Consider the following 53850-nt stretch of genomic DNA (forward strand, 5'->3'; position numbering starts at 1 on the left):
CTTTCTGGGCGCAGTCGACTGGAGCACGGCGTCAGCAAAATATCGCCTGGCCCTCTATGTGATTGGCGGGACGTCGGGACGGAGCGACAAGCGGGTGCTGGAACCGGAGGCGATCCGGGCGGAACTGGCGCGGGGCGGTCAACTACCGCTGGGGCAGATCCTGCGGTTAAGGATCCGGCACATGACCGACGGGGTGTTCCTGGGCTCGAAGGAGTTCGTGAACCAGATGTGGGAGCGGCACCGGGACAAGTTCGGCAAGCGGCGGAAGAGCGGCGCCCGCATCATTCGCGGCGCCCCCATACCTGGGCTCACCGTCCTGCGAGATCTGCAAGTCGACGCGGTGGAGTAAGTCGCACCGCCTGAGGCGAAGGCATTGGATTCATCCACTTGTCCGGTGCCCCACCACATTTTGTCAAGGATCCCGACGTTTCGAGGCGCTTCATGCTCCATCATGGCCACGCAACTGCATGACCGCGTGGTGATTGGAGGTGCCGCGTTGAAATGTAAACCAGACCGACAATTCGGCGGCGTGATCACCGCTCTCCCCATGGCGAACAGACCCCGACGGGCGTCCTGACCTGCCGGGCCAACAGACTTGACCCGATCCCGGGACGGCAACCCGCCCCTTCCTGAGGCGTAAAGAACGTGGTGAACGGGCTTGGCCAGGCTGAACCGCCGATTTCCACCTGAACCCGTTCGCGAATGTTCTTCAAGGCATCAAAAATGCTCGCCAAAGACGCTTCCCGCTCCCGACACGCCCAGCTCGGCTGGGATTGTATTCATTGGGGTCCTGGTGCAGGAGCAATTCCCAAGGTTGGTCCACTGATCCAAACATGAAGAAGTCCATAACGGCAATCCATGGCGCGTGTGCCCTGATGTTGGCGGCGCCTTTATTGCATGCAGTACCCACTCCGGTCGGACCGCCGCTGGCGGGATCGGGCGACGGTTTGAATTCACGGTGGGTGGTGGTCGATCCCTCCATCAAGCCGGATACCATCGCGCAAGCCGAGGCGGTGCTGGCAATGGGTCCCGGAGATGCGGGATTCGTTTCCCAAACCGAAGCCATCGTTCCCAACATCGCATTCTACGACGGCATCGGCGGTTATTCGGATTCGGGCTTTCCCATGCCTGATCCGGCGACCGACCCGCGGTATGCCGTCCGGTACACGGGGTTCCTGAACATCGTCACCGGCGGAGACTACCGGTTCTTCTCGTTCACGGATGACGGGTTCCGTTTTGACCTCGGGGGAGAGACCATCTCGTCCTTCGATGGCAATCGCGGACCGGATGTGAGCGTCAGCGGCCTCTATTCCCTTGGAGCGGGTCTTTATCCAATCGCCTTTCTGGGTTGGGAACAGGGCGGCGTCTTTGTCACCGAACTGTCCTGGTCCCTGGATGGAGCACCGGAGTCCATCATCCCCCAAAGCGCCTTCTTCTCCAGGCGTCCCTCGACCGGGGTGCCGGACGCCGGCTCCACCCTTGTCCTGCTGATGGTGGGAGTCGTCGCGGGCCGCGCCCTGCTCGGCCGGTTTCCCTGAGGGACTGAAGTCTGGCGCCATGCCAGGATGTTGGCCGAACGCGGAGTACTCTCCTCCGCCTCGACGCGTCCTGGACATCGACACGGGGGATGGACGGACCCACGAACCGCTCCATCCCCCGCATTGACATCCCCCGCCCGATGCAAGGCATAACAGGGGTCGCCGCATGGGACTCTTTGGGAGCCGCCAGAAGAAACACGGGCTGTACTACCTGCTGCCAGGGATGACCCGCGCCAACCGCAACAAGCGCCGACGCGTCTTTCGCTGGGCCATCGTGGTCGGCCTCTTCGCAAGCGCCCTGATCGCCTCCATCCTCTGGCTCTTCAATCGCTGATCCAACCGCTCGTTTGAGGGTTGCGCCACCCGGCACCCGTTCGGAGCATGCCCGCGCATGTCGGGTTTGGATCCCCAGATCGCCATCGCCGTCGTGGATGATGACCCGGCGGTGCGCGAGGTCCTCGGCGAGTTCATTGCCGCCGCCCCGGACATGCTCTGCGCCGGGGTCTTCCCCACCGGCGAGGCGTTCCTCCGCGCCCTGCCCGATCTCCCGGTTCAGATCGTCCTCATGGACATCCAGTTGCCCGGCATGTCCGGCATCGACTGCATCCGCCGCATCAAGGAACTCCAGCCCGCGATCCAGGTCCTGATGCTCACCGTTTTCGAGGATCACGATCGCATCTTCCGTTCCCTTGCCGCCGGGGCCACCGGGTACCTGCTCAAGCAGACACCGCCCGATCGACTGCTCGAGTCCATCCGCGAACTCCATCGGGGTGGAACTCCCCTGTCCGCCCAAGTCGCCCGCCGCGTCGTCGAGACCTTCCAGCAACCCGCCCCCGCCCCCGCTCCAGCCGGACTATCCGTCCTCTCCCCCAGGGAACAGCAGATCCTCGCCCTCCTTGCCCAGGGCCGGCTCTACAAGGAGATCGCCGCCACCCTCAGCCTCAGCCTGGACACCGTCCGCACCCACCTCCGCAATATCTACGCCAAACTCGAAGTCCGCAGCCGCACCGAAGCGGTCATGAAGGTGTACGGCCGCAGACCGCCGGAGCCGTGAGGTGGCAGCAGACCCCCTTTTCGCCCGGTTCCTCGACGCAAACCATCGGAATCCCACCGCCATATACGGTGACGGGCCCCGTCGGGAGACATCTGCCCAGCCTCTATGCCTGCCTGCCCTTCACGCTTCCACCCGCCCATGCTACAGACGTCGCCCCCGGATGATTCCCGTCGTGCCATCCGTGAAGGTCGCCCGGATGGCCAGGTCACCGTACTGGTTCATCGGGTCCCACAGTGTTCCGCTGGAGAAAACCCTGGACGTCTCCCCCACCTCCATCCCCTCCCGGACGACCGGGGTAACGCTGATGGGAACGATCCTCAAGTCCCGGGGTTCCCCTGATGGCGCCACATCCCGGATCACGACGTCCACGGCGTAGATCCCCGCCTGCCCGTGACGCGTGCCCGAGAACGCAAGGGTTACCTTCTGATCCACCAGGGGACTGCCCTGCGAAAGCACGGCGGTGCGGTCGGTCGCACTGAACGCCTCGAATCCCAGCGTCGCGCCGATGACATTGGACAGCACCACCCAACTCCGGACCGCCAGGGGATCCAGGACCGCCAGATGCAGGCTGACGCCGTCGCCGCTGTCCCTCAGGAATGCCAGCGTGCTGCCGTCCGGCGAAATCCCCGGCGCCTCCCCCGCGGCATGGGTCGCGACGGTCTCCAAGGCGGCGGTTGGGTAGCGGCATACCACAATGTTCGATCCCTGATTCCGGAGCACGATGTGATCCGAATTCGACAGCTGCGGCCGCACAATAGGAAGCGGTCCGCCCACCGCCAGATCCGTAAGCCGCACCGGCGGTTCGGAAATCCCCGCGAAGAGGGATAGGGTCGTGCTGCCATCCGTCAGGGCGGTGAAGGTGACCACCCCGTTATCATTGATATCCAGATAGAAGGTCGCCGAATTGAAGTAAGTCGGTGACCGCCCAATGGTCGTCGCCCCCAGGGATCCGTCCTCGGGCCAGCTTCGAACAAAAAACGTCGGCGGAGTCCCGCTGACGCGGTCCCGACTGGCCACCCTTGCCGGACTCGCATTGTTGATGGCCGCCCCGCCGAAGGTGCGCGTCGAACTGAAGAAACTCACACTCGATACCACGCCATTAGTGGGAACCACGAACACCTTGCTGAAACCCGACTCGAACCCGGTGAAGGCAATGGTCCCGGCGTCGTTGATTCCCACGTTCGGCTCGATGAACGAGAGATCGCCTCCCGACGTCACCGCCAGGCTCAGCTCATACCCGCCCGCGTCCAGAGGTGGCCGCGTGGTCCCCGCGTAGAAACCCGGCATGTGCAGATAGTACGCAAGGATCTGGGCGTCGGTGAGCGCCAGCTCGTTGAACAGCACTTCCGTATCTCCGATCTGCATCCAGACCGAGGGGGAGAAGTGCGATTCCCTGTACTGCGTCGAGTCCTGCCGGTCCAGGTCGAAGCGATCCGTCCGGAATCCTCCCGTGAATCCATCCCCGTTGAGGTCATACCGCGAATAATCGCGGGTCGCAGGCACCTTGTGAAAGGGGGCCATGGGAACGCCCGCAACCTCATGAAAGTAATTGCTCATGAACCGGGAGACATCGTGCTCGTTGAAAACCCCGTTCTCGTGGGCATCCATGAGGGAATGGCGCACCGGCGCGCTGGTGGGCGTGGGATCCGTGGCCTCGTCGATCGAGAGCACCGCCGCGTAGGCGTCGATGAACCGGAGCCCGGCCCCGTTCGTGCGGCTGGTCGCCAGGATGCAGTCCCGGGTCCTCGAACTCGGCAGATCGATCAACCGGTTGCCTGGCAACGCCTGCGAGACCGTCAGCAGGTAGGCCGCCAAACCGGCAACCTGGGGTGCGGCGAAGCTCGTGCCACTGTTCGTTCGAGCTCCGCCACCAGGCAATTGCCCGACAGCCACAGCCTCGCCGACTGCCACCACATCGGGGGTTTCGTCCGAGAACGTCGATTCCAGAAATGCGTCAATGTCGTCCAGATCAACTTGCTGGATGCTTCCCACCACCAAGGTGTTCTCCGCGGGGGGGATCAGGTCGAGTCCGGCGGACGTCACACTGGCTTCCAATGCGGCGGCCGCCGCTGGGCTGGCAGTCACGTCCGGTTCGTCGCGGTTGGTTGACCTCCAAAGGGGATCGCTGGCAGCCCAGGCGAAGGTCGGGTCGCTCAAGGTGACCGCCGACAGCGGATTGGAGTAGTGTGCCGTGCGTGCTCCTTCGTACACCAACCCACCCTCCCGACTCCGATAGTTCCCGGCTGCGACGGTTGCGACAAAATTGGACCACATTCCGGAAGTGCGACGTTTCCATTCGGCGGAGTGCCTGGCCCGCTCAATGGGAACATTTCCAAGAGGCAGGTCTTCTCCATACTCGAGCGAGGCATTAAGCACAAACTTGCTCCCGGAGGCACTGAGCGCGTACACAACCCTGGTGAGATGTTTGATGAGGTCCCCCCACCCAAAACCGGCAACTTGGAGTCCGCGCAGATTGAGGTGTGCGCTCCCATCGAAGCCAAAAGGGTGAGCTCCTATCGGCGGGTTGGGGGTCCAATCGGATGCCACGACCGCCGTCACCTCATAACCATGGCTGTAGCTGCCGGTGGAGGGATGCGTCATGGAAAAGTACGGCACCTTGCTGGGGAACCAAGCTGGCGGGGAGGCTCCGAAAAAGTCCACCACCACCACTGGGATGGGGTTGGGTTGTTGCAGGACCAGGTAACCAAGGTTCCATGCCGCAGGAAACCTTCCTGAGAGTAGGTGGTCTAAATCGGCCTGCGTACCAGCGGTTACCTCGTAAGGCACCCTTCCGCTGCTCGCCATTCTCGAAACGAAGACGGCATCGATCCCGGGCTGCGAGGAGAGCAGGTCCGCCAGGGCCGCCATACTGTCCGCATCCGGTTGCCTCGGCACGGAGACGACCAGGGTCGGGGCACCGGGGAGCATGTCGAGGATTCGGGCTCCAATGGCTGCAAGCGCACGATTCACATCGTCCACAGTCGCATCCTCCAGGAAATGGACGTCGAGACGATCCAGGAGGACTCCATCGACCAGGTCTTCCGGGGTCGCAGCGCGCCCTGGCAAATCGATGATGACATCAAGAGCGCGCCCCGCCGGCGGACCCCCGAGCAAGGCGCCATCCACGGTCACATCCCACACCAGGGCGGATGGATCGAAGGGAAACAGGCGGTCATGGCGCAGGGTGAAGGTGTTCAATCCCAGCCGCGACTGACCCGCCGCCAGATCTCCGAACGAAACCGTGTCCTCGACGAGGGTTGTGTGGGGCGAGGTGCTGAACACCGTGGCGCGAAGTCCGAAGAAGTCCGTGGGATGGGGGTTGGTCAGTCGCACCGTGTAGGTGTATTCGATCTCGGTCCGACCCACCCGGCGCGAACTGACCAGCGCCTCCCGGGCGACCTCGATCCCGGGAATCTCAGCGCGGCCGGTCGTCGGTCCCCCGGCAAGCCCTGCCGCCATGAGAATCCCCCCCACGACCCCGGCCCGACGCCATCGTCCCCGCCCGCCGGCCAGCGCCCAGCCCAGCACCAGCACCGCCATCGCCACGGCAACCGCCGGCTCGGGAACGGCCGCCGTGGTTCCCGAGGCGACCACCTGGTACTCGGGGACCAGACGGTAGATTTCGAAGTCCTGGGAACCCGGTTGACCGACGCCCCGCCACACGAAGTCGATGACGAACGGGTCGGCCAGCGAGGCCGCCCCGGGTCCCACCCGGATGCTCAACGCGTCGTAGAAACCCCGGTCGGGAATCTCCAGGTCGGGCTGAACCGCCAGCACATCCCAGTCCGAATTCACGAACGGCGGAGGACTCTGCAGATCGGAATAACTCGCGGGATCGAAATAGACGGCAAACCCGGTGTCCGCGAGAAACTCATACCCACTGACCCGATACTCATAGCGCCACAAATCCGACCCCTCGGCGACATCGGTGAGATTGATGGCCTGGAACAGGATCGCCTGGCCCGCCGCTGGCAGCCCGGGCAGCAGAATCATCAGTGTCAGAAATGTGGCCAGTGCCTGTCTCAAAATTGAAAAATTCCAGGTCATGAGACCTGGCTTGCGGACCGACTGGCGTTCTGGGCACGGGCCAACACGTGGAGTTTCGACGGACATGGTGGGTGACAGACTTGGAGGTTGTTACGCAATGGGCACGCGATCCGCGCCTCGGGGAGCACCTGGTGTCGCGCCGACTCAACAGCACGGTGCTGTTTCATGAGTACGAACCGAACGACGAACCCAGCCTGACCCGAACCCGAGCCCCGTGCCTACTCGCACAAAGGTGGTAGGCGCCGGGGGTGGCGGACGCCTGCCCGCCCATGGCAAACTTCGGAGGTGAGCGTCTGCGGACAACGATGGGACGGCCGCGCCCGCGGGCCGGGGACGCCCGACTTTCCCGTCGCGGTCGGGGAGGTCGCGTTCAGGCGCCTCGGCCTGACCCTGGCCCTGTTGACGTTCGTTCTCGGCAATGGGCGGGCCCGGGCAAGCGTTCCCGATCCTCCCCACCCGGAAGCACCCGCCGGCCTCGTCCGCTGGTGGCCCAATCCATGGAATGCCCGCGAAGTCCTCAGCGGGCGCATGGGGGTGGTCATGGGCATCCTGCCGGAGACCGGGTCCGAGGACACAGATCCCCGGTTCGGGGAGGAGACCGGATGGGTCCAGCTCCGACCGCCCCTGCCATCCGGCCCGTTCACGCTCGCGCTCTGGGTGAGGAGCCTGGACGGTTACCACGCCCCGATGCTGTCGCAGCAGGCCGGCGCGCGGTCGTGGCGCATCGTTCAACAATCGCACCGCGGATCCGGAGCCTTCGTGGCGGGCCCCGGAAGTCCAGACGACCCGGAGGGATTCGATGGGTTCGTGCTCACTCCCGAGGTCTGGCATCACCTGGTCATCGCCCAGCGCCCGGACCGCACGCTGCGCATCTGGGTGGACGGCTTGCCGACCCTCGACGGAACGACGTCCCGCGAACTGCCGCCCGAGACGGAATGGCTGTGTCTCGGCAACGACCCGAAGGGCGACGGCACCTGGCGCGGACATCTCCGGGATGTGCGGGTGTACAACCGGGTCCTTTCGGACGGGGAAGTCCGGGAACTCCACGGTCGGGGACTGCCGCCTCCGGCCCCGCTCCTCGACACCACGCCACGGGCCGCCCGCCTGGGAAGTCCGTGGCTGACGACCGTTTCCAACCTCAACACCGCGCCCCTCGATGTCCTGTACCGCCGCTACACGGCGGAGGACGGACTGCCCGCCAACAGTGTGCAATGCGTGCTTCAGGGGCGTTCAGGGCACCTCTGGGTGGGGACCGAGTTGGGACTGACCCGCTTCGATGGCCGCAGCTTCCGGGTGTTCGACGAGGGCAACACCCCGGCCCTGGCGACCCTCGGATCCGACATCAGCTGTCTCGCCGAATCGGAGGACGGCACGCTCTGGGCTGGTGTGTATGGCGGGTTGCTCCGTGCCCGCGGCACCGAGTTCACGGCGTTCACCAACGGCCTGCCCGAGCGGTTCATATTGCGCGCCGTGCCGGACAGGGACGGGACGGTCTGGGTCGCCGGGTTCAGCGTCAATCACACCGATCGGGGCATCTGCCGGGTCCGCCGCTACGATCCCGTCACGCAGACGTCCCTTTCCGAGGTGCCGCTGCCGGGCCAACCGCGTCATCTCCTGCCCGGTCGGGCGGGGTTATGGATGGCCACGGAAGAGCCCAACGCCATCTGGCTCTGGCGCGAGGACTGGGAGACACCCGTGCGGGTCGCATCCATCCTTCCCACGGCGCCATGGATCCGTGTGACGGCGCGATTGTCGGAATTCCCTGGCGTAACCCTGCGTGCCGGGACCGGCAATGAAGGCGAACTGCAGTGGGTCGAGTTCCAACCGGAGGCCGGCCTGCCCGGATTCGTGTACCGGATCCAGCGCGGCAGCCTTCCCATTGCGCCCAATCCCTGGAGCGGCCCGCCGTCCACCCCGCTGTGGATCGCCGGCCGGACAGGCCTCAGTCGCGTCGATGCGGAAGGCACCCGCGCCGTGCGGATCCCGGGGGCCATCCAGGCCCCGCGCATCGAATGCCTGACCGCGAACCGCGAAGGCGGGATCTGGTTCGGAACCAGCGAGGACGGACTTCACCTCGTTCGCGAGCGCAGTGTCACGCTCCTGACCACGGCGGACGGGTTGCCTTCCGACGACGTTCGCTCGGTCAGTCTCGCCTCCGATGGCACCCTGTGGGTGGCAACGCGCAACGGCCCGGCACGACGCGGATCAGGGACGACCGGGTGGGAGACGGTCGCCTCCTACCGCGGCATCAGCGTGATCGCCAGCCACGGGGGCCTGCCTCTCGTCGCCAGCACCGGCTTCGGGGAGGACGCCCTTTGGGGCCTCTTCCAAGGCGGTCCCCCCGCCCCGGTGCTGCCCGGCCTTCCGTGGAAGTTCCCGACCTCCCTGCATCCAGCCCGTGATGGAAGCGTCTGGGTCGCCTGCGACCTCGGGTTGACCCGCCTCGGGCCCTCCCTGCTTCGATCGGACCGCCACCCTTCCGACACCGACGCCGCGACGGAAGCGGAGCATCGCCACTGGGTCCGATGGCGCGTAGGTCATGAGATTCCCCAGACCGTTCCCATCGGGGTGGTGCAGGATCGGGACGGTTCCATCTGGTGCGGCTCCAAAGGCGCGGGCCTCCTGCATGTCCGCACCAACGGGGTCGGGATCCTCACCTTGAGCGACGGACTCCCGTCGCTCCATTGTGCTGCCCTGCTGGCCGAGGACGACGGATCGATCTGGCTTATCACCGAGGCTGGACTGGCCCGACGCCGCGACGGGCGGTTCGCCGTGTTGGATCCCGAAAAGGGCCTTCCGGACCGGGCCATCGCGGCCATGATCACCGATCGGCAGGGCAACTATTGGTTGGGCGGACAGCGGGGCATCCACCGCCTTGCGCGGTCCGAAGTCGAGGCCGTCCTCGCCGGAGAAATCCCCCGCCTGACCAGCCTCACGCTCGGCGTCGCCGAAGGACTGCGCACACCCGAATGTTCCATCGGTGTTCAACCCGCCATCGCCCGAACCCCCGACGGCCGCATCTGGGTCGCCACCCGCGGCGGCCTTGCCTCATTGGATCCCGAATCGATCCAAGGGCGGCTGCAACCCACGGAAACCTGGATCGAATCCCTCCGTGCCAACGGCGACGACATCGACCTGCGCCCGGCCGGAAACCGCTCCCCTGGCCCCGCCCAGCCGGTCCTCCTCCCCCCCGGTTCGGGAACAGGCCTCGAAATCGAGTTCTCCGCCGTCAGCCTCAACGATGCCGCCGCCCTCCGCTTCCGTTACCGCCTCGATGGGCACGACCGCGATTGGTCGCCCACCACCGACCGTCGTTTCGCCGTCTACACCAACCTGCGGCCCGGCCCGTACCGGTTTCGGGTCCAGGCCACCCGCTGGAACGACCGCTGGCATCCCGAGGAAACCGTACTGCCCTTCCACATCCAGCCTCACTTCTGGGAGACCCCCTCCTTCCGCCTCCTCACGGTCCTCTCAGCCGCCGCCCTTATCGGCCTCCTCCATCGTCGCCGGCTCGTTGGCCTGCGCCGGTTCGAGCAACTCCGGCGTCAGGAGGCTCTCGCCAGCGAACGCGCCCGCATCGCCGCTGACCTCCACGACGACCTCGGCGCCGCCCTCACCCAGATCTCCATGTTCGGAGAACTCGCCAAGGCCAAATCCCCCGCCGACAGCCCCGCCCGCCGCGCCCTCGACCGCGCCCTCGAAGTCTCCCGTGAAACCACCGCGCGCATGGGGGATCTCATCTGGTCCACCAACCCCGACTCGGACTCCCTCGATCAACTCATCGCCCACCTGCGCGAACAGGTGGCCCGCCAGTTGGATGCCGCCGGGAAGACCTTCCTTCCCTGCTTCCCCGACACCGTCCCCAAATGCCACCTGTCCGCCATCTTCCGCCGCAACCTCCTCCTCGTCGTCAAGGAGGCCGTCCACAACGCCCTCAAACACGGCGACGCAGACCGGATCGAAGTCACTGTCGATGCCCATCCGGCCGCCCTGTCGATCCGCATCGCGGACAACGGGTGCGGTTTCGTTCCCGCCGTCCGCGCCCACGCCGGACACGGCTTGAACAACATGCGCCGCCGCATCCTGGAACTCGGCGGACAATTCGAACTCACCGCCGCCCCCGGCAACGGCACCCGCGTCGCCCTTCAGGTCCCCCTGCCCCGGTCATGACACGGGCCTGACCTGCCAGGTCAATACCGGCGCCTGAATCCGACGCCAAGAGTCATCACGCTGGCGTCCCACCCGGGAGTCACCACCCCGCAAGTCAGAACGCCTCCCCCTCCAACGCCGGGGTCGTCGGTGGGGAACGCCGCACCTTCGAAGCCTGCTCGTAGGCGTGCGCGATCCGGAACAGGACGGGTTCGGAGAAAGGCCGTCCGAGAAACTCGATCCCGATGGGCCCGTTCGATTCCCGCGTGTACCCCGCCGGAACCAGCACCGCCGGAAGTCCGGTCACGGCACTGAACGGATTGTCCTTTTCCGTCTGGGTCGCCAGGTGCGGCTCGGGCGGCACCGACTTGAACGGATGCACCAGGCAATCGAGCTGGTACTGATCCATCAACCGCACCGCGGCGGCCCGCAGCGTCTCGCGCGTCTTGAGCCGCGCCAGGTAATCCGGATGGTGCATCAGCGAATGAACTTCCCGGGTGGCCTTGACGATGTTGCTCTTCACCAGGCTGCCGCCCTTGGCCAGGAGTTCCTCGACGCTCCGGATCGGGGCGTCCGGCCCGAGCCTCCTGAAATAGACCTCATAGGAAAACGGTCCCTCGTAGTAGTTCAGCCGCGCGTCGGTCATCAGGGCGAACAGATCGAATCCCAGGGTCAACGGGTCGAGGATCACCGCACCCTGCGCCTTCATCGCGGCAATGGCCTGCTCGACCAGCGCCACGCCCTCCTCGTGCTGCGGGCCCTTGCGGAACAGATCCCGAAACACCCCGATGCGTGCGCCCCGCAACCCGTCGGCCCGCAGAAACGAGGTGTAGGGCTGCGCCGGCAGCCGCCCCAACGATTGCGCGGTGAGCAGATCCTCCGCATCGAACCCCGCCACCACATCGGTCAAGGCCGCGACATCATAAACGCTGCGCCCCATCGGACCGCAGCGTTCCTGGTGGAACGAGGTCATGGTCTGGCCCGCGCGGCTGATCAACCCTTCGGTCGGCGCAAGGCCCACCAGGCTGTTGTTCGCGGTCGGATTGCGAATCGAGACGCCCGTCTCGCTCCCCAGGCCGCCCTGCGCAAACCACGCGGCCAGGGCGGCCCCGGTCCCGCCGCTCGATCCGCCCGGAGTGAGGTCGAGGTTGTAAGGGTTGAGCGTCCGGCCCAGCACGGTGCTCTGGTTCCCCCGCGGCGGCACACCGAACCAGTCGCTCATGTTGACCTTGGCCAGAATGATCGCGCCAGCCTCGCGCAACCGGGCGACGACGAACGCGTCGTGGATCGGCTGCGAATCCTTCATCGGCAGGAACCCGCAGGTCGTCGGCATATCCCTCGTGTCGAAGAGATCCTTCAACACCACCGGCACCCCATGGTACGGCGACCGGGGCCCGCGGGTGCGCCGTTCCTCGTCCAGCGCCCGGGCCTCCTCAAGCGCACGCGGATTCAGGTGGATCACCGAGTTGATCGCCGGCCCCTGCCGGTCGTAGGCCTCGATCCGGCGCAGGTACATCCCCACGAGCTTTTCCGAGGTCAACCGCCCCTCGTCCATCGCCCGTTGAAGATCCGCCACCGTGGCATCCTCCAGACGCACCGTGGGGGCGGCAGCCCGGGCTTGAGGCGAACCCAACCCCGGTCCTGACAAGCCCGCGAGCAGGGCGAGAGCAACCATCGTAGGGAGAACTGGAATGCGTTTCATAGTGAGTGCGGGTCGGGAGAGATCTGATTCACAGCGCCTTCAGAGGAAGCGTTTCCACAAGTCCGGGCCACCCCACGGCTTCGACGGGTCCTGCTTCTCCCGTTCATGTCGCAGCGGGCACCGAGGAACCCATCCGCCCGGATTCGGAGGCGACGGCCACGGGCTCCAACGCGGGTCCGGAAATCGCCGCCTTCCGCCGCGACAGGAACGAATACATCGCCGGAATGACAAACAGCGTCAGCGCACCGCCGCTGATCAAACCCCCGATCACGGCGATGCCCATCGACACCCGGCTCTCCGAACCCGCCCCGATGGCGAGGGCGATCGGCAGGATGCCAAGGATGGTCGAGAGCGTGGTCATCAGGATCGGCCGCAACCGTGCGGTCGCCGCCTGATGCGCGGCCACCAGGGCCGACGGCGCGCCCGCATCCCGGCGCTGATTGGCGAACTCGACGATGAGGATGCCGTTCTTGGCCACCAACCCGATCAGCATGATCAGACCGATCTGGGAGAAAATGTTCAGCGACTGCCCGAACATCCACAACCCCAGCAGCGCCCCGGCGATGGCCAGGGGCACGGTCAGCAGGATGACAAACGGATCGAGGAAGCTCTCGAACTGCGCAGCCAGCACCAGGTAGATCAGGATCAGCGCCAGGAGGAACACCCAGCCGAGCGACGAGGAACTCTCGACGAAATCCCTCGCACCGCCGGTCAAGGACGTGGTGAACCGGTCGTCCAGGGTCGCCCGTGCCACCTCTTCGAACACGGCGATCCCCTCGCCCATGGTGCGCCCGTGGGCCAGGGTCCCGGCCACGGTGGCCGCGCTGTACCGGTTGTACCGATACAACTCGGGCGGCGCGCTGCTCTCCTCGAGGGTCACCAGGTTGTCCAGCCGCACCACGCTCGAACCGTCCGCGGTGGGGACCACAATGGTGCCCAGATCGCGCGGCCTCGACCGGTAATCCCGGGTGAACTGCCCGATCACATCGTACTGCTTCCCTTCGTGAATGAAGTACCCGAAGCGCTGCCCGCTCAACGCCGCCTGGAGCGCCTCCGCAATGTCCAGCGCGCTCACCCCAAGCATCTGCGCCTTGTCCCGCTCGATCCGCACCTGCACCTCGGGCTTGCTGAAGCGCAGATCCGCATCGACGAAGGTGAACACCGGACTCCGCCGCGCCGCCTCGAGAAAGGCGGGCAGCACCTCCCGCAAGGGCTCCAGTCCGGTCGCCTGGATCACGAATTGCACCCCGCTCTGCGTCGAGCGCCGTTCCCCGATGCTGGCCTCCTGCGTGATGTTGAGCCGGGCCCCCGTGAACTCCGCTCCCAGCCCCTGAAGATCCGCCGCAATCTCCTGCTGCGAACGGCTCCGCGTTTCCTTGTCCGTCAGAAACAACCGCACAAACCCCGTGTTGATCGCCCCCTGGATTCCCGGCCCCCCCCCCGACCCGGGCACCTGGGTCATGGTCACCGGCGCTTCGGGCACCCGCTCCATCACCGCCTTGGCGACATCATCCATGTAGTTCTGCATGTAGTCGTAGCTGACCCCCTCGGGAGCCGTCGCCCGGACCCAGATGCGTCCCCGATCCTCGAGGGGTGACAGCTCCCGGGGTAGGACCTGGAACACCGTGTGAATCGCGAAGGCCGCCCCCACCAGCACCGCCAGACCCAGCCAGCGCCACCTCAGGAACCCGTCCAGCAGCCGCCCGTACCCCGCCTCGATCGCCTGGAAGAACGGCTCGGTTGTCCTCATCAGCCACCCGTGCCGTTCCCGCCGCCTCAGCAGCCGCGAACTCACCATCGGCGCCAGCGTCAATGCCACGATCGCCGAGATCACCACCGCCCCGGCAATGGTCACCCCGAACTCCCGGAACAACCGCCCGGACAGTCCCCCCATGAACAGCAGCGGCAGGAACACCACCACCAGCGAGGCCGTGGTCGCCAGGATGGCCAGGAAGATCTCCCTCAACCCCGCGATGGCCGCCTCGATCGGCGGCATGCCCTGCTCGACCTTGGCGTAGATGTTCTCCAGCACGACGATCGCGTCGTCCACCACCAGGCCGATCGCCAGCACCATCCCCAGCAGCGTGAGCGTGTTGATCGAAAACCCCGCCGCCGCCATCACCGCAAACCCGCCCACAATCGACACCGGAATCGCCAGCACCGGAATCAGCGTGGTCCGCCACTCCCGGAAGAAGGCGAACACCACCAGCACCACCAGCACGAAGGCGATGCCCAGCGTCTCGGTGACCTCCCGCAACGAACGCCTCACGTACTGCGTGTTGTCGAAGGCGATCTCCATCTGGATGTCCTCCGGCAGTTCCCGTCGCACCCGGTCCAGCCGCCGATGCAGTTCGTCCACAATCTCGATCTGGTTGGCCCCGGGTTGCGGACGGAAGTACAGCCCCGCGATCGGAAACTCCCCCATCTTGAGCGCCCCGCGCTCGTTCTGCGGTCCCAACTCGGCATACCCGACGTCGCGAAACCGCACGATCCCCTCGGGGCCGCGCTTGATCACCAGCGCATTGAACTCGGCCGGCGTGTTCAGCCGGGAGAAGGTCTTCACCGGCAGCTCGATCGACTCGCCCTCGATCCGTCCGGACGGCAGCTCGATGCTCTCCCGCTGCAACGCCCGCCGGATGTCCACGGGCGACAGGTTGTAGGCCGCGATCTTCTCCGGATCCATCCACAGCCGCATCGCGTACCGCTTCTCGGCCGGTTGATCGACCGAGGCGATGCCGGGCACCGTCTGCAACCGTTCCCTCAGCGCATTCGCGTAGGCGCCCAGCTCGAGCTGCGAACGCCGCTCGCTCCGCAACGCAATCCCGAAGATCGGACTCGAATCCGCATGCGCCTTGTTGAGCACCGGAGGGTTCACGTCCGGCGGAAGGTTCCGCACCGCCCGCGCCACCTGGTCCCGCACATCGCTCGCGGCGGCATCCAGATCGGTGTCGAGGCTGAACTCCGCACTGACCTGGCTCACGCCCTCGCGGCTCGTCGAGGTCAGGGTCCGGATGCCCGCCACGGTGTTGATGGCCTCCTCGATCGGCTCGGTGATCTGCGCCTGCACCACCTCGGCCGCCGCGCCCACATACGAGGTGTTGATCGACAAGGTCGGAGGATCCACCGCCGGATACTCGCGCACCCCGAGCTGCGTCAACCCGATGATCCCCGCGATGACGATCAGCAGGGCGATGACGATCGTGAGCACCGGCCTTCGGATGCCAATCTCGGCGGCGGTCATGACGAAGGGCCGTTCCCGTTGGCAAACATCGGCTGGACCGCGAGGCCGGCCCGCATCTGCTGGATTCCCGAGGTGAGCACGATGTCCCCCGGCTTCAGTCCGGAAAGGATCTGCACGGCAACCTCGGTCCGGGTGCCCGTTTCCACCGCACGCCGCTCGGCCCTGCCATCCACCGCCACAAACACGTTCTTCTCGACCAGGCCCGGCACCACCGCCACCGACGGCACCAGGATCGCATCCTCGAGCCGGTCCAGCGTGAACTCGACGCTGGCAAAGGCGCCCGGCAGGAGCCGGCCCCGCGGATTCGGACAGACCGCGCGGAGCAGCAGCGTGCGCGTGCTGCTCTCGATCCGCGGATCGAACGCGTAGATCTCCCCTTGGAACCGCTCCTCGAATCCGACCACCGAAAACCGGATCGGACTGCCCACCTGGATCCGGCCCGCGTACCGCTCGGGCACCGAAAAATCCACCTTGAGGTGATCGATGTTCTGCAACGTGGCGATCCGCGTGTTCGCGCTCACGAAGGCGCCCAGGCTCACGTACCGCAGTCCCACGATGCCATCGAACGGCGCCCGGATCTCCGTCTTGGCAATCTGCGCCTCGATCAGCGTCAGGTCCGCTTCCAGGACGTCCAGCTCGCTCATCACGGTGTCGTACTCCTCCTGGTTGCTGATCCCCTCCTGCAGCAGCAACGCCATCCGCCGCTCCCGCCTCGACGTGAGTTCCTTTCGGAATGTCACCCGCGCATGCGAGGCCTGCAGGTCGGCGTCGTTCAGTTTCACCAGCAGGTCTCCGGCCTTCACCCGTGACCCCTCGGTGAAGTGGATGCCCACCACCTTCCCGTTGATCTCCGCCTGCAACTCCACCCCCTCATCCGCTCGCAGCGTACCCGTCGACGTCACCACCTCCGCCAGCAGCGTCGGTCGCACCACCACCGCCGAAACCCGCATCGGCGGTCGGGATGCCGCCGGAGCCCCAACGGCCGGGCCCTGGGCCCCCGGTGCTGGTGCCGGGGATCGCAGTCCCCAACGGGCTCCCCAGAACACCGCCACCCCGATCCCCACCACGGCGGCCATCACCACGAATTTCCGAACGGGCTTCATGGAATCGAATGGGAACGTCAGTGGGTGTCGAAGATCCGCTGGTACTCCGCAATCCTGCCCAGGATCGCGCGGCGCTCCGCCTCCGTCGGTCGCATCGGATCCACCGCCGGAGGCAGGGCCCCGAGCTTCAGCAACGAGGCCATCAGCAGGAGCCGCGCCTTGGTGGCGGTCAGGTTCCCGCCTTCGATGTAGAGATCGTTCGCGTTCCGCCGCATGAAGCCCTCGGGATTCCCCCGGTTCACCTTGACCAGGGGGAACCCGGAGAACACCGCCCGCTCGAGCGCCGCCTGCACCGGCATCGTCAGCCCCCCGCCGGTCACCCCTTCCTGGACGAACCCAGCCAGGGCTTCACCCCGAAGGTTCGCCTCGATCCGTGACAACACCTCGACCTCGTCGTCGCCGTTCGCGAACGGATCCGGATCCCGCCACCGCGATGCCTTCACAATGCTGACGTTCGGAATCGATTCAGGAACCAGGTTCCCAGCGGTGTCCTTCACCCGCACCGCCCGCGTCGCAATCCGCGTTCCGTCGCGCCGCACGCCCGTCACCGTTTCCGGCAGGGCACTGATCCGCACTTCCGAACGGTGGGTGTGGAGCCGGTTCGGGAGGAAGGTGATGGTGGTGTCGTAGCCGACGCTCCCGAGCACCCCGCCGAACCCGCCGGTGGCCACATAACCGCCCGGCCGCGCATCGCCCTTCTGCACCTCGCGTGCCGAGAACACCACCTGGTCCACGATCAACACCCCGCCCAGGCGGTCCCGGCCGCGCTCATCCGCCCACAGCCCGGACAGGATGTACTGGACGCCGTCCACAATGTTGCGGTCGCCGTCGGCGCTCAGATACCCGCGCGCCCGCTGCGCACTGTGGCAGACGATCGGGCGCGTCGTGTCGATGAGGAGGTTCAACCAGTAGGCCGACTCCTCGACGTTCGGACTTCCCTCGAGCCAGATCCCGCCCGCGTATTCCCCGCCCGCCATCGCCTCCTGCACAATCCGCGTCGCCACCGCCAGCCGCCCGCGCGGCGCGTCGGCACGATGCTCGCCGTACCGGAAGAAGTCCCGCCCCAGCCGCTCCGGCGGCACATCGCCGGTGCCATGATCCGTGCGCCGTCCCGCCGGAAGCCCTTTGGTATATCCCCCCGACGGCGCCGGCCGGTAGAAGTGGTACTCGGCCTTGCCGTAGAGCGATCCCCCCGACCGTTCGATCTCCTCGAAGATCCGCGACCCGTCCGGATAAAAGGTCTGCCGGGTCTGCTCGAACGGCGCCCCGGGAAACGCCCCCGCGGCGTCCCACGCCTTCCCGTCCCGTTGCCGGGCCACATAGGGCAGCGGATACAATCCATCCTCCGGCCGCAGTTCCACCGCGTACACCGGCCGGTCGTCCGGTCCCGTCCGCTGCTCCCGAAACCGGCCGTCCCGGTCCAGATAACCGTCCGGCGGTGCGTACAGCTCCGCCGCATCCGACTCGAGGGGGTGCGCGGAGAACGCCTCGATATACACCGTCACCGGCGCCGCCAGGCGCTGGGCATACAGCCGGTCGAAGGCCAGCGGCCGGCCGTCCGGCCCGTTCAGCAGCGGCAACCCGTGCTGATGCCGCGCCTTGTTCCCGGTGATCAGCGGATAGGCGTTCTGGATGGTCGCCGTCGGCCCCGAAAACACCGCGATCTTCGGCAAGGGCACCTCCGCCGACGCCACGTGCATCATCGAGCACGTCGTCATGACGACTCCGATCCCGGCCCGGAGGGTTTGTGTGGTCATGCAGGAAAGTCGCCCCTTCAAGCCAGACCGCGTCATCGGGGGGACGGCAGGCCCATCACCCGCGTCCGCGCGCGTACCCGATCGTCTCCTCACAGGGTCACCCTTTGGTATCCGCCCAGCTTCTTCTCGAGATGCGCCATGGCCGCGAACACGACGTGCTCACACCACGGCTGGCCGACCACCTGCACCCCGATGGGAAGCTGGTTCCGGCAGCTTCCGCCGCGCACCACCCCGGCGGGATAGCCCGTCAGGTTGTAGATCGAGGTGAAGCTCGCACCCGGCAGGCTCCCCACATCGTCCGGATCCCCGATCGGTGGGAGCGGCGTCGCCCGCACCGGGCAGATCAGGACATCGTAGTTCTCCATGAAGGTCAGGATCTCGGTCCGGATGGCGTCCTGGCGCTCGAGCATCGCCACGAACTCCGCCACGGGAACCTGCGGCTGGTCGAACCGGCGCGCCGGACCGGGCACGATGGTCCCGTAGCGTTCGGTCAACCGCTTCTGCCAGGCATTGCCGTCGCCCCGCGTCAACCGGCCCCGCAACTCGACCGCCTCCATGATGTGGGGCGGCACGGCCTCGGCGACGGCACATCCGGCGTCGGACAGCGCCTTCACCGCCGCCTGAATCACCGACACCACTTCGCTCGAGGCGCCGGCCGCCCCCGGACCCTGCTGCGTGTAGAACCCGATCCGCAGTCTCGGCAGTTCAACCTCCGCAGGATCGCCCAGCGGAACGTCGTGAATCGCGGCGTCGATGTAGTCCGGACCGCTGACGATCGGCAGTAGGGTCACCAGATCCTCGACCCGGCGCGCCATGGGCCCGAGCTGCTGGTAGTAGTCGAAGGTGCCGCCGTAATCGATGATGTGTCCGGTGCGCGGAATGCGGCCCGAGGTCGGCTTGATCCCCGCGATCCCGCACGCATGCGACGGACCGCGAATGCTCCCTCCAAAGTCGCTCCCGATGTCGAACGAGGCCCCGCCCGCCGCCACGATCGCCCCCGCGCCTCCGCTCGATCCATAGGTCGTGTAGCGCGGGTTGTACGGGTTCCGCGTCATCCCGTAGAGGATGTTCGCGGTGGTGCCCAACCCGGACACGCCGCCCGTGGTGAACTCCGGCGTGTTCGTCTTTCCCAGCAGAATGGCACCGGCAGCACGCAGCCGGGCAACGGAGGTCGCGTCGCGCGGAGGAATGAAGTGCGAGCGACCCTGCGTGCCGCCGGTGGAAATCACCCCCTCGGTGTCGAGGGAATCCTTGAGGGTCATCGGCACCCCGTGCAGCGCCCCCTTGATCTCGCCCCGCGCCAGCGCCTCGTCCGCCGCCTTCGCCTCGCGCAGCGCCCGGTCGAAGCAGGGCATGACCACGGCGTTCAGAATCGGATCCACCTTCTGGATCCGGTCGATGTGCAGCCGCACAACCTCAGAGGCCGAGACCTTCTTCGTTCGAATCCACTGCGCCAGCTTGGTCGCCGACATGAACAGCGGATCGTCGCTCGAATCCGTCGAGGTCCGATAGGCGGCCGTCGCCGTTCGGAGGATGGCCGGCGCCATCGCCAGCCCGGCGGCTACCGCCCCCAGGGTGCGATGGCGGCGCGGCTGGAACCACTGGCGACGCGACACGCCCCGCGCGGCGGGAACATGGCGGGATTCGGGCACTACGGGGGAAATGGAGGAGTTCATAGAGTTTCGTCGGTTGAAGGCTCGGGAGTTTCAAAGGGAGGCCAGCAGCATCGAGGGCGCCTTCCAGCCGCCCGTCTTTTCCAGGAATTGTCCGACCGCGAAGATGTGATCCTCACGCCATGGCTGACCGACAATCTGGAGACCGAGCGGCAGCCCTTCCGCAGATGTCCCGTACCGCACCACGCACGCGGGCCAGGTGGTCAGGTTGTAGATCGAGGTGTACCCCGCCGACTGCGGCACCGGCCGGTCATGCGCCGGCGCCGGGAAGGCGTTGGTCGGACACAGGATGATGTCGTAGTTCTTCATCCACCCCAGCAACCGGCTGCGCAGGGCGTCCTGCCGTTCCATGTAATCGGTGAACTCAGAGGTCGGGATGGTGTTGCCCGTCAGGTTCCGCCGGATGCCCGGCGATGGCTCGGTGGTCCCCGCCTTGTCCAGCAACCGCTGGTACCACGCCCCCCCGTCCGCCCGCGTCAGCTTCTGCCGGATCTCGTTCCCCTCGGCGTCGCCCCCATGAAAATCCTCCTTCACCATCGCCCCCGCCTCGCTCATCGCCCGCGCCGCGGCCCGCACCATGGCCTGCGTCTCCGGTGTCGGCGTCACCACCCCGTTGTCCGTGTAAAACGCCACCCGCAGGGATTTCAGATCCACCTTCGCCGGATCCCCCAGCGGCGCCGGCACCGCCGCGGCATCCCGGAAGTCCGGCCCCGAAACGATCGGCAGGAGGGTGATCATATCGACCATCCATCGCGCCATCGGCCCCAACTGCTGGTAGGAATCAAACGCCCCCCCGTATCCCGGCCAGTGTCCCGTCCGCGGAACGCGACCCGTCGTCGGCTTGACCCCGGCAATGCCGCAGGCGTGGGCCGGGGACCGGATGCTGCCCCCGAAGTCGCTCCCGATGTCGAAGGGCGATCCGCAGGCCGCCACGATCGCCCCCGCCCCGCCGCTCGATCCCCGCGGCGTGTGCGCGGTGTTGTAGGGATTGTTGGTCTGGCCAAAGACCAGGTTGTAGGTCCCCCGGTTGAAGCCGCCCAGGGTGAACTCCGGGGTGTTGGTCTTGCCCAGCAGGATGGCCCCGGCCTTCCGCAACCGCGCCGCCACCGTGGCGTCCTTCGTGGGAACCCAGCTCCGCAGTCCCAGCGACCCCGCCGTCGTCACCACCCCCTCCGTCTCGATCGAATCCTTCAGCGTGAACGGCACCCCGTGCAGCGGTCCTGCAACGTCGCCCCGCGCCAGCCGCGAGTCGGCCATCTTCGCTTCCGCCATCGCCCGGTCCCCGCACACGGTCACCACCGCGTTCAACATCGGGTGCAGCGACTCGATCCGGCGCAGGCAGGCCTCGACGATCTCCACCGACGAGATCTCCTTCTTCCGGATCCGCGACGCCAGTTCGGTGGCGGACTGCGTCAGGAGTTCGGACGGTGCCGCGCCCCAGCTCACACTGGCCAGGCGCCCGGAGGCCAGCACACCGCCCGCCATGGCGCCCGCGGCGAGAAACTGCCGTCGTGACCAGGTTTCAGACCGGGTTCGGCGGCAACCGGATCGGGAGGCGGTGGCGGGAAGGTCACTCTCGAGGACGGGGGTGGATTCCGACATGGGATGCGTTGGATTCATGGGGTTGAGGTTGGCTGCGGGTTAGTAGGTGAAAGTCTCCCCCTCGATCGGCGGGGTGCTGGCCGGCGGGCGCAACTGCGGGTACACCGCCTCGAAACCCGCCGCCAACCGGATCAACTGCGGCTCCGACCACGGGCGCCCGAGGATCTCGATGCCGATCGGCAGCTCCTGCGGCGTGAACCCGGCCGGAGCGACAAAGGCCGGCAACCCGGTGACCGGGCTGAGCTGATTCGGCGTGTACTGGCTGGTCGGCGCGCTCCTCGGACCAATGACCAGCGGACCGTGCAGCTTGTGCGGATAGATGAGGGCGTCGAGGCGGTATCGATCCATCAGTTCCACCACCCGCTCCCGCAATGCCTCCTTGGCTTCGAGCACGGCCCGGTACTCGGGATCGCGGTCCAGATCCCGCGGCTTCGCGGCGGCCGCAATGATCTCCGGACGCACCGGATGGATCGTGTTGGCCATCATCTCGCCGACGTTCCTGAACCTGGCGTCCGGGCCCTGGCGGGCGAGATAGCGGTTGATGGCCTCAATCCGCTCGAACCGGCTGGGGGACCCCTCGCGCAGATACTTCGGCAGATCGATCCCCAGGCTCACATCGCGCACCAGTCGCGCTCCCGCCGACTCCATCGCCGCATACGCCCGCTCGAACATCTCCGCCGCCCCGTTCTCGACCGGACTGAAATCGTACGCCTCCTTCAGCACGCCCAACCGCGCCCCGCGCAGCCCGTTCGTCACGACGAAATCCGTGTACGGCTGCATCGGCATCTTCCCCAGACTCCGCGCCGTCCACAAATCCGCCGAATCGAACCCGGCGATCGCTTCGAGCATCACCGCCACGTCGTACACCGAACGCGCCATCGGACCGCCCCGCTCGCCCGTGATGTAGCTCCACATCTGCCCGTCCCGGCTGATTAATCCCGATGTCGTGGATAGCCCGAACAGGTTGCCGTCGGACGTCGGCGTCCGGATCGAAAACCCGGTCTCGCTGCCCAGACCCAGCGGAGAAAACCATGCCGCCAACCCCGCCGAGGTCCCGCTGCTCGACCAGCCGGGCGTGCGATCCAGCGCATGGGGATTGAGACTCGATCCCCCGAGGCTGCTGCTGGCCACGATGTCGGTCGCCCCGTACCAGTCGCTCTGATTGACCTTGGCCAGGATGATCGCGCCGGCCTCGCGCAGCCTGGCCACAACGAACGCATCTTTCGGCGGTTGCGCGTCGGCCATCGCCTTGAACCCGCCCGTGGTCGGCATGTCGAAGGTGTCGAACACGTCCTTCACAATCACCGGAATCCCATGCAGCGGTCCGCGAGGACCCCGTTCCCGCCTCTCCACATCCAGCGCCCGGGCCGTGTCGATCGCCTTCGGATTGAGATTGAGTACGGCCCGGATGGACGGTCCCTGCCGGTCGTACGCCTCGATCCGTCGCAGATACATCCCCACCAGCTTCTCCGAGGTCAGCGCCCCGGCCCCCATGGCAGCCTGCATGTCGGCCACCGTCGCGCGGGACAGGTCGAAGGTCGTTCCCGCCAGGGTCGCGCTGGTCCCCGGCAGGAGCGCCCCACCCAGCAGGGCGACGAGAATGAGGAGGCGGCGTCCCGGGAGGACCCGGCGTTCAGTACTCACGGAAGATGCGTTGGAGGTCATCGGGGGAACGGGGGGTGGTCAGTGCGAATTGAAGGAGGATGCGCGCCTTCTCCGGCTGGAGATTGTCTCCGGGCACAATCCCCGCCTCGCGCCGGCGTGGGGTGTCCTGAACGCGGCCGCCCCGGGTGCGGGCCGTGGCCACCACAACCACGCCCTTCTCCTGGGCACGCTTGAGGGCCTCGGACTGGCCGCCCCCGGGACTGCCCGCCCCGGTGCCGTCGATCACGATCCCTTTCACCCCGTGACCCACCAGCGCGTCCACCAGGTAGCCGGGTGATTCCATGTAGGCGTACAGCACTTCCACCGCCGGCAGCACCGGCGGCGATGGAAGTCGCGCCAGGTGAAACTCCGACCGGTACGTGTGCCGCTGAAGAGGTTCCATGTAGAACACGACCCGGTCCGGATCGACGGATCCCAGCACGCCCAGGTCCGGACTGCGGAAGGTGTCCACCCGGTACGCGTTGGTCTTCATCACGTCGCGGATGGTGTTGATGTTCTGGTTCATCACGTGAAGCACCCCCTTCCCCGCCGCCGCCGGAGCGGCCGCCACCCGCACTGCGTCACACAGGTTCAACGGACCGTCCCCGCTGATCCCGGTCCATGGCCGTTGCGCCCCGACAAACACGACCGGCTTGCGGGTGTTCAGAACGAGGTTCATCAACCACCCCGTCTCCGCCATGGTGTTGGTCCCGTGCGTCACCACTAGGCCGTCCACAGCCGGATCGTCCGCCAGCCCCTGAATCCTCGCCGCAGCCTTGAACAGGTGATCCGCCGTCATCCCGCCCCGCGTCCCAGCCGGTTCCTCCGGCGGACGCAAATCGACAGGGGTGACCCGGGCGATCCTCGCCAGCTCCGGCAGCGCCTCGATCCAGACTTCGGGGCCCACGCGGTTCCCGGGGCCGCCGTAGTTGTTGAGGTTGAGCCGGGTGTCTCCGCGGCTGGCGATCGTGCCCCCGAGAGAAACCAGCACGACGTGCGGGAGCTTCACTCCCGGAGGCAGTCCAGGCGGGATCTCCTGGGTAAGCGCCTGCCGCGCCCATCCGGCCGCGGCAGGCACCCCCAGTCCCAGCGAAGTCAGCACCCGGCGGCGGCTGATGGGCGCCCCGGCAACACGGAGTCCGAAAGTTTCAGTATTCATGGAAGATCCGTTGGAGTTCCCGGGGATCCCGGGTCTGGCTCAGGGCGAGACGCAGCAGAATCCGCGCCTTCTGCGGATTGAGATTGTCCGCCGTGACGATCCCGCGTCCGGCCTGACGTTCGGTGTGCAGCACGCGACCCGATCCCTTGCGGTCGCTGCGCACGATGACGACGCCCTTCGACAACGCACCCTGCACGGACAGCGCCACGCCCGGCGGCATGTCCGCCGTCACCACCCCGGCCACCCCGGAGGCCACCAGCGCGTCGAGCGGCACCCGCGACGCCTCCTGATACCCGTACACGATCTCGACCGGCGGCAGATTGGTGATCGACGACACATCGAACTCCGACCGTGTCGTGTGCCGCGTCAGAGGAGACCGGTAGAACACCACCCGGTCGGAATCCGCGTACCCCAGCGGCCCGATCTCCCGCGATACGAAGGTCTCCACCCGCGTGGTGTTTCCCTTGGTCACGAACCGGGCCGAATGGATGGTGTCGTTCAACAACACCAGCACACCGCGCCCCCTCGCCTCGGGTGTCGTCGCCGTCCGGACGGCATTGTAGAGATTCAGCGGACCGTCGCGGCTGATGGCGGACCACGGGCGCATGGCACCGACCACCACAACCGGCTTGTCCGATCGCACGGTCAGATGAAGGAAGTACGCCGTCTCCTCCAGGGACCCCGTCCCGTGCGTCACCACCGCCCCGGCCACACCGGGCCGCGCCAGCGCCGCGTTGAGACCGCGCGCCAGGCGCAGCATCAGCTCGGTCGTCATGTTCCCGCTGCCGATGTTGCTGATCTCGGTCAACTCGATCCGGGCCAGCGATCGCAGCTCCGGCAGATCCTCCAGCAGCTCGATGGGAGTCACCCGGCTGTCGCTGTACTCCGTCAGCTTCTGGCGGTGATCGCCCCTGCTCTGGATCGTTCCGCCGGTGGTGAAGAGCGCCACCCTCGGCAACTCCTCCGCCAGCGCCGTTCCAGCCGGGAGCCAGGCGCCCGCGCCCACCGCACAGGCGAGCCCCCACACCGCCCACGTTCGTTGAAGGGTTCTCATGATCTTCGGGATCCCGCTCGCAAGGTCTTCAATACGCCAGGATCTCCCCCGCCAGCGGCGGCGTGCTCGCCGGGGCCCGGCGATGTCGCGTCCGTGCCTCGTACCCCGAGGCGACCCGGATCAGCGTGGGCTCCGAAAACGGCCTGCCGAGGAGCTGCACCCCGAACGGCATGCCGTCCGAAGGGAAGAAGCCGCCAGGCACGATGATCGTGGGAAGACCGGTGTAGGAACTGAGGTTGTTCCGGATGTCCGGCGGCCGGTTGGTTCCCACCGGAATCTCCTCGGTGATCATCGTCCGGAACGGCAGGACCAGCGCATCCAGCCGGAACTGGTCCATCAACCCCACCAGCGCGCTGCGGATCATGTCCTTCTGCCGGATCGCGGCGAACAGCTCCTTGTGATGGTCCAGCGACTCGATCTTCGCCGCCTCGATGATGGTCGGCTTCACGATGTCGCCGCCCTTTTCAATCATCTCCTTCACCGATCGGATCGGTGCATTGGGACCGAGTCCGGCGAGATAGTGGTCGATGGCAAAGGCCCTCTCGAAGGTGGCCGAACCGGCGTGCACCTGGGCTTCGATCAAATGAATCCCGGTGCGAACCGGATCCACCAACACGGCCCCGCCGGCCCGAAGATCCGCCAGGGTCTGGTCCATCAGTGCCAGTCCCTCGCGGTGTTGTTCGCCGCTCCGAAACATCTCCCGCAACACCCCGATCCGGGCACCCACCAATCCCTCCGCCGAAACGAACGAGGTGTAGGGCTGGTCCGGGATCTTCCCCAGACTTTGCAGCGTCACCAGATCCGCCGGATCGAACCCGGCAATCGCGTCCAGCACCGCCGCGCAATCGTACACCGACCTTCCCATCGGCCCCCCGTTCTCCTGCATCGGCGAGCTCCACATCATGCCGGTCCGGCTGACCAGCCCGTGCGTCGAGGAGATGCCGACGTTGTTGTTGAGGGTGGCCGGGATGACGATCGATCCGCCGGTGTCGGACCCGAGGCCCACCGTGCCGAACCAGGCGGCCATCGCGGCGCCCGTTCCCGAACTCGAACCCCCGGCAAACTTCCGGGGATTGTACGGACTCAGCACCTGTCCCCCAAGGGTGCTGCCACCCGTGGGCGCCACACCGTACCAGTCGGATTGATTCAGCTTCGCCAGGATGATGGCGCCCGCCTTGCGCAACCGGGCGATGACGAACGAGTCGCGCACCGGCTGCGAAGTCGCCATCGGCTTGAACCCGCCACTGGTGGGCATCTCGACCGTGTCGAAGACGTCCTTGGCCAGGATCGGAATCCCGTGCAGCGGCGACCGCGGCCCCTTCTCGCGCCGTTCGGCATCGAGTTCTCGGGCGATCTCAACCGCCCTCGGATTCAAAGCCAGCACCGTGTTCAGAGCAGGCCCCTTCTTGTCGTAGGCCTCGATGCGCGCGAGATACAACCGGACCAGCCGCTCCGAGGTCAGTGTCCCGGCGTCCATCGCCCGTTGCAGGTCGGCGATGGTGGCCGTCGAAAGGTCCACTTCAGCCAGCCCCTCCCGAGGCCCCAACACCGCCAGCGCCAGACCCGCCATCAGGCCCAGCCGCCCGATTCCGCCCGTCTTCCGCAAGATGGTATCGCTCATCGCCGGGAGAGATTGAGGTTGTTGTACTCGAACGACTCACCCGGCAGAGGCGGGGTGCTCTCAGGCGTCTTCCGGCGCCGGCTGACCTGCTCGTACGCGTGGGCGACCCGCAGCAGCTTCAGGTCGTCGAACATCTTCCCGACGAACTGGATTCCCACCGGCAGATTGTCGCTCGTGTAGCCGCCCGGCATGATGATCCCCGGCAACCCGGTGGTGGAGGTCAGGTTGTTGAGCGACGGCACCACCGGCGCCGCCGGACCCGACGGCGCGTTCGCCAGCGGAGGCGTCGAGCGGTACAGCAGCACGAAGGCGTCCAGGTCGTGCCGGTCGATCAATCCCTCGATCAGGTCGCGAACCGCCTTCCGGGCCCGGAACCGGGCGTGGAAATCCTCCGTCTCGTCCGGTGGCGGCAGCGTCAGCCCGTTGACATACCGCTCGCTGAATTTCTCCGGACCCACCTTCGCGATGAACTCGGCCATCGTCTTGTACGGCCGGTTGGGCCCGAGCCGGCTGAGATACACGTCCCCCGAGGAGATCATCTCGTAACTGGCCACACTGCTGACCGCCCCCGACGACTGATGCCGGATGTCGATGCCGGTCAGCACCGGATCCACAATCTGCGCCCCGCCCTTCCTCAAGTCCTCGACCGCCCGTTCAAACAGCACCCGGGCCGGCGCATCTTCCGGGGCCGTGCTGACCATCTCCCGCAGCACCCCGATGCGCAGTCCTACCAGATTCGTCCTCGTCAACTGGCTCACCCACTCGAACTTCGGGAAGTGCCCGATGCCCTGGTAGGTGTCCAGATCCTCCGCGTCCCAGCCCGACATCGCCGCCAGCAGCACCGCGGTGTCATACACACTCCGGGTCATCGGACCCGCCCGGTCATGAGTCGGTCCGCGCGGCACGATGCCCGTCCGGCTGCTCAATCCCTGCGACGCCACCATCCCCACCAGACTGCAGTAGGCCGCCGGGTTCTGAACCGATCCCCCGGTGTCCGTCCCGATCCCCACCGCGGCGAAGTACGCCGCGATCGCCGCGCCTGTTCCATTGCTGGAACCGCCCGGCTGATGCAGCGCGTTGTAGGGATTCAGCGTCGCCCCGATTGGATGCGTCGTGCTGAACCCGTCGTTCCCAAACCAGTTCACCGTCGCCACCTTGGCCAGAATGATCCCGCCCGCCGCCTTCACCCGGGCAACCACCCCCGCATCCCGCTCGGGAATCGGACTGCCGAACGGTGTGAATCCCGCCGTGGTCGGCAACCCCTCCATGTCGATCAGGTCCTTGATCACCACCGGGATCCCATGCAGCGGCGACCGGCGTCCCGTCTCAAGCCGCTCGCGATCCAGGGCCCGGGCCTCCTCGATGGCCTTCGGATTCATGGTGATGACCGAATTGATCTTCGGTCCCTTCCGGTCATAGGCATCGATCCGGGCGAGATACAGTTCGACCAGCTTCTCCGAGGACAACGCCCCGTGGTCGATGGCCTTCTGAATGTCGGCGATGGTGGCGGTGGCCAGATCGAACCGATGCGCCGCCGGGGCGACCGGTCCGACGGCCATCAACAGGCCGGCCAGGAGGAGTGAGTTGGGCTTCATGCAGGGATTGTGTTTTTTAGGGTCTTGGGAGGAAGAGTTGCCGGCACGCCTTCAGGCCCGCTCGGCGAAGTACGGATTCCATGTCAGCCAGCCAGCAGTCCCGGCCGGGTCCAGCCGCCCATCGCCGCCTCCAGATGCAGGCCGGCCGCGACGGCCACGTCCTCACGCCAGGGCCGCGCCACAATCTGCAAACCCAGCGGCATGCCCTCCGGTGACGTCCCGGCCCGGACAATCAAGGCCGGCCATCCGGTGACATTGAACAGGCTCCGATAACTGGTGGTCGCCGGCGCCCGCTCGCCAATCACCCGCGCCGGCGAGGCGTCGGTCGGACATACCAGCAGGTCGTACCTCGAAAACCAGGTCTGCAGCCGGGACCGCATTTCGTCCTGCTGCTCCAGCAGGGTCTCGAATTCCGGCACCGACCGCATCGGACCGTCGAACACCCGCCCCGGAGACGGCGGATGCGTGCCCACCCGGCGGTTCACCCGGCCCAGCCAGGCCCCGCCGTCCGCATCCCGCACCTGCGGCAGCAGGGCGTAGGTCTCGAGGTATCCCGACGGGGCGGATTCCTCGACCACGCACCCCGCCTCCTGCAGCACCTTCGCCGCCGACCGCACCATGGCCACCGTCTCGGCACTCGGTCCGTGGTATCCATTCACGTCAGTGAAGAACGCCACCCGCAACGCCCCGACCTTCACCGTCGCCGGATCCCCCATCGGCATCGGCGCAATCGCCGCGTCGTCGTCGTCCGGACCGGAGATGATCGAGAGAATGGGATGGATGTCCTCGACCCACCGTGCCAGCGGCCCCAACTGCTGATAGCTGTCGTACACCCCGCCGAACCCGACCACGTGCCCGGTCCGCGGCACCCGCCCCGAGGTGGGCTTGATCCCCGCCACACCGTTGCAGTGGGCCGGATTCCGAATGCTGCCGCCAAAGTCGCTCCCAATGTCGAAGGCGGCCCCGCACGCGGCGGTGATCGCCCCCGATCCGCCGCTGCTTCCACCACAGGAGCGCGCCGGGTTGTAGGGATTGCGGCTGACCCCGAAGAGGACGTTGACCGTGGTCCCCAGTCCGCGCAGCCCGGGGCTCCCCAACGTCCACTCCGGTGTGTTGGTCTTCCCCAGCAGGATCGCCCCGGCGGCGCGCAATCGCGCCACCGCCGTGGCGTCCTGGTCCGGCACCCGGGTCAACCACCCCAGGGTGCCGCCAGTCGTTCGAACCCCCGCCGTGTCGAGGGAGTCCTTGATCGTCATGGGCACGCCATGCAGCGGCCCCACCGGCAGGCCCTTCGCCAGCCGCTCGTCCGCCAGTCGCGCCTCCAGCAACGCCCGGTCCGCGCACAGGGTCACCACGGCATTGATGGACGGGTTCACCCGCTCAATCCGGCCGAGATACGCCCGCACCGCCTCCTCCGCCGAGACTTCCTTCCGCCGGATCGCCTTCGCCAGCGCCATCGCCGACATCGCAGTGAGATCGCCGTCATGCTTGCGCGCCGGACCCGATGGCAGGCCGGTCACCGCACGGGCCGCCCGTGCGCCCCCGGCCGTGGCCGCCAGGGCCATCATGCCGGGAAGGGTTCGAAACAGGTCACGACGGCTCCGCGCACGCCGGACAGGGGATTCAAGGGTCTGGGTCATGGGTGTTCCTAAGGGTTCAAATCGCCGGGGGCCGCCATCCGCCAAACACGGACTCGAGGTGCTCCGCCACCGCAAAGGCCACGTCCTCCCGGAACGGCCTCGCCACCACTTGCAGTCCGATCGGCAGTTCACCGGCCGACCCGCAACGCACCACCACCGAAGGCCAGCCGGTGAGGTTGTAGATCGTCGTGTAACCGGCTCCGGGCGCTGCGTCCTCACCGATCACTCGGGCTGGAGAGGCGTTGGTGGGACAGATCAGGACATCGTACTTCTGAAACCACTGGAGATACTTCCGCTTCAGCCGGTCCCGTTCCTCGATCAACGCACTCAGCTCGGGCACCGTCAGCATCGGCCCGTCGAACCGCCGCCCGGCCGCCGGAAAGTTCGTTCCCACCCGGTCCGCAATCCGCTTGATCCACTGGCTGCTGTCCGCAAACCGCAGCTTCGGATACAGCGCCCAGATGGCCACATACTCGTCCGGAGCCGATTCCTCGACCGACCGGCACGCCGACTGCAATGCCCGCGCCGCGCGGGTCACGGTGGCCACCGTCTCCGGCGTCGACTTGTGATGCCCCTCGACATCGGAGAAGAACGCGACCTTCAACCCCTTCAGATCCACCGCCGCCGCATCCCGGAACGGCGCCGGCACCAGCGCCGCGTCCAGCGAGTCCGGCCCGGCCATCAAGGGAGTCAGCAGGATCAAATCCTCCACCCGGCGCGCCATCGGTCCAAGCTGCTGCTGGCTGTCGTAGATCCCACCGTAGTCCACGGAATGACCCGTCCGTGACACCCGCCCCGCCGTGGCCTTGATGCCCGCAATCCCGTTGTTGTGGCATGGAGACCGGATGCTCCCGCCAAAGTCGCTCCCGATGTCGAACCCGGTCCCGTGCGCCGCCACGATCGCCCCCGCGCCGCCGCTGCTCCCCGCCGCGCTGCGTCGCGTGTCGTATGGGTTGCGCGTCAATCCGAACACCAGGTTCATCGACGTGCCCACCGAGTAGGAACCGCTCCCAATCGTGAACTCAGGGGTGTTGGTCTTCCCCAACAGAATCGCCCCCGCCGCCCGGGACCGCGCCACCACGGTCGCGTCCTTGTCAGGCACATGATCGAACCGCCCCAGCGTCCCCCAGGTCGTCCGCACGCCCGCAGTGTCGATCGAATCCTTCACGGTCATCGGCACCCCGTGCAGCGGTCCGAGTAACCTTCCCTGCGCCAGCGCCGTGTCCGCCGCGTGCGCCTCCTGAAGCGCCCGCTCATACGACTTCGTCACCACGGCGTTGAGGTGCGGATTCACCCGCTCGATCCGCTCGATGTAGGCGTTCACCAGCTCAACCGCCGACACCTTCTTCTCCCGGATCAGTTCGGCCAGCCGCGTGGCGGAACTCTCGGTCAGAACATCGGTCTTGTGCTTCGAGGCCAGGTAACGCACGCCGGTCGAAGCCGAAGCGGCCCGTGCTGTCATCACGGCCACCGTAGGCGCCACCCAGCGCCCCGCGGTTGCCAGGAACCGCCGGCGACTGGACCGCGCCACGGAGCCCGTCGTCGCGCTTCGTGAGGCGCTGTCTGTGGGCCCTTCAGAGGTCTGCAATTCGGAGGGAATCATGTTGGGGGGTCTTAGAGATTGGGTTTCTTCCAGCCGCCGGTCCGGTCCTCGATGAACCGGGCCACCGCCATCGCCACATCGTCCCGCCACGGGGCCGCCACCACCTGGATGCCCAGGGGCAATCCCTCGGGACTCGTGCCCGCCCGCACCACCGCCGCCGGCCACCCCGACACGTTGTAGTGCCGCGTGTAATTCACATTCCTCGGAGGAGGGTTATCCAGACGCGCCGCCGCGTAAGGACTCACCGGACACAGCACCACGTCATAGTTCCGCATCCACTGCAGCATCCCGCTCCTGGCCAGATCGACTTCCTCCATCAGCCGGATAAGATCGGGTGTCGTTGCGTACTTCCCGCTGATCCGCGCCCGCAGCCCGGGATCCGCCACCGCGGTGCCGTACCGCTTCAGCAACCGCTCCTGCCACGCCCCGCCCTCGGCTTCCCGCGCCTGAGTGAACAATTCGTGCTGCTCGACATAGTTCGGGTGGATGTCCTCCTGAACCCACGCCCCGGCCTCCCCCAGCCAGCCCGCCGCGTCCCGGACCAGGCGGCGAATCTCCGGAATCGGCGGCGCCACTCCGTTGTCCGTGTAATACGCCACCCGCAGCCGCCCCACCGCCACCTTCCCGGGATCTCCCATCGGGACGTCATAACAAAACGCATCATCGAGATCCTCGCCGCAGATGATGGGCATCAAGAGCTCGATGTCCTCCATCCGCCGCGCCATCGGCCCAAGCTGCTGCCACGAATCAAACAGTCCTCCGTATCCGGGCACATGCCCCGTCCGCGGTGTCCGCCCCGAGGTCGGCTTGATTCCGGCAATGCCGTTGGCATGACACGGTCCGCGAACACTTCCCCCAAGATCGCTCCCGATGTCGAAGGCCGCCCCGCACGCCGCCACAATCGCCCCCGCCCCCCCGGAACTCCCCGCCGGCGAATGCGCCAGGTTGTACGGATTGTAAGTCTGTCCAAACAACAGATTCGCCGTGCCCCGGGACCCTCCGCCCATCGTGAACTCCGGCGTGTTCGACTTGCCCAGAAGGATCGCCCCGGCCGCCCGCAGTCGCGCCACCACCGTCGCATCCTTCTCCGGCACATACAGTGCCCGACCCAGCGTTCCCGAGGTGCTCACCACCCCGGCCGTCTCCAGGGAGTCCTTGATGGTGAACGGCACCCCGTGCAGTGGTCCCATCACCTTCCCCGCCGCCAGCGCTTCGTCCGCCCTCCGCGCCTCCAGCCGTGCCCGGTCGGCGCAGAGCGTCACCACCGCGTTGATCTTCGGATTCACCTCCTCGATCCGGTCCAGATACGCCTGCACCGCCGCCCGCGCAGTGACTTCCCGGCGCCGGATCTTCTCCGCAAGCTGCTTCGCCGACAGTTCGATCAAGGGCACGTCACCCGCCGGGGTCAACGAGCCCCGAAGCCGGGGACTGGCCATCACCCCCGCAGCCATCGCCAGCCCGGCGCTCGACTTGAGAAAGGTCCGCCGGCGCCACCCGCGCCCGCTACCCGTACCCGCTCTCCCGTTCAGGACCGCTTCGCGGCCCGCCTTGGTTTTGGATGTCATGGAATTCATGGGTTCGGATTAAATCGCCGGCGCCTTCCAACCTCCGGTCATGGACTCGATCGCCGCCATCACCGCGAAGACGACGTCCTCGCGCCACGGGTGCCCAATGACCTGGATCCCCATCGGCATGCCCTCGGGCGAAGTCCCCGCCCGGACCACCCCGGCCGGCCATCCATTCAGGTTGTAGATGGTCCGGTAGCTCGATGAACCCGGGTTCGGCGCCCCATGCAGAGGCGCCCCATACGCCTGGGTCGGACAGACGATCACGTCGTAATCCCTGAACCACCTCGCCTGCTCCTGCCGGATGCGATCCTGCTCCTCCAGCAGATGCGTGAACTCAGCCGCCGTGGAGGTCTTGCCAGTGACTCGCGCCTGGACCGTCGGATACAGCGTCTCCGTACCCCATCGCTTCGCTGTCCGCTGGATGTGACTGCCACCCCCGGCCGCCCTCGCCTTCTGCATGATCGCAATCCCCTCCGGAATGGCCGGCGGCGCACTCTCCGTGATCGATGCCACCTCACCTTCCAACCCCCCAAGCACCCGCTTCACCATCGCCACCGTCTCCGGCCGCGGCTGATGATACCCTTCCGTGTCCGTATAGAAGGCCACCCGCAGACCCTTCAGCTTCACATCCGCTGTCCCGCCCAGCGGAACATCAGTCACATGCGTGTCCACGTCGTCGGAACCCATGATGATCCGCAGCACAAGGTCCACGTCGCTCACGGTCCGTGCCAGGGGCCCGATCTGGGTGCGCCGGTTGAAGATCCCGTGCAGATCCACAATGTGACCCGTCCTCGGAACCCGGCAGTTGGTCGGCTTGATCCCGGCCACGCCGTTGTAATGGCATGGCGATCGGATGCTTCCCCCGGTGTCTGAACCCAGATCAAAGGGCACCCCGCCCGCCGCCACGATCGCCCCGGACCCACCGCTGCTCCCCCCGGGAATCCGTGTCAGGTCATAGGGGTTGTTGGTCCGCCCATAGACAAGGTTGTCCGTGAATGAGCCCATCGTGAATTCAGGCGTGTTGGTCTTCCCCACCAGGATCGCCCCCGCCGCACGCAACCGCGCCGTCACGGTGGCGTCCTTCCCGGGTACGAACCCCTTCCGCCCCAGCGTGCAACCCGTCGTCACCACGCCCTCGCTGTCGATCGAGTCCTTCAAGGACATCGGCACCCCATGCAGCGCCCCAAGTCTCTCCCCCCGCGCCTGCCGCTCGTCGGCCATCCGCGCCTCGGCCCGGGCCCGATCGTAACACGCCATCACCAGCGCATTGAGCTTCGGATTCACCGCCTCGATCCGGCGGATGCACGCGTCCACGGCCTCCCGGGCGGAGACCTCGCGCCGCCGGATCATGGACGCCATCACCGTCGCCGGGAGATAGTGCAGTTCCGAACCGCCACCCCGCCCTGCCCCGGACTGCGCCCGGGCCCCCATTCGATGTCCGGCCATCAGGACCGCTCCGGCCATCCCGGCCCGTGTTCCTGTCGCCAGGAACTCACGCCGGTCGAGGCCGGTTCCTGTTGTCTTCACGTTCGTACTCCGTTCGGTGCTTCTCATGGATGTTCCAGATCGGCTCTCGCCAGTTGCTTGGGTCAGTTCCGCGCTCATGCAGTTCCACCCGGTTCTCCGTTCCTCGGCGTCCATCGGTGGATCTCCCTGCATTCCCGCCTCTCAGAAGGTCCGCGCCAGGGTCGCCTCGACATTGAAGGGCTGTCGCACCCCGACCATCATCCCGGCGTTCGCACCGCGGACGAAATACTGCTCGTTGGTCAGGTTGTTCAGGTCCAGCTTCGCCTGCCACGGACCCTTGTTGTAAAACAGGGTCGAGTTGAGCGTCGTCGCCGCCGGCAGGTTCCATATCAGCGTCCGATCCGCCGCGAATCCACCCTGGTGACTCACCCCGAAGCCCGCCCCGAACCCGCTGCTGTGCGTGTAAGTCGCAAACAGGTTGAAAATCCGGTCCGGGATCCCCGGCACCTCGCTGTAAATGCCGCCGTGCGGAATGTTGACCTGCGGCTTGCCACCCCACCCGAACGCCTCCGCGGGCACGATGACCTGTCCCGTCGCCGGATCGATCACGTCCGAGAAGCCCACGTACCGGCCATTGACCTGCTGGCTCCCCCCGGAAAGGAAGTTCGCCCGGCTGAACACCGCCGATCCCACGATGCTGACACTCCGGGTCGGGGCGTACCGCACCTCGAACTCAATCCCGCGGCTCACCGTCGCGTCCACCGATTCCACGCCGTCGTCCAGCGAGAATGAGGTCCGGTTCTGCTCGAAGTACGCCAGCGCCGCAAACAGCCGGTTGTCAAGGAAGGTTCCCTTCAACCCCACCTCCACAATTTCCGACCTGGCATAGGGACCCCGGTTCCAACTGCTGGGCGCAATCGACGCATCCGACGTGTCCACCAGCAGCGCCGCCTGCTGGGCCACCGTGACATAGGGCCGCAGGTTGTACGGCGCCAGATAGCTCATGCTGGCACTCCAGGAGAAGTCATGATCGTTCCCGCTCGCCTCCACCGGCGTCGTGCTCAACCGGTTCTCGATGTTCTCGGTCAACCCGAAGTTGGCCGCATTCTTGCCCTTGAATACACCGGGCGGTTCGTAGTACCGCCCGTCCACATAGTCGAACCGGCCGCCCACGATGAAATTCACCTTCTCCAGCAGGGTCTGGTCCGTCAGCATTCCCACCCCCGCCTCCCAGTACTGCGAATCGTTGATCCGCGTGATGGCACTGCCGTCCAGGCCGCGCCGGTCCAGAAAACTGTAGAAGGTGTCGTTCGGGCTGAATCCCCCGTTCGGCCCCGACATCAGGTCCCGCCGCTGGTCGTAGTCGGAGTTGGTCGTGTTTTCCCGGTAGGTGTCCGTGTAACGCCCGTTCACCGACGCCAGGAAAGTCCCCTGCAACCAGTCCGGCTGCCAGTCCGCCTCGTGCGACACCGTGAACTTGTTCTCAAACGTCGTCGGCCTCTGAATCTGCGAGAATGGGTTCCTCCCGTCCTTCACCTGATCATAGGTGTGGAAGTACATCTGGTTCTTCATCGTGAGTTCGGGGTTCACGTCGTTGATGACGTCGAAGTACACGTCGAAGATGGTGGCGTCGTAAAAGTCCTCTCCCAGCGTCCTCCGGAAGTTGTAGTCCACCAGTTCCCACGAATCGTAGTCGAGCTGCCAGGGCTCGGGCAGATTGGTGAGCGCCGCCGCCCCCGAACCGATGACCGCCCCGGTGTCCACCCGCCGCACCGGCCCGATCGGCCGCCCTGTCTCGTCCACCTCCTGCTTGAATGTCGGCGTTCCCGTGACGGTGCCGAAGTTGACGAAGATCGGGTTGTACGCAGCGTCAGCCCGCCGTGACGCAAACAACTCCCGGTCCGAGATCTTCCCGTCCCCGTTCGCGTCCAGCGGCACAGAGAACCCTCCGCTCCAGTACTTGCCCTGTGTGAACAGGTCCTGGGTCACCCGGTTCACCCCGCCGTTGAGTCCGCCGCGGGAGTCCTGAATCACAATGCCGGTCTCAGCCCGCCACACATCGTTGATGTCCGCCGACACCGCCAGCTGACCGACGAGGTGCTTGTCAAAGTTGGTCTCGTAATAGGATCCCGAATCCTCGAAGAACCCGTAGAAGTAGAATCCCGCCTTCCGCTCGGACCCGAAGACCTTCACCGGCCCGCCGTATTCCGCCTGCGCCACCCGCTTGTCCCACGAGCCGATCGTCATGCTCAGCTTGCCCTCGTTCGACTCCATGTACTTCCCCGTCACGCTCCGCGCGGTCTTCGGGTTGAAGTTGAGATAGCCGCCGATCCGCCCGCCGCCGAAGATCGGGGACGCCGGCCCGCGCACCACCTCGATCGAGTCGAACGCCGTGAAAATGGTCCGGTAATTCCCCTGGGGATCGGGCTTCTTCATGCCCCGGAAATAGTAGTCTCCGGACTGGTTGCGCACGTTGATGCCGCCCTGAAGACCAAACCGGAAGTTGGTGTAGGTGCTGGGCGCGACACGGTACAGGTCCTCGACGTGCTCCACCCCGGCGGCGGTAAGCAGTTCGGCACTTAACACGGTCACGGACCGGGGCGTGTCCAGAATGGACTTGTTGAAGCCGATGACGCTTTCCACCGGCGTCGTGGGCAGGATGAAGGTCGGGTCACTGCCTCCCATCGCCTCCAAAGCTTCCACTTCCCCGGCGGCGCCCTCCATGTCGCTGCTGGCCGTGGTGCTGCCCTCTCCGGTCCGCTGCGCTTTGGCATCCAGGATCAGATCCGGCGTCTGGGTGAGAACCCCCAGGACCAGCAGGGCACGAATGGAACGTAGTAGTGAGTTGTTGGTGGGATTCATGTTGTGGAGTTTCCGGGGTGCGTCGGGCGTCCTGCGCCGCAACACTCCTCGACTCACTCGGGGGGATCGGGAATCGGAGGAGCCGCGCCCCGGCGCACCGCACCTAGCACCGGGCATGCCAGGCGATGCGCCCCGGTTCCTGTCACTTCCCCAGGCCGGCCGCCTGGCCGTTTCAGGCGACACATTACGGAGTCAGGCATCCCTGCCATGCCTGAAACCGATCCATCCGTGAGTTCATCCTCGACTCAGCCATGAATGGATTGGCATCCGTCACCGTTCCGGCCCCTGGATGAATTCCAACAGACCGCTGGCATGAGCAGTGCTCATGCTTCCTTGGCAGCCGGCCGGATGGTGGATTGGTTCGTTCTTGATCAGTCGGCGGGTGTTTGTGCACAGGCTGACCACTTTTCGCCCCGTCCGGCCCCGCCTGCCCCGTTCCGGTCCCGCCCAGCCCTGTTCCTCATCCATCGTGAACGGAGTTCGAGGAGTGCGGGCAGCTGGTTTCTGGGGGACGACAAGCCTGGCCGCCCTTGCGGACCCACACCGGGGAACTCTGGCACAGTGGGTGCTAGGCGGATGGCGGTTGCGCTGGGCGGCAGTGCTTCTCTCCGGGATCAGCCCGGGGAATCCCCTGGAGCATGAGCCGGTGCGCGCACCCTCGATGGCACGGATGCCGGCGGGCGTGTCCGTTCCTCAATGATCACCATCAACTGTCGTTCCCACGCCCCAAGCCCCTATGAAGTCGCCATTCCGTCTCCTGCTGTGCTCCCTCGTCACCGCTGCCGCCCTGTCCTCCCACGCAACCTCGCCCATCGAGGAGGTGCGCAACCTCTGGAAGGAATGGTCCAACGTCAAGGCCACCATCTCCGAGGAACGTAATGCCTGGGCCCGCGAACAGCAGGCGATCGCCGATGCCCTCGCCGTTTCCACCCAGGAAATCGAACTCCTCACCAGCCGGCTTTCCACCCTCGACGACGCGTCGTCCGGCACCGAGCAGGCCCGCTCGGAACTCCTCGAGAAGATCGCCGCCTCGAAGACCCAGGTGGTGATCTTCAACGAGGCCATCGACCGGTTCGAGAATGCGATGCGTTCCCTCGTTCCCGCCCTTCCACCCCACCTTCGCACCGAACTCGGCCCCGTCCTCATGCGCCTTCCCGCCGCCGGCCGACCCAATCCCCTCCCCGTCTCCCAGCGCCTGCAGACGGTCGTCGCCTTCCTCGCCCAGCTCGACCGGTTCAACTCCACCCCGTCCCTGGTCAGCGAGGTGCGTGAAGTCGAACCCGGTCGCTCCATGGAGGTCCGCACCCTCTACTTCGGCCTCGGCATCGCCTACTTCAGCGATCCAAGCGCCCAGTACGCGGGCTTCGGACAACCTTCCGCCGACGGCTGGACCTGGACGCGCGCCGAAGGCCCGGCCGCACTCCGCATTGCCGACGCCATCGCCGTCCAACGCAACGAGAAGCAACCCGCATTCGTGTCCCTTCCCGCCAGGCTGGCGGTCCGCTGATCCGTCCCGACCTCCGCCCCCCCCGACCTGTCCAACCCACGTTCCCGCTCATGAAGAAGCTCCTCACCCTCACTTCCCTCTGCCTGGCGGCAGCCTCCCTCCAGGCGCAAACCGCCTCCGGCCCCCTCTCTCCGGCACCCGCACGTGCCCAACTGGTCGAAGCCCAGCAGGAACTCTCCCGCCTCCGCGACCAGATCACCGCCGCCAAAATCCCCCTCGCCGTCGCCCTCCGGGAAGCCGAAACCGAACTCCTCGCCAAACGCCGCGAAGCCGAACGCCTCCAACGCCTCGCCGACAATCGCAGCGTGGATCTCCGCAATCTCGAGACCGAGGAGAAGATGCGCGCAGACGAGATCGACTACATCTCGACGCTGCTCACCGACTACACCAGCCGCCTCAACTCCACCATCGACTCCAGCGAAATCCAGATCTACGGCAGGCAACTCACCCACCTCCTCAACCTCGCCGAAAATCCCGACCTTCCCCGCGAAGAGGTCCTCCGCTCCAAGGTCGCCGTCCTCGACCTCGGCTTCGAACGGCTCCTCGCCCGGCTCGGCGGGGCCCGCTTCGACGGCCGCGCCATCCTTCCCGACGGCTCCGTCGAGCCCGGCACCTTCGCCCTCCTCGGTCCCCTCTCCTACTTCCGTACCGCCGATGGCAAACAAGCCGGTCTCGTCGAGCGCGGCGCCGCCGAGCACCCGAAGATCACCGTCTTCTCCCGCACCGAAATCCCCGCCATCGCCGGCTTCATCGCCGCCGGCGATGGACCCCTCCCCGTGGACCCCACCCTCGGCAAAGCCAAGGCCATCGTCACCAGCAAGGAATCCCTCGGCGAGCATATCCAGAAGGGCGGCCTCTGGATGTTCCCCATCCTCGGCTTCGGCGCCGCCGCCGTCGTCATGGCCCTCTTCAAACTCTGGGAACTCTCCAGTGTCAAACGCCTCCCCAAGACCGTGCTCCGTGAGGTCCTCGCCCTCCTCGGTCAGGGCAAGGCCAGCGAAGCCGCAAAAACCCTGCGCACCCATACCAGCCCCGCCTCCCGCATGCTCAACGAGGCCATCCACAACCTCAAACTCCCCAAGGAGGTCCTCGACGAAATGATGTTCGAAACCATGCTCGAAGTGCAGCCCAGGCTCGAACGCGGCCTCTCCTTCATCTCCGTCACCGCCGCCGTCGCCCCGCTCCTCGGCCTCCTCGGCACCGTCACCGGCATGATGACCACCTTCAACCTCATCACCCTCTTCGGCACCGGCGATGCCAAATCCCTCTCGTCCGGCATCTCCGAGGCCCTCATCACCACCGAGTTCGGCCTCATCGTCGCCATCCCCTCCCTCCTCCTCTACGGCTACCTCTCCCGTCGGGTCAACGGAGTCATGGGTGACATGGAACAGATCTCCACCGCCTTCAGCAACGGCGTCGCCGCCATCCGATCCCGTCAACCGGATCTCGACCTCAGCCTCGCCGGCTCCCCCGAACCGGTCGCCGCCTGAACCTTCCCGCCCTCACCCCCCCTCCCCGCACCCCATGCTGACCGCCGATTTCACCCAGCAGGTCCTCCAGCTCTGGACCAATGGCGGGTTCCTCATGATCCCGCTGGCCCTCCAGTGCCTCGCCATCTACTACGTCGTCTTCGACCTCTACTTCGATCTTCGTGGCAAGGACTTCCTCCACACCGACGAAAATCGATGGGGCCACTGGATCGACCAGCCGGCCGACGCCACCGGTGAGATGGCCGACATCGTCCGCTATACCCAGGACGGCGTCCGCTCGCTGGCGGACATCCGCGAGCGCTTCGCCGAGGTGAAGGCCACCTACCTCCCCGCCCTCGACCGCCGCCTTCGCTGGGTCGTCATGATCATCAGCACCGCCCCCCTCACCGGCCTCCTCGGCACCGTCACCGGCATGCTCGCCACCTTCGCCGGCATCTCCGGTGGCGGTGGCGGCAAGGATACCGTGGACCTCGTGGCCGGCGGCATCTCCGAAGCCCTCATCACCACCCAGACCGGCCTCGTCATCGCCATCCCCGGTTATGTCGTGGTCTCCCGCGTCCGGCGCCTCCGCGACCGCCTCGATCTCTTCCTTCGTCGCGCCGAAAACCTCACCCTCAAACGCTTCGCCCGGCTCCTCCCCGAAGGAACCGGCCCGGATCAACCCGCCCCGCCCGCCCCGCCCGCCCCAATCCCCCCCTCCCATCCCGCCGCGCCCCAACCGGATGCCTTCGGCGGTCTGGCCCCTGCCACCTCCTAACCCCCTCCCCCCATGCCACGCCGATCCCTTGCCCGCGCCATCCCCGTCAGCGACGAAATCAACATCTCGCCGCTCATCGACATGGTCTTCATCCTCCTCATCTTCTTCATCGTCACCACGGTCTTCGTCGAGGAAACCGGTGTCCAGGTGAGCAAGCCCGAGGCGACCGCCGCCCTGCCCCTCGAATCCAACAGCATCCTCATCGCCATCACCTCCAACGGCAAGGTCGTGTACGGCGGCCGTGAGGTCGGCGTCGGTGGCGTCCGCTCCGTCGTCCGCCGCCTCACCCAGGGAAACCCCGACATGCCCGCCATCCTCCAGGCGGACAAATCGGTCCCCACCGAACTCCTCGTCAAGGTCATCGACGAGGCCAAACTCGGCGGCGCCAAGGCCGTCAGCATCTCCACCGAAGGCAACCGCTGACTCACGCATGAGGACTCCCAAGGATCGCTTCCTCGCCCCGTTCGCGCCCAAGGGCGCCTCGCGCCGTCGCATGGCCCCGTTCGCCGCCATGGGCCTCTGCGCCGCCGCCACCTTCCTCCTCCTCCCCTTCACCACCCTCCTCTCCGCCAGCGGCAAAACCCGCGAGGAACTTCGCATGGTCGAGGTAAGCCTCCCCCCGCCCCCACCCCCGCCCCCAGACTTCGAACCCCCGCCGGAGGATACCCCGCCGCCCGAACCCGAACCGCCCGACACCTCCGCCCAGCCCCTCTCCCTCGCCCAGATGGAGATCGCCCTCAATCCCGGCTTCGGCGACGCCCTCGCCGGCGGGTTCAATATCGACTCCTTCGCCACCCAGACCGAGGCCACCACCGTCGCCGATCTCCAGATCTTCGATGTCCAGGACCTCGACCGCCCTCCAGCCCGCATCCGTACCGTCACCCCCACCTATCCCCTCGAACTCCGACGCGCCCGCGTCCAGGGCACCGTCGTCCTCCTGCTCATCATCGACCAATCGGGTCGTGTCACCGTGGACCGCGTCCTCGAATCCTCCGTCCGCGAGTTCGTGCAACCCGCCGTGGCCGCGGCGGAACAATGCCTCTTCGAACCCCCCATGAAGGGCGGACAACCCGTCCGTGCCCGCTATCGCATGCAGGTCCCCTTCCGACTGTGAACCCCCAGCCATCATCCCCTCGCAACCCGGTAATCCTCACCCCTCTGCCCATGAAACGTCGTATCCCCCTCATCGCCTGTCTCTCCCTCTCCCTCGCCGCGCTCCACGCCGCCGAACCCGGCCGCCCCCTCTTCGAGAACTCCTGGAGCAATCCCCAGTTCGTCTCCCGCTTCCTCGGTACCTACGGCTTCGATAGCGGCCTCAACCCCGGCATCTCCGCCGAGGAAAAGGCCCTCTTCGAAAAACTCGTCCCCGTCATCCAGTCCCAGCCCGCCAACGCCATCACCCAGCTCCGCGCCGCCATCAAACCCACCAGCAGCGGCGCCCTCGACTTCACCCTGGGCAATCTCCTCTTCCAAACCGGCAACCTCGACGAGGCCGCCGCCGCCTACCAGGCCGCCCTCCAGAAGTTCCCCACCTTCCTCCGGGCCCACAAAAACATCGGCCGGCTCTACGTTCAGCAGGGCCGTCCCCGCGACGCCCTCCCCCACCTTCTCCGCTGCATCGAACTCGGTGGCGGCGAGGGCGACATCTATGGACTGGTCGGCTACTGCTATCTCCAGGACAACGCCGTCAGCAGCGCCCTCGACGCCTATCGCACCGCCCTCCTGTTCGCCCCCAAAAGCCGTGACTGGCGCCTCGGCAAGGTCCAGTGCCTGATCAACCTCGGACAACACGGCGAGGCCGTCGGACTCCTCGACGAACTCATCTCCGAAAACCCCGCCGAAGCCAGCCTCTGGCTCCTTCAGGCCAATGCCTTCGTCGCCAATGGCCGCCCCGCCGATGCCGCCGTGAATCTCGAAGTCGTCCGCCAGATGGGTCAGGCCACCCCCATCTCCCTCGCCCTCCTCGGCGACATCTACATCAACGCCAACCAGCCCGACCTCGCCGTCGAGGCCTATTCCGACCTCCTCAAAGGCCAGACCACGGACATGGAACGTGCCCTCCGTGCCGCCCGGATTCTTGCCTCCCGCTCCGCCTGGGCCGAAGCCGAGGTCTATCTCAAACGCCTCCAGGAACGCCTCACCGACCGTCTTCCGCCCAACGATCAGTTCGAAGTCCTCGGTCTCCTCGCCAAGGTCGCGCTTGCCCGCGGCCAGAACGACGAAGCCGCCAGCCTCCTCCAGCAGGTCCTCGCCCGGGATCCCCTCAACGGTCGCGCCCTTCTCCTCCTCGCCGACTACTACTGGAAAAAGAACGATCGCGAACGCGCCGAACTCCACTTCGTCCGTGCCGCCAATGTCGAGGACGTCCGGGTCGAGGCCCTTATCCAGCACGCCCGCCTCTGCGTCGCCCACCGCGACTTCGCCGCCGCTTCCCGCCTCCTCAACCGGGCCCAGGGCCTCCAACCCCAACCCCATGTCGGTGACTTCCTCGCCAAGGTCGAAGCCGCAGCCCGTGCCGCGCGCCTCTGACCCTCGCGCCCCCTATGCAGCCCCTCTTCGACAGCCGCCAGCTCCTCGCCTTCTCCGTCCTCGCCCAGACCGGCAGCTTCACCCAGACCGCCCGCGAACTTCAGGTCTCCCAGAGCGCGATCAGCCATGCCATCCGCGCCCTCGAAAACCGGGTCGGCTGCCGGCTGTTCGAACGGAACAGCCGCCAGGTCCTGCTCACCCCCGCTGGCGAGCAGTTCCTCCATCACGTCGGGAAGATCAATCACGAGATGGCGGCCGCCCACGCCGCCCTCCAACTCCTCCGCAACTGGGGCCAGTTCCAGCTCCGCATCGCCGCCCCGGGCTCCGTCTGCGACCTCCTCCTCCCCCCCTGCCTTGCCGAAATCCGGCGCCAGTACCCCAACGCCGTCATCAGCCTCACCGCCGCCGACCGCCACGAGGCCCTCGCCGAACTTCTTGCCGGTCGCGTGGACCTCGCCGTGGTCCTCGGCACCGAACCCGACGAACGCTTCGAATACCATCCCCTCTTCGAGGACGAACTCTCCTTCGTCACCCCCCTCGATCATCCCTGGGCCACCCACGCCCCCATCGACCCCGCCGCCATTGGCTCCCAACCCCTCCTCACCTACCGCCGCCAGTCCTACACCTGGCACCTCATCAACGACTACTTCGCCGCCGACGGCATCCAGCCCACCGTCATCCTCGAATGCGACAGCTACACCGCCATCCGCCGCATGGTCGCCCTCGGCATGGGTGTCGGCATCCTCGCCGGCTGGGTCGCCGCCACCGACCTCGCCGGCGATCGCCTCACCTGCGTGCCCCTCGGTCCCCGCCGCCTCACCCGCCGCTGGGGCACCCTCTCCCTCCGCACCAAACGCCTCTCCCTCCCCCAGACCCTCTTCATCGAGCACACCCGCCAGGCCGGCCTCGGCCTGCTCGCCTCCCTCACCCGCCCGGACCCCCGCATCCAATCCCCCTGCCCCAACCCGTTGTCGCCGTCCCCCTCCCATTAGCCTTCTCCATGCAGTCAGGAGGAAGGCGATGGCGCCGCAGAGCTTCGGGCAGGACGGGGAGTGAGCGAGGCGCGTATCGGAACCGGGATACGGTACGAGTGAACGACGAAGCTCTTGCCCGAAAAGATCATGCCAGCGCGCCCAACCTTATTGCATGGCTACGGCTTGGCCAGCTCACCGCTCCCGGCCCCCGCCGGGCCAGCCTCCTCCCCGCCCCCTCGCAACCACCGTCGCCAGTCCGCCAAGGTATCCACATCCGCCCGTTCCCCGAGCAGCGCCACCCGCAAGCCCGCACCCTCCGCCTGCATCCGGGTCACGGCCAGCACCCGGTCCGTACTCCAAGGAATGTCCCGAAACAGGACCGGCCACACCCCCCGCATCCCGATCAGCCAGTAGCCGCCATCCGTCGCCGGACCCAGCACCACATCGTGCCCCTCCAACGCCCGCATGGCCTCCTGGAAATCGGACGCGCCCAGTTCCGGACAATCCGTCCCCACCACCAGCACCTGCTCCGCACCCCCCGCCCCAGCCTCCGTCACCGCCCTCGTCAGCCGGGCACCCAGATCCCCCCCGCCCTGGGCCGCCATCCGCCATCCGGGACGCAGCCACGGCAGGATCTCCGCCCCCGCCTCGTCGGGCGTGTACCGCAGTTCGACGTCCGCCACCCCCGACTCCAGCACCACCGACAGCGTCCGCTCAACCAGCACCCGGTAGATGGCCGCCGCCGCCGCCGCATCGAGATCGGCGGCCAGTCGCGTCTTCACCTCTCCCGGGCGGGGCGCCTTCAGAAAGACCACCACCCGGTGCGTCCCCCCGGCCCCCGGCGCGGGCACCCGTGGCACCGGTCAGTCCTCCCCCTTCGAGGTGAACTGATCCTCCTTCCGCCGGAACAGCACGTTGAACGTCGTCATCGACCCGTAACAACGCGTGATGTACCCCTGCCAGTCGAACTTCTCCGTGTCGGTCAGCCGCGGGCTGGAATTCAACTTCTGTTCCAGGGTTCGCAGGTTGTTCCGCATCATCACGATCTTGTGGAAAAACGTGTCCAGCGGCACCTCCTTGGTCTGCAGCGTCGGGTCGTTGGGATGCAAAATCATCCGGCCCCCGTGCCAGCGCGACGCCAGCTCGTCCCGCACCACCTCCGGCTGCTCGATCCCCAACCGGTCCACCACCGCCCGCACCGTCTCCTCGACGAACTGCTGCAGCGTCACCGTGAGCCCGCTCACCGCCGCATGCGCCTCCGCCGGCTGCAACCCGCTCGCCTCCGGCGACACCTCCCGCCGCACCCCGTCGTCGAACTGCACCGTCGCCGACTGCTCATCGATCGCCTTCACCGTCCCCGTCCCGCAATTCGGATGCCGGACCCGCATCCCCACATGAAGCGCTGTGACGTTCATCCCCGCGACCCTATCGCCCGCCCGTCCGCGCGCCAAGCCGCCCCGCCCGGGCGAACCGGGCGGCGGTGCATCCCGGAGTTGTGGGTGAGGAGGCAGCACATCGGAGGGACGAGCTCTGCGAGTCCTCAACCCAACTCCCCCCCGACGATCCCCGGTAGGCGCGGACGTCAGGACTCGAACCTTTCAACGCTCCACACCGTTGCGGCCTCGTGGAACTCGGCCCTCCGAAGCGACGCTTGGCGAAGTTCGCACCTCTCCCCACAACTCCGGGATGCACGGGGGGCGACCTGGAACCGCCCATTCGAGTTGCCATCCTGACGATTCCCGGTATGGCAGTGGGCCCGTTCGGCAGTCGATTCCCACTCCTTCATCCGACCCCCCAATCCATCCGCCCTGCGCATGTCCTCCGACTCCGCCTCCTCATCCGTCCCCCACGGCTGGGTGGCCCGCTTCCTGAACGGCATCGAGCGCATCGGCAATCGCCTGCCCGAACCCGTCGTCCTCTTCGTCGTCATCGCCGTCGTCATCCCGCTCGCCAGCGCCCTCGCGGCCACCGCCGGCTGGACCCTCATCCATCCCGGCACCGGCGAACCCCTCCAGGCGGTCAATCTCCTCACCCCGCCGTATCTCCAGCGCATGCTCACCGAGGCGGTCTCCAAGTTCGTCAACTTCCCCCCGCTCGGCGTCGTTCTCGTCGCCCTGCTCGGCGTCGGACTCGCCGAAAAGAGCGGACTTCTCGCCGTCCTCCTCCGGCTCCTTGTCGATGCCCTGCCCCGACGGATCGTCACCGCCGGCGTGGTCTTCGCCGGCATGCTCAGCAATGTGGCCTCCGACGCCGGCTACGTCGTGCTCGTCCCCCTCGCCGGAGCCGTGTTCGCCAGCGTCGGACGCCATCCGGTCGCCGGGATCTGCGCCGCCTTCGCCGGCGTGTCCGGGGGATTCTCGGCCAACCTCCTCATTGGCACCGTGGACCCCATGCTGGCGGGTTTCACCGAGTCCGCCGCCCAGCTTGTCGATCCCGCCCTGCGCGTCAACGCGGTCGCCAACTACTACTTCATGGCCGCCTCGACCCTCGTCCTCACCGTGGTCGGCACCCTCGTCTCCGAACGTCTTGTCGAACCGCGGCTCGGCCCCTGGCCGCCAACCGCCCCTCCAGTCCCCGCTCAGGCCCCCTCCCCGGGAAACCCAGCCCCGCCGGCCACCCCGGCCCTCTCCCCCCTCGAACGCTCCGCCGCCCGCTGGGCCATCCTCACCGTCTTCCTCGTCGTCGCCGCCATCGTCGCCCTCACCGCGCCGGCCGACGGTTTCCTTCGTGGCCCCGAAGGTTCGTTCGATCCCTTCTACCGCTCGATCGTCCCCCTCATGGCCGTCGCCTTCCTCCTGCCCGGCGCCGTGTACGGACGCCTCACCGGCTCCGTCCCGTCGGCCCGCATCGCCTACCGCATGCTTTCCGAGACCATGGCCTCGATGGGCGGCTACATCGTCCTCGCCTTCGTCGCCGCCCAGTTCATCGCCTATTTCAAGTGGTCCAATCTCGGCCTCATGCTGGCTGTCTCCGGCGCTGACCTCCTCAAAACCTCCGGCCTGCCCACCCCTCTGCTGCTCATCGGCGTCGTCCTCGTCGGGGCCTCGGTCAACCTCTTCATCGGCTCGGCCTCCGCCAAGTGGGCCCTCATGTCCCCCGTGCTCGTCCCCCTCATGATGAGCCTCGGTCTCTCCCCTGAAATGGCCCAGGCCTCCTACCGCGTCGGCGATTCCGTCACCAACATCGTCACCCCCCTCATGCCCTATTTCCCCATCGTCCTCGCCTTCGCCCAGCAATGGACCCCGGGACTGCGCCTCGGAACCTTCCTCGCCGCCATGATTCCCTTCTCCCTCGCCTTCCTCCTCGCCTGGTGCGCACTCCTCCTCGGCTGGTACGCACTCGACCTGCCCCTGGGCCCCGGCGCCAACGTCCTCTACCCCACCGCGCCCTGACCCCACGCGCCCCCCTCCCCGATCCCCCGACCTGGATCGGTTGGAAACGTTGGATCTGCCCACCCTCCAGACCTCTGGCTTCGCTCCACCGCCGCCGTTCCCCCGCGGGAAAGCATCCCGCAGCAGGGGAACGAAGAATCGCCGTTGGGTGTCCGCGCTTTAGCGTGTCGGCGCCTGGGATCGCAGCAGGAAATCGCGACACGGCTCTGACCCGCTGAAGCCGGGACATCACCCCGGGAAGGCCAAACCCCATTGGATCCGCGTCAACATTACTGTGCCCGTCTCATTGCATCGCCTCGTCAACATTACTGTGCCCGTCTTATTATTAGACTTCTCCTTCTCCTTCTCCTTCTCGCTCCAGCCCGGCCCACCCTCCCCCACCCCCAGCGAGATGCCGCCCAACCGCGGTGGGGATGCACTTGTCGCGAGCCGTCAACAATCAACAGTACAATGCCGGTCCCATTATCTGTTTCCTCGGGCGCCTCGCGGCGGTTGCCCCGCCGTCCCCCGAAGTCCACACTCCCCTCATGATTGATGTCGCCGATCCCCTCGCCGCCGGCACGGATCGCTTCCCCACCCGGGCGGTCCTCCCTCCCGAGCGCCTCGATGCCCTCTCCCGCGAAATCCTCGCCCTCAAGCAAAGCCGCAACGCCGTCATCCTCGCCCACAACTACCAGGTCCCCGAAATCCAGGACGTCGCCGATTACGTCGGCGATTCCCTCGGCCTTTCCCAGCAGGCGGCCCGGACCTCCGCCGAGGTCATCGTCTTCTGTGGTGTCCATTTCATGGCGGAAACCGCCAAGATCCTGAACCCCGGCAAGATCGTCGTCCTGCCCGACCGCGATGCCGGTTGTTCCCTCGAGGAAAGCTGCCCCGCCGACCGCCTCGCCGCCTTCCAACAGACCCTCGGCAACCCCTACACCATCGCCTACATCAACTGCTCCGCTGCGGTCAAAGCCCTCAGTGACGTCATCTGCACCAGCGGCAACGCCGTCCGCATCGTCGAAGCCGCCCCCGCCGATCGCCCTCTCCTCTTCGTCCCCGACGAAAACCTTGGAGGCTGGGTCATGGAACAGACCGGCCGCCCCATGACGCTCTGGAAAGGCAACTGCTACGTCCACGTCGAGTGGACCCACCGCGCCATCACCGAGATCCGCGCCCGCCACCCCGGCGCCCCCCTTGTCGCCCACCCCGAATGCACCAAGGCCGTCCGCATGCTCGCCGACGAAGTCTGTTCCACCGAGAAAATGGTGTCCTGGTGCAAGGCCACCCCGGCCTCCTCCATCATCATCGCCACCGAAGCCGGCATGCTGCACCGCCTCAAGAAGGAGTGCCCGGACAAGACGTTCATCGCGGCCCCCACCGAGAACTGCCGTTGCAACGAGTGCCGCTTCATGAAGCTGAATACCCTCGAAAAACTCCACGACTGCCTCGACCGCCTCGAACCCCGAGTCGAACTCGACCCGGCCCTCATGGACCGCGCCCGCCTTCCCATCGAACGGATGCTCCAGCTCTCCGCCACCCCGCCCATCCCGCAGGCCACCGCCGCCTGAACACTGCCGCCTGAACGCCGCCCGCACCCAGGCCCCCCCATCCATGCGTCATCCTCCCTCCCTCGAAGGCCCGCACCTCGCAACACAGCCAGGTTCCCTCCGCCTCCCGTCTGCCGCCTCCCGCCGCACCTGGCTGCGTCGTGCCGCCCTGTCCCTCGCAGGCCTCCTGCCCGCCATCGCCCCATCCGCGGAAGCCCAAACGGCCGCCGCCCGAACCTCCCGACCCGAACCCCGCCTCCTCAAGGTTCTCCCCCACTTCCTGGACCTCGACGGACGCCACACCGTCAACCCCAGCCTGTTCGATCGCGACGCCTACCAGGCCGAACTGCGACTCCACCCGGAACGCCGCTCGGGCATGCGCTTCGACATCCTCTGGAGACCGCCCCGCGGCGGCCCCTACGCCTTCGATCTCTCCCTCGAACTCCGCGGTTCCCTCGCCCCCGCCGCCGCCCCCGTCATCCTCTCCGCCCGCGCCACCTCCCGCGCCCGGTTCACCCAGTGGACCCGCGTCCCGCTCGTTGGCCCCGACTACGCCGCCCTGGGCGAACTCCTCTCCTGGCGCATCCGTCTCCTCCGCGACGACCAACCCGTCGCCGAAATGACCTCCTTCCTCTGGTAACCCCCTTCCTCAGCCCCCCGGCCCCCTGTCTTCAGGCTTCAGGCTTCAGGCTTCAGGCTTCAGGCTTCAGGCTTCAGGCTTCAGGCTTCAGGTCTCAGGTTTCAGGTCTCCTCCCTCACCCCCCCGCCCCCCCGCCCCCCCGCGCCTCTTGACGCCCGGCTCCGACCCGGTAGTTGAAAGGCCATGAATTTCGAGCGTTTCACCACCAAGGCCCAGGCCGCCCTGCGCGACGCCCAGAACCTCGCCTACCAGAACTCCCACCAGGAACTCGACACCGTCCACCTCCTCCTTGCCCTCGCCGGACAGGCGGACGGCCTCATCCAGCCGCTCCTCCAGCAGCTCGGCGTCCCCGTCCCGTCACTCGTCAACGATCTCCAGCAGGAACTCGCCGGACGCCCCAAGGTCACCGGCATCGCCTCCTCCGACCTCTTCCCCAGCAACGCCCTCAAACGCACCCTCGACGCCGCCGAAACCGAGGCCCGCAAGCTCCACGACGACTTCATCAGCGCCGAACATCTCCTCCTCGCCCTCCTTCACGAAGGCGGTCCCGCCCTCCAATCCATCTTCCGCCGCCATCGGCTCAAACCCGACGCCGTCCTCTCCGCCCTCGCCCAACTCCGCGGCAACCAGCGCGTCACCGACCCCAATCCCGAAGACAAGTTCCAGGCCCTCGAAAAGTACGGACGCGACCTCACCGCCCTCGCCCGCCAGGGCAGGATCGACCCCGTCATTGGCCGCGACGACGAAATCCGCCGCGTCATGCAGGTCCTCACCCGCCGCACCAAGAACAACCCCGTCCTCATCGGCGAACCCGGCGTCGGCAAGACCGCCATCGCCGAAGGCCTCGCCCGCCGCATCGTCGCCGGCGACGTCCCCGAAACCCTCCGTAACCGCACCCTGATCGCCATGGACCTCGGCGCCATGATCGCCGGGGCCAAGTACCGCGGCGAATTCGAGGACCGCCTCAAGGCCTTCCTCAAGGAAATCACCTCCAGCCAGGGGCGCATCATCCTCTTCATCGACGAACTCCACACCCTCGTCGGCGCCGGCAAGGCCGAGGGCGCCACCGACGCCGCCAACATGCTCAAGCCGCAACTCGCCCGCGGCGAACTCCGCTGCATCGGCGCCACCACCCTCGACGAATACCGCCGCCACATCGAAAAGGACCCCGCCCTCGAACGCCGCTTCCAGCCCGTCCAGGTCGCCGAACCCTCCGTCGAAGCCACCATCGCCATCCTCCGCGGCCTCAAGGAACGCTACGAAGTCCATCACGGCGTCCGCATCCAGGATGCCGCCCTCGTCGCCGCCGCCACCCTCTCCCATCGCTACATCAGCGACCGCTTCCTCCCCGACAAGGCCGTGGACCTCATCGACGAGGCCGCCTCAAGACTCCGCATGGAACTCGATTCCATGCCCACCGAAATCGACCAGCTCGAACGCCAGATCCTCCAGCTCGAAATCGAACAGACCGCCCTCCGCAAGGAAAAGGACGACGCCTCCCGCGATCGCCTCCAGCGCCTCGACCGCGACCTTGCGAACCTCCGCGAGCAGTCCGGCCGCCTCAAGGCCCAGTGGCAGAACGAAAAGGCCGCCCTCGATGCCGTCTCCGTCGTCAACGGCGAGATCGAAAGCGCCAAACTCGAACTCGAAAAAGCCCGGCGCGTCGGCGACCTCGCCAAGGCCTCCGAAATCCAGTACGGTCGCCTCCCCCAGCTCCAAACCAGGCTCGCCGAAACCGAAAAAGCCCTCCAGTCCGCCCCTCCCGGCACCCGCCTCCTCAACACCGAAGTCGCCGAGGAGGATGTCGCCAAGGTCGTCGCCTCCTGGACCGGCATCCCCGTCACCCGGCTCATCGAGGGCGAACGCGCCAAACTCGTCGGCATGGAGGAACGCCTCGCCCGCCGTGTCGTCGGCCAGCCCGAGGCCATCCACGTCGTCAGCAACGCCGTCCGCCGCGCCCGTTCCGGCCTTCAGGACCCCAACCGCCCCATCGGCACCTTCATGTTCCTCGGCCCCACCGGCGTCGGCAAAACCGAACTCGCCCGCGCCCTCGCCGAGTTCCTCTTCGATGACGAACATGCCCTCGTCCGCATCGACATGTCCGAGTACATGGAGAAGTTCTCCGTCCAGCGACTCATCGGCGCCCCCCCAGGCTACGTCGGCTACGAGGAGGGCGGCCAGCTCACCGAAGCCGTCCGCCGACGCCCCTACTCCGTCCTCCTCTTCGATGAGATCGAAAAGGCCCACTCCGACGTCTTCAATGTCCTGCTCCAGGTCCTCGACGACGGACGCCTGACCGACGGACAGGGCCGCACCGTGGACTTCAAGAACGCCATCATCATCCTCACCAGCAACATCGCCTCCCCGGTCATCCAGGAGTTCGCCGCCTCCGGTCCCGCCACCCCCGCCGACCAGCAGGAACTCGAACGCCTCGTGCGCACCGAACTCAAGGGTCACTTCCGACCCGAATTCCTCAACCGCCTCGACGACATCATCATCTTCCACAGCCTCGGCGCCGAAGACCTCGACCGCATCGTCGAAATCCAGCTCGCCCGGCTCGAACAGCGCCTCGCCGCGATGCAGCTCGAACTCACGCTGGATCCGGCCGCCCGTCGCCGCCTCGCCCAGGAAGGGCACGACCCCCAATTCGGCGCCCGCCCCCTCAAGCGCGCCATCCAGGATCTCCTCCTCGATCCCCTCGCCCTCAAACTCCTCGATGGCGAATTCAAACCCGGCGACCGCGTCGCCGTCACCGTCGCCGACAATCAGCTCGCCTTTCGAAAGGGATGACGTCCGGGCGAAGGGCGAATCAGGAATTGAGGTGACCCTCCCACGGACCAGGGGCACCGTACGCACCCCGAGGATGAGAACAGAGAGTGTCCACCCTGCATCCATTTGGAGCGCGGACAGCCCAGTCCGCACCGACCCCGGCAAAGTCACAGGACACGCA

At 66.8% G+C, this 53850-nt stretch carries 35 protein-coding genes; 16 read left to right on the forward strand and 19 right to left on the reverse strand.

Annotated elements, in window-relative coordinates; genetic code table 11:
* From KF833_20155 to KF833_20170, 4 genes are all read left to right on the forward strand, one after another.
* A partial coding sequence (locus KF833_20155) for a hypothetical protein (protein MBX3747628.1) occupies positions 1-349 on the forward strand: 349 nt, incomplete at its 5' end.
* Positions 350-833: 484 nt separating this feature from the next.
* A complete protein-coding gene (locus KF833_20160) occupies positions 834-1538 on the forward strand; it encodes a hypothetical protein (GenBank protein MBX3747629.1) in 705 nt (234 codons plus the stop codon).
* A gap of 166 nt (positions 1539-1704) precedes the next feature.
* Positions 1705-1872, forward strand: coding sequence for a hypothetical protein (locus KF833_20165; GenBank protein ID MBX3747630.1), 168 nt, complete (start codon positions 1705-1707; stop codon positions 1870-1872).
* 57 nt (positions 1873-1929) lie between these two features.
* Positions 1930-2592, forward strand: coding sequence for a response regulator transcription factor (locus tag KF833_20170; protein ID MBX3747631.1), 663 nt, complete (start codon positions 1930-1932; stop codon positions 2590-2592).
* 141 nt (positions 2593-2733) lie between these two features.
* Here KF833_20170 and KF833_20175 read toward each other — a convergent pair whose 3' ends face one another.
* Positions 2734-6585 carry a S8 family serine peptidase gene (locus tag KF833_20175; protein ID MBX3747632.1) on the reverse strand — a complete coding sequence of 1284 codons (3852 nt, stop codon included), beginning with the start codon at positions 6583-6585 and terminating at the stop codon, positions 2734-2736.
* Between the two features lie 339 nt (positions 6586-6924).
* On the opposite strand from KF833_20175, the gene KF833_20180 reads away from it, so the two are divergent.
* On the forward strand, positions 6925-10809 hold the full coding sequence (locus KF833_20180; GenBank protein ID MBX3747633.1) for a hypothetical protein: 3885 nt from the start codon (positions 6925-6927) through the stop codon (positions 10807-10809).
* A gap of 94 nt (positions 10810-10903) precedes the next feature.
* On the opposite strand, the gene KF833_20185 is transcribed toward KF833_20180, so the two are convergent.
* The 16 genes from KF833_20185 to KF833_20260 form a co-directional block, all read right to left on the reverse strand.
* On the reverse strand, positions 10904-12463 hold the full coding sequence (locus KF833_20185) for an amidase (protein MBX3747634.1): 1560 nt from the start codon (positions 12461-12463) through the stop codon (positions 10904-10906).
* Positions 12464-12593: 130 nt separating this feature from the next.
* Positions 12594-15731 carry an efflux RND transporter permease subunit gene (locus tag KF833_20190; protein MBX3747635.1) on the reverse strand — a complete coding sequence of 1046 codons (3138 nt, stop codon included), beginning with the start codon at positions 15729-15731 and terminating at the stop codon, positions 12594-12596.
* Complete coding sequence (locus KF833_20195) at positions 15728-16834, reverse strand: efflux RND transporter periplasmic adaptor subunit (protein MBX3747636.1); 1107 nt, start codon at positions 16832-16834, stop codon at positions 15728-15730. Before KF833_20195 ends, KF833_20190 begins: the two co-directional genes overlap by 4 nt.
* A gap of 17 nt (positions 16835-16851) precedes the next feature.
* Positions 16852-18552 (reverse strand): asparaginase, encoded by a 1701-nt coding sequence (locus KF833_20200; GenBank protein ID MBX3747637.1) that lies wholly within the window; start codon positions 18550-18552, stop codon positions 16852-16854.
* A gap of 128 nt (positions 18553-18680) precedes the next feature.
* Positions 18681-20267 (reverse strand): amidase, encoded by a 1587-nt coding sequence (locus KF833_20205; protein MBX3747638.1) that lies wholly within the window; start codon positions 20265-20267, stop codon positions 18681-18683.
* A gap of 30 nt (positions 20268-20297) precedes the next feature.
* The gene (locus KF833_20210; GenBank protein MBX3747639.1) at positions 20298-21866 is read right to left on the reverse strand and encodes an amidase; all 1569 of its coding nucleotides are present in this window, start codon (positions 21864-21866) and stop codon (positions 20298-20300) included.
* Between the two features lie 39 nt (positions 21867-21905).
* The gene (locus KF833_20215) at positions 21906-23510 is read right to left on the reverse strand and encodes an amidase (GenBank protein MBX3747640.1); all 1605 of its coding nucleotides are present in this window, start codon (positions 23508-23510) and stop codon (positions 21906-21908) included.
* Complete coding sequence (locus KF833_20220; protein ID MBX3747641.1) at positions 23500-24669, reverse strand: asparaginase; 1170 nt, start codon at positions 24667-24669, stop codon at positions 23500-23502. The genes KF833_20215 and KF833_20220 overlap by 11 nt, the downstream gene beginning before the upstream one ends.
* Complete coding sequence (locus KF833_20225) at positions 24659-25723, reverse strand: asparaginase (GenBank protein ID MBX3747642.1); 1065 nt, start codon at positions 25721-25723, stop codon at positions 24659-24661. Before KF833_20225 ends, KF833_20220 begins: the two co-directional genes overlap by 11 nt.
* A gap of 28 nt (positions 25724-25751) precedes the next feature.
* A complete protein-coding gene (locus KF833_20230) occupies positions 25752-27344 on the reverse strand; it encodes an amidase (protein ID MBX3747643.1) in 1593 nt (530 codons plus the stop codon).
* On the reverse strand, positions 27341-28939 hold the full coding sequence (locus KF833_20235; protein ID MBX3747644.1) for an amidase: 1599 nt from the start codon (positions 28937-28939) through the stop codon (positions 27341-27343). The genes KF833_20230 and KF833_20235 overlap by 4 nt, the downstream gene beginning before the upstream one ends.
* Before the next feature lie 83 nt (positions 28940-29022).
* Positions 29023-30579: an amidase gene (locus KF833_20240; protein ID MBX3747645.1), complete on the reverse strand. Its 1557-nt coding sequence runs from the start codon at positions 30577-30579 to the stop codon at positions 29023-29025.
* Positions 30580-30595: 16 nt separating this feature from the next.
* Complete coding sequence (locus tag KF833_20245; protein MBX3747646.1) at positions 30596-32182, reverse strand: amidase; 1587 nt, start codon at positions 32180-32182, stop codon at positions 30596-30598.
* A gap of 11 nt (positions 32183-32193) precedes the next feature.
* Positions 32194-33633, reverse strand: a complete 1440-nt coding sequence (locus KF833_20250) for an amidase (GenBank protein ID MBX3747647.1) — start codon at positions 33631-33633, stop codon at positions 32194-32196.
* A gap of 132 nt (positions 33634-33765) precedes the next feature.
* On the reverse strand, positions 33766-35304 hold the full coding sequence (locus KF833_20255) for an amidase (GenBank protein ID MBX3747648.1): 1539 nt from the start codon (positions 35302-35304) through the stop codon (positions 33766-33768).
* A 114-nt stretch (positions 35305-35418) separates the two neighbouring features.
* A complete protein-coding gene (locus KF833_20260) occupies positions 35419-38079 on the reverse strand; it encodes a TonB-dependent receptor (GenBank protein ID MBX3747649.1) in 2661 nt (886 codons plus the stop codon).
* Positions 38080-38815: 736 nt separating this feature from the next.
* Here KF833_20260 and KF833_20265 point away from each other — a divergent pair.
* From KF833_20265 to KF833_20295, 7 genes are read left to right on the forward strand one after another with little or no spacing between them, the layout of a single operon-like run.
* Positions 38816-39586, forward strand: coding sequence for a DUF3450 family protein (locus tag KF833_20265; GenBank protein MBX3747650.1), 771 nt, complete (start codon positions 38816-38818; stop codon positions 39584-39586).
* A gap of 50 nt (positions 39587-39636) precedes the next feature.
* The gene (locus KF833_20270; protein MBX3747651.1) at positions 39637-41076 is read left to right on the forward strand and encodes a MotA/TolQ/ExbB proton channel family protein; all 1440 of its coding nucleotides are present in this window, start codon (positions 39637-39639) and stop codon (positions 41074-41076) included.
* 34 nt (positions 41077-41110) lie between these two features.
* On the forward strand, positions 41111-41833 hold the full coding sequence (locus KF833_20275) for a MotA/TolQ/ExbB proton channel family protein (GenBank protein ID MBX3747652.1): 723 nt from the start codon (positions 41111-41113) through the stop codon (positions 41831-41833).
* Positions 41834-41845: 12 nt separating this feature from the next.
* On the forward strand, positions 41846-42256 hold the full coding sequence (locus KF833_20280) for a biopolymer transporter ExbD (GenBank protein MBX3747653.1): 411 nt from the start codon (positions 41846-41848) through the stop codon (positions 42254-42256).
* A gap of 7 nt (positions 42257-42263) precedes the next feature.
* Entirely contained in the window at positions 42264-42947 is a 684-nt protein-coding gene (locus KF833_20285) for an energy transducer TonB (protein MBX3747654.1), read from the forward strand.
* A 50-nt stretch (positions 42948-42997) separates the two neighbouring features.
* Positions 42998-44362 (forward strand): tetratricopeptide repeat protein, encoded by a 1365-nt coding sequence (locus KF833_20290; protein ID MBX3747655.1) that lies wholly within the window; start codon positions 42998-43000, stop codon positions 44360-44362.
* 14 nt (positions 44363-44376) lie between these two features.
* Entirely contained in the window at positions 44377-45354 is a 978-nt protein-coding gene (locus KF833_20295; GenBank protein MBX3747656.1) for a LysR family transcriptional regulator, read from the forward strand.
* A 158-nt stretch (positions 45355-45512) separates the two neighbouring features.
* On the opposite strand, the gene KF833_20300 is transcribed toward KF833_20295, so the two are convergent.
* Complete coding sequence (locus KF833_20300) at positions 45513-46196, reverse strand: TIGR04282 family arsenosugar biosynthesis glycosyltransferase (protein ID MBX3747657.1); 684 nt, start codon at positions 46194-46196, stop codon at positions 45513-45515.
* Between the two features lie 3 nt (positions 46197-46199).
* Positions 46200-46751, reverse strand: coding sequence for a hypothetical protein (locus tag KF833_20305; GenBank protein MBX3747658.1), 552 nt, complete (start codon positions 46749-46751; stop codon positions 46200-46202).
* Between the two features lie 399 nt (positions 46752-47150).
* Between KF833_20305 and KF833_20310 the strand changes: the two genes are divergently transcribed.
* From KF833_20310 to clpB, 4 genes are all read left to right on the forward strand, one after another.
* Positions 47151-48728: an AbgT family transporter gene (locus KF833_20310; GenBank protein MBX3747659.1), complete on the forward strand. Its 1578-nt coding sequence runs from the start codon at positions 47151-47153 to the stop codon at positions 48726-48728.
* 527 nt (positions 48729-49255) lie between these two features.
* Entirely contained in the window at positions 49256-50281 is a 1026-nt protein-coding gene (gene nadA / locus KF833_20315; GenBank protein ID MBX3747660.1) for a quinolinate synthase NadA, read from the forward strand.
* A 43-nt stretch (positions 50282-50324) separates the two neighbouring features.
* On the forward strand, positions 50325-50900 hold the full coding sequence (locus KF833_20320; protein ID MBX3747661.1) for a hypothetical protein: 576 nt from the start codon (positions 50325-50327) through the stop codon (positions 50898-50900).
* Positions 50901-51083: 183 nt separating this feature from the next.
* Complete coding sequence (clpB, locus tag KF833_20325; GenBank protein MBX3747662.1) at positions 51084-53690, forward strand: ATP-dependent chaperone ClpB; 2607 nt, start codon at positions 51084-51086, stop codon at positions 53688-53690.
* Positions 53691-53850 lie beyond the last annotated feature (160 nt).

This window comes from Verrucomicrobiia bacterium, from assembly GCA_019634625.1.
Taxonomy (GTDB): Bacteria; Verrucomicrobiota; Verrucomicrobiia; order Limisphaerales; family CAIMTB01; genus CAIMTB01.

Bases quoted from the DNA above. Each gene is read 5' to 3' on its own strand.
- KF833_20160 (MBX3747629.1), top strand. From the start codon at position 834: ATGAAGAAGTCCATAACGGCAATCCATGGCGCGTGTGCCCTGATGTTG.
- KF833_20165 (MBX3747630.1), top strand. From the start codon at position 1,705: ATGGGACTCTTTGGGAGCCGCCAGAAGAAACACGGGCTGTACTACCTG.
- KF833_20170 (MBX3747631.1), top strand. From the start codon at position 1,930: ATGTCGGGTTTGGATCCCCAGATCGCCATCGCCGTCGTGGATGATGAC.
- KF833_20175 (MBX3747632.1), bottom strand. From the start codon at position 6,585: ATGATTCTGCTGCCCGGGCTGCCAGCGGCGGGCCAGGCGATCCTGTTC.
- KF833_20185 (MBX3747634.1), bottom strand. From the start codon at position 12,463: ATGGTTGCTCTCGCCCTGCTCGCGGGCTTGTCAGGACCGGGGTTGGGT.
- KF833_20190 (MBX3747635.1), bottom strand. From the start codon at position 15,731: ATGACCGCCGCCGAGATTGGCATCCGAAGGCCGGTGCTCACGATCGTC.
- KF833_20195 (MBX3747636.1), bottom strand. From the start codon at position 16,834: ATGAAGCCCGTTCGGAAATTCGTGGTGATGGCCGCCGTGGTGGGGATC.
- KF833_20200 (MBX3747637.1), bottom strand. From the start codon at position 18,552: ATGACGACGTGCTCGATGATGCACGTGGCGTCGGCGGAGGTGCCCTTG.
- KF833_20205 (MBX3747638.1), bottom strand. From the start codon at position 20,267: ATGAACTCCTCCATTTCCCCCGTAGTGCCCGAATCCCGCCATGTTCCC.
- KF833_20210 (MBX3747639.1), bottom strand. From the start codon at position 21,866: ATGTCGGAATCCACCCCCGTCCTCGAGAGTGACCTTCCCGCCACCGCC.
- KF833_20220 (MBX3747641.1), bottom strand. From the start codon at position 24,669: ATGAATACTGAAACTTTCGGACTCCGTGTTGCCGGGGCGCCCATCAGC.
- KF833_20225 (MBX3747642.1), bottom strand. From the start codon at position 25,723: ATGAGAACCCTTCAACGAACGTGGGCGGTGTGGGGGCTCGCCTGTGCG.
- KF833_20230 (MBX3747643.1), bottom strand. From the start codon at position 27,344: ATGAGCGATACCATCTTGCGGAAGACGGGCGGAATCGGGCGGCTGGGC.
- KF833_20235 (MBX3747644.1), bottom strand. From the start codon at position 28,939: ATGAAGCCCAACTCACTCCTCCTGGCCGGCCTGTTGATGGCCGTCGGA.
- KF833_20240 (MBX3747645.1), bottom strand. From the start codon at position 30,579: ATGACCCAGACCCTTGAATCCCCTGTCCGGCGTGCGCGGAGCCGTCGT.
- KF833_20245 (MBX3747646.1), bottom strand. From the start codon at position 32,182: ATGATTCCCTCCGAATTGCAGACCTCTGAAGGGCCCACAGACAGCGCC.
- KF833_20250 (MBX3747647.1), bottom strand. From the start codon at position 33,633: ATGGCTGCGGGGGTGATGGCCAGTCCCCGGCTTCGGGGCTCGTTGACC.
- KF833_20255 (MBX3747648.1), bottom strand. From the start codon at position 35,304: ATGAGAAGCACCGAACGGAGTACGAACGTGAAGACAACAGGAACCGGC.
- KF833_20260 (MBX3747649.1), bottom strand. From the start codon at position 38,079: ATGAATCCCACCAACAACTCACTACTACGTTCCATTCGTGCCCTGCTG.
- KF833_20265 (MBX3747650.1), top strand. From the start codon at position 38,816: ATGAAGTCGCCATTCCGTCTCCTGCTGTGCTCCCTCGTCACCGCTGCC.
- KF833_20270 (MBX3747651.1), top strand. From the start codon at position 39,637: ATGAAGAAGCTCCTCACCCTCACTTCCCTCTGCCTGGCGGCAGCCTCC.
- KF833_20275 (MBX3747652.1), top strand. From the start codon at position 41,111: ATGCTGACCGCCGATTTCACCCAGCAGGTCCTCCAGCTCTGGACCAAT.
- KF833_20280 (MBX3747653.1), top strand. From the start codon at position 41,846: ATGCCACGCCGATCCCTTGCCCGCGCCATCCCCGTCAGCGACGAAATC.
- KF833_20285 (MBX3747654.1), top strand. From the start codon at position 42,264: ATGAGGACTCCCAAGGATCGCTTCCTCGCCCCGTTCGCGCCCAAGGGC.
- KF833_20290 (MBX3747655.1), top strand. From the start codon at position 42,998: ATGAAACGTCGTATCCCCCTCATCGCCTGTCTCTCCCTCTCCCTCGCC.
- KF833_20295 (MBX3747656.1), top strand. From the start codon at position 44,377: ATGCAGCCCCTCTTCGACAGCCGCCAGCTCCTCGCCTTCTCCGTCCTC.
- KF833_20305 (MBX3747658.1), bottom strand. From the start codon at position 46,751: ATGAACGTCACAGCGCTTCATGTGGGGATGCGGGTCCGGCATCCGAAT.
- KF833_20310 (MBX3747659.1), top strand. From the start codon at position 47,151: ATGTCCTCCGACTCCGCCTCCTCATCCGTCCCCCACGGCTGGGTGGCC.
- nadA (MBX3747660.1), top strand. From the start codon at position 49,256: ATGATTGATGTCGCCGATCCCCTCGCCGCCGGCACGGATCGCTTCCCC.
- KF833_20320 (MBX3747661.1), top strand. From the start codon at position 50,325: ATGCGTCATCCTCCCTCCCTCGAAGGCCCGCACCTCGCAACACAGCCA.
- clpB (MBX3747662.1), top strand. From the start codon at position 51,084: ATGAATTTCGAGCGTTTCACCACCAAGGCCCAGGCCGCCCTGCGCGAC.